We start from the raw sequence: 55,576 nt of genomic DNA on the forward strand, positions 1-55,576 counted from the left end.
TGGTTTGAAGACACATTCAAGGACTGCGATGCCCTCGGCGTAGACAGCATAAAAGTGCCGAAAGCGGCTTATAATCAGTTCACCACAGCTGAAGCGCTTAATAAAATGGCTGTTCCCGGCGCCACAGAAGCCGAAAAAAGAGCAAAGTTTAAAGGCCTTGCGGAACTTAATCCGTAAATGTTTGGCAATCGGACATCGTTTCACAACCGAACCGCTTGTTCGGTTGTGAACTTCGTAAAGAAGCAAAACAAATCGCTTTTGCCGACAGCACCGAAGCCTAAGCAAAAAAATTGAGCGTTGCACGGGGTTGTACAACGCTCAGCATCTTAAAACGCATGGCTTTAACCGCGCGTTAGTTAAGTTTACTTATTCAAAATAAATTCAACGCGGCGGTTTTTCCACCAATTGTCTTTATCCGAATGTGCGGCAACCGGCATACGTCCGCCCCGTCCGACCGTCGTCAATCTGGACGCGCTTATACCATAAGATGCCAGTATCGACTTAACGGTTTGCGCCCTTTCTTGCGACAGGGGAACCAGCGGAATGTTTCCGTTTGCACGCGATGTTTCTTCTTCTTCGGTTCCGCTTATATTGTTTGCATGTCCTTCAATCGTTACATTGTAATCGCGGAATTTATTTAATATTTCGACGATACGCTTGAGCACGCGGTAGTTATTGTCTATAACCGACTGATCAAGACCGCGCTGGGGATCTTCGTTTTTACCCTTAAAGTCCGCGTTATCGCTGCGGAATATAATTGAAGGTACTTGCATTTTAAGCACATCGCCTATTCTGATAACAAGTACGTCCACCGAAATAAAACCTTCTACCGAAGAAGTCATTCCCAAAATATCGGTTACGGTAAAGGTGTACGGATAGTCTACTGCGGATTGCACCAGTTCTCCGTTATTTCCTCTTCCGTCCCAAATAATACGCTCGGTAATGGTCGATTTGCCGTTTGTTTTCCAAAAGCTTTTACCGTTGTTCGGGTCTTTTATTTCAAACGACCAGTTTTTAAACGGCACAACGCTTGTTCCTTTTAAGCTTATAAACAAATCGTCGTCTACACCGTCGTTATCCGGGCTAAAGTATTCGGGTGCCGTACGCACGGTAAGCTGCGGAGGCGTTACGGAACATAAAAATGCTGCCGTAGATGCGCTGACGCTGTCGCCTTTTTCGTATGTAATATCCAAAACCGCAACCATTTTTCCTTCTGCCGTGCGCCCGTTTGCCGTTTTACCGTCCCACTGTATGGAAGAGGGTAAATCGGCTTTGTCTTTTTGGCTCCACGCGTATACGGTATCTGTCGAATCGGCACGTTTAATCGTAAACGACCACTTCGCAATACCTTCGCCGATAGTTGTGCGGATACTGAACTGCTGCGTATCGGCATAACCGTCGCCGTTGGGGCTGAACGCTTCGCGCTCTGCGGTTACAAACACTTTTGCGCTGCGGTTGTCGACTTTAATGTTTTGTATTACGGCTTTTCCCGTATTGCCGGCTTCGTCCGTGCTCGCCATGGTGAGCGTATACGAACCGTCGGCAACAACGTTTCCGGTTTCGTCTTTACCGTCCCAGTTAAAGGATTTGACGTTTCCTTCCCAGCTGAACGATCGTACAGAAGCTTTGTTTTTATCGGTGATAACGGCAGTCCACAGTTTTTCTTTACTCGTTTTTGCCGACACGTCGATACTGTCTTTGTTGCCGTCGCCGTTCGGACTAAACAGGGTATACGGCACTTTTAAACTGACTTCGGGGTATACCGTGTCTAAGCCAAAGGGTTTTACCGTTACCGTAGCTTCGCTGCCGTTTTTAGACAACGTGTGAAGCGACGCCGTATACATGCCGTCGGCACAGCGCACGCCTTCGTCGGAAAGTCCGTTCCAGCTTATGGAAGACGGCAAATTCCGTTTTTCCGCAAAGGTTTTAACCGTTTTACCCGATGCATCGAATATTTTAAGTTCATAAGAAGCAATACCTGCTGCGGTTTTAACGCGCGGCATAAAGTTAACGGTATCTTGCACTTTATCGCCGTTGGGGCTGAACGCTTCGGGGCTGACAGTTAAAAGCACTTCCGTTGTGCCCGTGTTCAATTCAAAGGGTGCGCTTTCGATGCGGCCCGTGTTTCCGGCAAGGTCGGTGCTGAGCAGTACGTATTTATAAATGCCGTCCGTAATGCGTCCGGCTTCATCTGCGCCGTCCCACGTTACTTTTGAAGCGGGCGTTTCGCCGAATGTCCACGTTTTAACCGTTTTACCGGCTTCGCCGATAATGCTTGCAGACCATGTTTTTTCTTTGGAACCCTCTTGCGAAACGGTAACCGTGTCCAGCCTACCGTCGCCGTCAGGACTGAATATAGTTGTATCCAAGCGGACGGTTGCCGTCGGCGGCGTATTGTCTACGGTTATATTGCGCGTTATCGAGGATTCTTGACCGTTGTTAAACGAAGCGCTGAACAGCATCCGGTAGTCGCCGTCGCGCAGCACAATGCCCGCATCGTTTTTGCCGTCGTATTCGATAAGAGCCGGCGGTACAGTGCGCCCTTCAATTGTGCGCACGGTATTTCCCGTTTCATCGCTTATGCGGATAGACCAATTCAGTAAGCCGGTAGCATTCGGTATGGTCGGTAAAATACTTACCGTATCCTGCACTTTATCGCCGTTGGGCGAAAAAGGACTTCCTTTTACCAGCATATTAACAGAGCGTGGTAGCGCATCGTAAATAATATTCGTTACTTGAGCATCTCCGGAAGAGTTTCCCGCACGGTCGGTACTCGATATACGGTAAGTATACACGCCTTCGGTAACGGCAGCGCCGCTGTCGTCCTTTCCGTCCCATGCACATGTGCCCGGCGATGAGTTTTTCCACGTAAACGTGCGCACCGCTTTTCCCGTATGGTCCAGTATTTGAGCTGTCCACAAATCTTCCGAAGAGCCTTTTTGGCTAATCGTAATTTCGCTTTTGTTTCCCGCTCCGAATGTTTTTGCCGATTCTACAGGTTGGGTAACTTCTATTACCGGAGCGCTGTTATCCACTACTACCGCATAAGGTTCGGTTTTGCTTACGTTTCCGTTATCGTCAGATGCCGTTACATAATAAAAATAAGTGCCGTCGCTTGCAATTTCACCGGAATCCAAAACACCGTTCCACATAACCGATTCGGGTACCAATACTCCTTGTTTGGGCGACACTAATTGTTTAAAAAAACTTTTAGCCGTTAAACGTTCCGGTCTGATTTCTTTATTTCCGATTGTTCGCACGGTATTTCCGTCTTTATCGGTAACGACAAACGACCATTCGTTGATGTAGCGTTTATCGCGGATTGTCATCGGAACAACCAATTCATCCTGTACGCCGTCGTTGTTCGGCGAAATATACGCCGTTTTATCCGTTTGGGCAAAAAGCACTGCCGAAAGCGATGTATATAATGCAAAAACACCGCCGCATAAAACGATTTTTTTAAACTTATTCATTGTTCCCCCACAAAGTTATCTCCGGAGCTGCCGTATCTTTTAATCCCAAATACATAGCTGCCCCTGTGGAAAACGCATGCATATTTGCTCTCATAGGCCGGTAAGCGCTTGCCGCTATTATTTCACTTTGCTGCCAGCCTTTTTTGCTTAAAATAGATTCATCCGCGCTGGTAAAACCGAATTTAACGCTGAGCGATATCGACGGGTACCACGAAGCTTTTTGTGCTATAGCTTCGCGCAAATTGATTTGCCAGCCGGTCGAAAGACGTACGATATCGGCAAACAGGCACTGAAAGCCCGCATCCAGCACAAGGTTTTGAAAAGTGGGAAGCGATACATCCAAAGAAAGTCCGCCTGAAAATTTATTAACGCTGAACAATGTACCGGCTACTCCTGCACGCGGCGTAACTATGGAAGGGTAGGATGTAATTTTTTCGCTTAAGCCGTCTATGCCGATTGTTGCCGGTTTGTATGTTTTTCCCAAACCGGTAAGCGCAAAGCCGAAGCGTACATTGCTTAAAAAGGGAAGCCATTTTACAGTGCCGGGAAGGTATACACAGCCGATGTCGGCGCCCAAAGCCCAATCCGAGCCGAAGCCGCCGTATAAGCCTGCTCCTACGTACAGCCAATCGGTTATATCTTTTGAATATGCACCGCGTACGGTAAACGTATTTTTAAGCAGCATATCGTTAAATGGAACAAATACGCCTTGCGCAACTGCGGTAAATACGCCGTAGCGGCTTGGAATAAGAGTTCCGATATTAAACGCTTGTCCGTATGTTTTGTTTTGATTCGGTGCGATAAGGGCGGTATAGGAAACGTCGGCAACAATGCGCTGTTCTACCGCGCTGAGTGCCGGATTAACCGCCGTATGTTCGGGATGAACGTGGAACAAAGGTCCGCCCGCCGCCGAAACTTCTCCCGATAACATAAACGGAGAAGTAAAATGATACAACAATTCTCCTGCTGGCGGGGGGTTGTATGCAAACGCCGCCGCGGTCAAAAGCAGCAGCGCAGCCGCCGCCGAGAATCTTTTCCCTGCTTCGATTTTTTTCATAAAATAACAGCCTCCTGCTGTGCGTACCAGTGTATCCTATTTGTCTTTTTTTTCCAATCCCTGCTGTTTTACATTGACCGAATACACAATAGATACTACAATATATGCCATGAAAACACATACGTTTAAGCACGGAATTCATCCGGGCGACCACAAAGAAATGTCGGAAAATTCTCCGCTTGTCCGCGCATTTCCTTTTACAAAAACGGTGTGCATTCCCGTAACACAGGGAGGCGCACCGAATCAAGTAACCGTAGCTGTCGGAGACAAAGTAGTGCGCGGGCAAAAAATCGCCGAAGCCGATTCGGTTATGGCAGTTCCCGTTCATGCTTCCGTGTGCGGTACGGTAGAAAAAATCGAAAGCCGCCTTGTCAGCGGAAACACAAACGCCATGTGCGTTATTATCGCCGCCGACGGTTCGGACAAAACCGATTTTATGCCGCCTTTGGACCCCTTTACCTGTTCAAAAGACCAAGCTTTGGACAGAATACGGCAAGCTGGTATAGTCGGTATGGGCGGCGCGGCCTTTCCCACTCACGTAAAATTAAATCCGCCGCAAGACAAACCGGTAGAATACGCGTTGGTTAACGCATGCGAATGCGAACCCTACCTTACGGTAGACGCGCAAACTATAGCTTCTTCAGCGGATAAAATCATCGACGGGCTGAGCGCCGTTATGCACATAATCGGTGCACAAAAAAGTATAATCGCGCTTGAAGACAATAAAAAAGCGTTTATCCCTGCTCTTAAAACAGCAATTCAAAAAAGCGGTTACGCTTCAAACATAACAATCGGTTTGTGTAAAACAAAATATCCGCAAGGCGGCGAAAAAGCCGTTATAAAAGCACTTTTAAACCGTGAAATTCCTTCAGGCGGACTTCCCTGCGATGTGGGATGCTGTGTTGTCAATGTTGGGACGGTTGCCGCCGTATCCGAAGCATTCCGCGAAGGTAAACCGCTTATCGAACGCTCATTGACCGTATCCGGCGGCGCATGCGTTCAGCCGAAAAACCTTACCGTTCCGATCGGTACTTTGGTAAGCGACCTTGTGCCGCACGAAATAGAATTAAAAGACGGTATGACTAAAAAGATAGTGGTCGGCGGTCCTATGATGGGTTTTTCCATGCCGAATGCCGACTTTCCCGTACAAAAAAATACAAACGGCGTACTGTTCCTTACTGACAAAGAAACGTCGAACACACCGGAAAGTCCATGTATAAACTGCGGGCGCTGTATACAAGTGTGCCCGTGCGGTTTGTACCCGGTTATGATGGTAAAATCCGTAAAAGGCAACGATTTAAAAGCTGCAGTGCGTTTCGGACTTGACGATTGTATAGAATGCGGCGCATGCGCGTGGATATGCCCTGCAAAAGTGCGGCTTGTGGAAAAATTCCGCACAGGAAAACAAAAACTGCGCGCCGAAAGACAAAAACAGGCAAGATTGGCCGCTGCACGAGGAGGCAAATAATGTCTGCAGCTTTTGATACAAACAACCTTTACATGACGCCGAGCCCGCATTGTACTGCGGAGCGTACAACACAAAGCACTATGCTGCTCGTCATTGCAGCTTTGCTTCCGATTACAGTGTACGGCATTATTTTGTTCGGTGTTCCCGCATTGGTAACCGTAGCGGTTTCTACGGTATCCTGCGTCGTTTTTGAATTGCTTATACAAAAACTGTTTAAACGTCCCGTAAGAATAAACGACCTTTCCGCCGTTGTAACGGGCTTGCTTTTGGCGCTCGCTTTGCCGCCGGCAATTCCCGTATGGATGACCGTTTTGGGCGCATTGTTTGCAATTGTTATCGCAAAAGAGTTTTTCGGCGGCATAGGCTCGAACGTATTTAACCCTGCGTTGGCAGGACGCGCGTTTTTGTTTGTCAGTTTTCCTGCCGCCATGGGAGCGCGTTGGATAGACCCTGCAACCGATGCGGTAAGTGCGGCAACCGTTTTGTCGCAAATAAAAGAAGGGAGCGCATCGTTTTCTGCCGCCGATTATTTGCAATACTTTACGGGAAACAGAGCCGGTTGCATAGGCGAAACGTCGGCTGCCCTTATTTTACTTGCCGCAGCCTTTTTGCTCGTTATTAAAATCATCGATTGGCGCGCACCCTTAAGCATGATTGTTTTTGCAGCCGTTCCCTCTTTTATTGCCGGCGGCGACATTGTTGCGTCGGTGCTTACCGGCGGTTTGTTGTTCGGCGCAGTGTTTATGGCAACCGATTATTCGACCGCACCGGTAACGCCGTACGGACGTTTTGTTTTCGGCGCGTTGTGCGGCTTAATTACCTTTTTAATCCGAAAGTTCGGCGGCTACCCTGAAGGCGTTATGTTCAGTATCCTCATTACGAATGCGATAACTCCGTTTTTAAACAAAATAATCGGCAGAAAATACGGGCATCCCGCACTTTTTGAGCGCAAAAAAACCGAAAAAGCAAACGGGGGCGCAAAATGAAAAAAATACTGAAATTGGGCTTTATCCTTGCCGCTTACGCGACGGTCGCCTGCGTTTCTTTGGCATTGGTATACAATGTAACGGCGCCCGCCATTGAACGGGTAAAGCAGGAAAAAGCCGGTGCGGGAATGAAAATCGTTTTTGCACAAGCGGACGCCTTTGTTCCCGTGCAGGACTTTGAACGCGATGCTGCAAATCCGATCGCGATTAACGCGCTGTACACAGCCGAAAAAGGCGGAAAAGTACTCGGCGCGGTTGTAGAAGCCGCGGGCGCAACCTACGACAAGGCGACTATGCTTATCGGCTTGGATTTAAACCGCACGATAACAGGCATTCAATTTTTGTCGTTAACCGACACACCCGGCTTCGGCCAACGGGCAAACGAACCGGAATTTTTAAATCAGTTTACCGGCTTAAATGCCGAAAACACGCTGGAAGCCGGCAAAAACTTTGACGGTTTAAGCGGCGCTTCCATTACAACCAAGGGCGTTACGAACATCGTAAACTACGCCGTGTGGGTTGCCGGCAATTATTTGGCCGCAAACCACGGCGGAAAAGCCGGCTCGGGCGCAGCTCCTGCGGCACCGAAAGCGGCAGCCGTGTTTGACTTTGAATCGGCCTTTGCCGAACTTTTTCCTGCAAAAGAAGGCTCAAGCGTGCCTTCTTACACCGAAATTCCGGGCATGCAATCAAAAACGGTAAATAAAATCCGTATCGATAATATGTGGACGGTTTCTTTGGACGGTAAAACAATCGGCGTTATGGCCGCCGCAACCGGTGCAAGCTACCACGGTACCGCGAGCGTTCTTACCGCGGTTGACATGGAACGACGCATTATCGGAGTACGCATTACCGCTTTGAACGATACGCCGAATATCGGCCAGAGAGCTTTGGAAGAAGACTTTTACAATCAGTTTGCCGGAAAAAACACCGATGCGAATCTGCTCGTAAAAGACGGGCTGGACGCGCTTAGCGGAGCGACGATAACTTCGGCGTCTGTAGCCGACATTGTAAAAGTAAGCGCCGTTGAAGCCGCTTCTCAAGCAACCGCGCAGGGCGGAAAAGCTGCTCCTGCCGGTTCCGGCGAATATGCGCTCAACGGGCTTGAAATGGAAGAATAGGATTAAGGAACGATTATGAACACACACATAAAAACATTTACCAACGGCATTGTTCGGGAAAACCCCCTTTTGGTTTTAACCATCGGACTATGCTCGTCGCTTGCCGTTACGGTCAACGTATTCAACGGATTGGGCATGGGGACGGCGATGACCTTTGTTTTGGTTATGAGCGAAATCATCATCAGCTTATTCAGAAAACTGATTCCCGATTCCATACGCATTCCGATTTTTATTATCGTTATCGCAACCTTCGTTACGATTGTCGATTTGATTATGCAAGCGTATTTTCCCGCACTGTCCGAATCGATGGGCGTATTTATTCCGCTCATCGTCGTAAACTGCATTATCATGGGACGCGTTGAAGCTTTTGCTTCAAAGCAGGGCGTCGGAGAAGCCGCTTTGGATGCTTTAGGCATGGGCTTGGGCTATTTGTGGGTTTTAAGCGGAATTTCGATTGTACGTGAATTTTTCGGAGCGGGAACCTTTTTCGGTTTGCGCGTTATTCCGGAAGCATATACAATCGGCTTTTTTAAAGCGGCGCCCGGCGGATTTTTCGTATTCGCCATGTTTATCGCCGTAACGCAAGCTATCCGCAAAGCCGCGGAGCAGCGGAAAAAAGCAAAAGGAGGGGCAAAATGACGGACTTGGAACTGGGAAAAATCTTTTTAAAATCGATGCTCATCGATAACGTCGTATTCATTCAGTTTTTGGCGCTCTGCCCCTTTATCGGTATGACCGCTGATACGGGAAAAGCGATCGGTATGGGAGGGGCAACTTCCTTCGTTATGATTTTGGCGACGGCGGTTACCTACCCGCTGTACACGTATTTGCTCAATCCGCTCGGCTTGGGCTTTTTGCAAACCCTTATCTTTATTCTCGTTATCGCCGCGCTCGTGCAGCTGGTCGAATTCTACCTTAAAAAATCGGCGCCGGCTTTGTACAGTTCAATGGGCGTGTATCTCGCGCTCATTACGACAAACTGCGCCATCCTCGCCGTTACCTTAAACACGATTTCCAAAAGCTACGGCTTTTTGCAATCCCTCGTGTATGCGGCAGGTTCGGCTGCAGGCTTTTTTCTCGCCCTGGTTATGATGGCAGGTGTTCGCGAGCGCATGAAAACCTCGGACATTCCGGCATTTATGAAGGGAACTCCCGTACTCTTCGTTACGGCAGGACTTTTATCCCTAGCGTTCGGCGGCTTTGCCGGACTTATAAAATAAGGCGGATACCATGACGATTATACTGTATACCCTTGCCGTTTCGTTCACGCTGGCACTGATTTTGGGTCTTTTACTCGGCATTTTTGAAAAAGTGTTTTACGTACACGTTGACGAGCGTATTGCAAAAATACGCGCAGTGCTTCCCGGCGTAAACTGCGGTGCATGCGGGTATCCGGGCTGCGACGGCTTTGCAGCAGGCGTTGCAGCAGGAGAAGCTCCCGTAACCGGCTGTGTTGTCGGTCGCGCGCCTGTTGCACAAGCAGTCGGCGAAATTATGGGCGTGCCAGTCCCTGCAAAAAAATAAGGTGCCGCACCGCATACTTGCGGTGCCGAACACTTCATCTGTGCGCGAAAATTAAACAGACCGTCCCGAGTAGGGAAGCTTCCGACTCGGGACGGTTTTTTCACTTTACGTTCTATAAAAATTTATGTATATTTATTACGTATTTCAATAGTTTTGGTTCGCGCCGAAAATCAACCGAAGTACATACTCTATTTTTTTTATCAGGAGAAAGTATATGAAAAAACTTTCAGCTTATTTAGTGTTGTCGACGCTGTTTTTAGCGCTGCCTCTTTCGTTTGCCGCCGCGGATTCGGCAATGGATGTCCGCATCGACTACAAAATGAATGTTGCAAAAGAGGACTATACGGCTAATTATTTTAACTGGACGGTCGGAAAACAGGCTGCCGTAAAAGACAAATTCGATACGGCATCGGGTGCAAGCGTAAAAGGTTCTACCAAAGCGTTTAACGAAGTTCGTTATGCCGAACCTGCTGCCGACAAAAAAGCCGCAATTCCCGCAGGTTTACGCGGTTTGCTTTTGTATCCCGTTTCAAATTTCGACGTTGCGCAATTCGATAATCTTACCGTAAGCGAAAACGCCGGTGTCATAACCGTTTGCTTTGTACATCGCGGCACTGCGTATGAATTGACTACGGATAAAAAAGGCAACTTTAACGTTTTAACCGGAGCAAAAATTGCGCGTAATGTCGGCGACAATAATATGAACGTTTTTACGGTAAAGCCCGAATACTTAAAAGCCGACGGAGATGCGACAAAAATGTCTGATTTGGACTGGAGTAAGGTGCAGCTTGTAAGCGACACTTACAGCCCCGAAGCTGCTTACCATTACGAGGGTACGTTAAAGTTTACTTTTAAAAACAACGTGTTAGGCATTAGCGGCACACTCAAGCACAGCAAATAATGCTTGCCCCCTGAATCAGAGGGAATTCCGGTTCGGGGGCTTTTTAAGCTGCGAAATGCTCGTAAACCGTATTTTGGGCAACGATATTCCCATACAAAATCTATACCTCGAAACGGAACTGATTGTACACAATTCAACTGCAAACGTATAATTGATTTTTAGACAGTCCTGCTACACGGCAGCCCGTTTGCAGGCAATTTTTTCGATGTTTTCTACGGCGGCTTTTAGTTCGGCTTCGTCGGATGAAAAAGCCATCCAGCGCGCCAAGCCTTGTTCGCTTTCGCTTGAGCGCTGGGCTATGCGGCACCACTGTCCGTCTCCCCATTTTTTTTCAAGCAGCGATGCGCCCAGCGGAGAACCGTCGTACAGCGTATTGGTAAGGATGTATCCTTGAGAACAAAAAAAAGCTTCGGTTCCCGTAAGCGTTTGCGCGCGATCGGAGTCGGATGTGTAAGAATGCGACCATTCGCGCACGCGATGAGTTTTGCGCTGCAGTTCTAAAAGCTGTAAAAACCTTTCTTTGTTTTTTTTCCATTCTTTAAAAAACATAAGGCAAATAAAAAGTGTGCTTTCTGTAGGTGCATAAAGAGGGTGTGCTGCTGAGAGTAGGTCGGGCGTATCTTGTAAATCAAGCGGAGCCGATTTGATGTAATAATGTGCCGATTCTTCGACGGCTGCGCACAAGTTTGCGGATAAAAATAAATTCTTTATAAGAGAGTGCCCGTTTGGAACAAGAACGCTTTCAAATCCTGCTTTTTTTAATTCCCATGCAATGTAGGGAGCAGCTTTTGAATCTATACCAATACGTTTGTTTGTCTCCTGTGCATCCGCACCCAAAGCTTTGGCTATAAAAAGCATAACTAAAGACGGAGATATTTCTTCCGTGTCGCCCGTGCGTATGTCTATGCGGTCGCCGTCGCCGTCAAAAAACAATGCAAAATCAAAACGGTCCGCCGTGCGCAGCATAAAGTCGATTGTTTTTTGAATGTTTTCCTTTATAATGGGATTCGGAGAGCCTGCGGGAAAATCTCCGTCGGGCACAATGTTTCGCACAGTAAGCGACACCCCCGCTTCATTTAGAGCGCGCATAATTTCGTTTCCGGCGCTTCCGCATAAAAAATCGGCGCACACGCGTATACCGCTTAATGAATTTTTACCAATACCCGCCCGCGTCATACAGCTTTTGATGTACTCGTCGGTATCGTTAAAAAGGGAAACGCTGCCTTGTTTTCCGGTTTTACTCTCGGGTGTCGGAGACAGGTTTTCAAAAAAAGCTTTTTTTATTGCGGTTAATCCGCCTTCCGGTCCAATGCCCGCCGCGATAGGCATACATCGCGGTCCGACTATTTTTTGACCGGCGTACTGTGCCGGATTGTGCGAAGCGGTAAACATAATACCGCAGGATTCGGGACGCTTAATGCAGCTAAAATAAAACTGGCAAGTGGAAACGGGAAGTACGTTCGCTTCGACGCAAAAACCCATTTCGGTAAAACAATCGATTGCCATTTGCAGTAAATGCGCACCGCTTTTTCTTGTGTCGCGGCACAGCACCAGCTTTGAAGTTTGCAGTATATTTTTAAAATACCAGCCTTGAGAGCGGTACAAGCGGCGGGCAAATTCATCGGTAAGCTCATCGGCGTTAATACGGATATCGTATGCATGAAAAGCAGCACAAGCAAATTCATTGTCGGTCATACGCTGATTATGGCATACAAATTAAAAAGCGTCTATGAATTGCTTAAAAATTGCATAAAAAAGTAAAAATTTAAAGCAAAAGCTCTTGCATAAAATTTATTTATAGTGTATAAGTATAACTCCGCACGCAAAAGAAAAGCGGTTTGGCAGCTTTTGTATAAAAGCTTGCCGAAAGTGTTTTTCGTCTGCAGCGGGTGTTCGCAAAAGCGAAACAAGGGTTCTTTAAAAGTCAAGCGGTTTGCAAAATGCAAAACCGGTGAAACCGTAAAGATCGGAATAATCCGTATCAGGTTATCACAACCCTTGGTGTAAGGACATATGCCGTCGGCAATGTCTGTAACGGCATCAAGAGTGCTTGGCTTAAGGCGTGTATATGCGCCTTTCGGGCCCGGGATGCCAAACCGGTCATCAAATGCAGATTTGGTGGTGATAGGTGGAGTCCGGCCGGGGTAGTTGAATAGATAACTGCCTATATAAAAACAGTTTAGTTTTCGGCCATTCTCAATTATATCACTTTGTACTCAAATCATGTATTTTTATTATTTTTCATGCCTTTAATCTGGTAAGGAGGATCAAATGGCAAAGGAAAAGTTCGAAAGAACAAAACCGCACATGAATGTAGGTACTATTGGTCACGTCGACCACGGTAAAACCACCTTATCTGCGGCTATTACATCGTATTGCGCCAAGAAATTCGGCGACAAGCAGCTTAAGTACGACGAAATTGATAATGCTCCGGAAGAAAAAGCCCGCGGTATTACGATCAATACGCGTCACTTGGAGTATCAGTCCGACAAGCGTCACTATGCTCATATCGACTGCCCCGGGCACGCCGACTATGTTAAAAACATGATTACCGGTGCCGCTCAGATGGACGGAGCTGTTTTGGTCGTTTCGGCGCCCGATTCGGTTATGCCTCAGACGCGCGAGCATATTCTGCTTGCCCGTCAGGTAGGTGTTCCCAAGATTATCGTCTTTTTGAACAAAGTCGACCTTCTTGACGATCCGGATCTTATGGAATTGGTTGAAGAAGAAGTGCGCGATGTGCTTGAATCGTACGGATTTCCGCGCGACACGCCCATTATAAAGGGTTCCGCATTTAAAGCTTTGCAGGACAGTGCGTCCGCCGAAGATACGGCTCCTATCCAAGAGCTTTTGGATACAATGGATACTTACTTTGAAGATCCTGTGCGCGATGAGCAGCTTCCCTTCCTTATGCCGATTGAAGACGTGTTTACGATTTCCGGACGCGGTACCGTTGTTACGGGTCGTATCGAACGCGGTATAGTCAATATGAACGAAGAAGTTGAAATCGTCGGTATTAAACCTACGCAAAAAACGGTTATTACCGGTATTGAAATGTTCAATAAATTGCTCGACCAAGGTATGGCAGGCGATAACGTAGGTCTTTTGCTTCGCGGTATCGACAAAAAAGCCGTTGAGCGCGGTCAGGTTTTGGCAAAACCGGGTACAATTAACCCGCATACCAAATTTGAAGCTCAAATTTACGTGCTTTCCAAAGAAGAAGGCGGACGTCATAGCCCGTTCTTCTCTGGTTATCGTCCTCAGTTCTATTTTAGAACTACCGATATTACCGGTACCGTTACGTTGCCGCAGGGTGTTGATATGGTAAAGCCCGGCGACAATACAAAGATTATTGGAGAGCTTATTCACCCGATCGCCATGGATAAGGGTCTTAAGCTGGCTATCCGCGAAGGCGGACACACCATTGCTTCCGGTCAGGTAACAGAGGTTCTTAGTTAATAACGGCCGAAATGGGCGGCGGCTTTCCGTTTAAGCTGAAAGCCGCCCTTTGTTTCTCTCGGAGGGAAAATGGCTACTGAAAAAATCCGTGTCAGGCTGCGTGCTTTTGACGTGGAATTGATTGATCAAAGTGCGAAGTCCATTGTTCAAACTGTGCAAAAGGCGGGCGCTAAAGTTTCCGGGCCCGTTCCGCTGCCGACAAAGATTCAAAAAACAACGGTACTGCGCTCGCCGCACGTTAATAAAAAATCGCGCGAGCAATTTGAAATGCGCACACATAAGCGTCTTATAGATATTATCGAGCCGTCTGCCGATGTTATGGATTCGCTGATGAAGCTTGAATTGCCTGCGGGCGTAGACGTCGAAATAAAACAATAGTGTGCGAGGCTGCGGTACGGTCCCCCGGATCAGGGGATGGCGGCTGCGTGTATTTTAAGGAGATATCGGAATGAAAGGTCTGATTGCTAAAAAAGCGGGAATGACTCAGGTATTCGATGAAGACGGTGACCTTATACCGGTAACCGTGATCCGCGTCGAGCCTAATACGGTTGTTGCCCTAAAAACAAAAGAAAAATTCGGTTACGATGCGGTTGTGCTTGGTATCGACGATTTGAAAAAAACGAAGATTTCCAAACCTTATGCCGGTTTGTTTGCCGAAAACATAGCACCCAAGCGGGATGTAAAAGAATTCCGCGATTTTGAAGGCGAGCTTGCTGTAGGCGATACGGTGGGCGTGGAGCTTTTTGACGGCGTTCGTTTTGTGGATGTAACCGCCGTTTCTAAAGGTAAGGGAACTCAAGGTGTTGTAAAACGCTGGGGTTTCGGCGGCGGACGTGCTTCGCACGGTTCGAAGTTTCACCGTGAGCCGGGTTCCACGGGGCAGTGTACCTCTCCGGGGCGCTCTTTTAAAAACGTAAAAATGCCCGGTCGTATGGGGCGTGAGCGTGTAACGGTGCAAAATTTGCGCGTAGTAAAAGTGGATCCCGAGCTTCGTGTTGTTATGGTGTGCGGTTCGGTGCCCGGTTTTAAAGATTGTACGTTAATCGTTAAAACTGCGGTAAAAAAAGAGATGTAACGGCGAGGAAGACAAATGAAAAAGAAAGTCTATTCGGTCGGCGGCAAAGAGCTGCGGACGGTTGAATTGGATGATACGGTATTCGGTCTTCCGGTAAACGAAGATGTGATTTATTATGCCGTTATCAATGAATTGGCTAATAAGCGGCTTGGAACGGCGTGCACAAAAGATCGTTCGGAAGTGCACGGCAGTAACGCAAAGCCGTATAAACAAAAAGGCACCGGACGTGCGCGCCGCGGTGATAAAAAATCTCCGCTTTTACGCGGGGGCGGTGTTATCTTCGGTCCCAAACCGCGCGATTTCAGCTATACGCTGCCTAAAAAGGTAAAACGTTTGGCAATGAAATCTATTTTGAGCATGAAAGCGCAAAACGATTCTCTTACGCTTATCGAAGATTTTACCATTGAAAGCGGTAAAACAAAGGATATGGCGGCTATTTTGAAACATTTTTCTCAAAATGAAAGAACCGTTCTTGTCTTAAAAGATGACGATCAAAATATTAAGCGGGCTGCCCGTAATATTCCTACGTTGTCCTTTTTGTCCTATAACAGGCTGCGCGCGCACGATCTTTTTTACGGAAAAAAGATACTGATGCTTGAAAGCGCTGCAAAAAATTTGGCTGATTTTTATAAAAAGGAGGCCGAATAATGATGCACGAAGATGTAATCATTGAACCGGTGTTGTCGGAAAAGGCAACGGAATTGCGGGAACAGGGAAAGTATGTATTTAAAGTACATCCCGATGCAACGAAGCTTGACATAAAAGAAGCGGTAAGAAAACTTTTTAATGTAAAAGTCGCCGCTTGTACTACGATGAATGTGTTTGGAAAGATGAAACGGGTGCGTTACCGTGCCGGTAGAACTTCCAGTTGGAAAAAGGCCATCGTCAAACTGGCGCCTGGCGAAGTAATTAAAGTATTTGAAGGCGTATAGCTTTCAAATTTCGGAATAAAAGGGGATCCTAAACATGGCTCTTAAACTATATAAGCCGATAACCGCAGGGACCCGCGGGCGGGTTGATTTGCGCAAAGATGAACTGACCGCAGATAAACCCGAAAAAAGTCTTACGTCGGGAATTTCGTCGAAGGGCGGTCGCGGCGCAGGCGGGCGGATTGCGGTTCGGCATCAGGGCGGCGGTCATAAACGGCGTTATCGCGATATAGATTTTAAACGCGATAAACACGGTATTCCGGGAACGGTACGTACTATAGAGTATGATCCGAACCGTAGCGCAAATATTGCGTTGATATTTTATGCGGACGGAGAAAAGCGCTATATTATTGCGCCGCAAGGATTGGCTGTGGGGCAAAAAATCGTATCCGGCGAAAATGCTTCTCCTGCGGTAGGAAACGCATTGCCTTTGGAAGCTATCCCGGTTGGTTTTACCGTGCATAATATTGAGTTGACTTTGGGAAAGGGCGGGCAGCTTGCCCGTTCAGCCGGTGCGAGCGCGCTCGTTGCGGCAAAAGAAGGCGATTATGTATCTCTTCGTCTTCCTTCGAGTGAAGTGCGCAGAGTGCATAAAAAATGCTATGCCACTATCGGAACCGTGGGAAATGAAGACAGGCTGAATGTGCGTTTGGGTAAAGCCGGACGTAATAGGTGGCTGGGTGTACGTCCGTCCGTGCGCGGTATGGCGATGAACCCTGTAGACCATCCGCTGGGAGGCGGTGAAGGCGCCGGAAAAGGACGCAATCCCGTTACTCCGTGGGGACAACCGTGCCGCGGGTACAAAACCCGTAAAAAGCGGAAGGTGTCTAACAACTTTATTGTTACCCGCCGCAAGAAGTAGGAGAGGAGCGTAACGTGTCGCGATCTGTTAAAAAAGGTCCTTTTATAGAAAAGAGCCTTTATAAAAAGGTTATTGAAATGAATAAAGCGGCGGACCGGAAGATGATAAAAACATACTCCCGTTGTTCGACTATTATTCCCGAAATGGTAGGCAATACGATTTCGGTGTATAACGGCAAGTCTTGGGTGCCCGTGTATATTACGGAAAACCTTGTCGGGCATAAATTGGGAGAGTTTTCTCCTACGCGGATTTTCCGCGGGCATGCCGGATCCGATAAAAAAGCCGAGAATAAGTAGGTGGTCAAGATGGCTGAAAAAAGCGGGTACAGAGCTATAACAAAATTTCTTATAGCATCGCCTACAAAGGTACGTCCTGTAGCGAATGTTATCAAACGGAAAACATGTTCGGAAGCTATGGCTATTCTTGAGAATATGCCGCAAAAGGGCGCCGCGCTTATTCGCGGAACGGTAAAATCCGCAGTGGCAAATGCTCTTTTTGCAAACAAAAAGCTTGATGAAGATATGCTGTTTGTTAAAGAAATTCGTATTGATGAAGGGCCGCGTCTGAAAAGAGTGTGGTTTCGCGGCAAGGGACGTGCGGATATGCTTTTGCGGCGCATGTGCCATATTACCGTTGTGGTAGCTGAAAAGGCGGGGGAATAAAGTGGGACAGAAAGTTAATCCGATAGGGCTGCGCCTCGGCGTAAATAAAACGTGGCAGTCCCGCTGGTATGCGGATCCTCGCGAATATGCCGATTTGGTGCTTGAAGATCTGAAAATCAGAAAAATGGTTCAAGCTTTGCCGGAATGTAAAAATGCCGACATTGCCGATGTGGAAATTGTGCGCCATCCGCAGCGGGTGACGATTGTTATACACACGGCTCGTCCGGGCGTTATTATCGGTGTAAAAGGCGCGAATATCGAAAAAATCAGCGCTGAAATTCAAAAGAATTTGACCAAAAAGGTTCAAATTAAAATTAAAGAAATAAAAAGAGCTGAAATAAACGCTTCTTTGGTTGCACAAAACGTAGCGCGTCAATTGGTAAACCGCGGTTCGTTTCGCAAAGCTTTAAAACAATCGTGCTCCAGCGCTATAAAAACCGGCGCCCAGGGTATAAAGATCCGTATAAGCGGACGTTTGGGCGGGTCGGAAATGTCGCGCACCGAAGAGCATAAAGACGGCCGCGTACCTTTGCACACGCTTAGAGCCGACATCGATTACGGGTTTGCCGAAGCGCTTACTACGTTCGGAAAAATCGGCGTAAAGGTGTGGATTTATAACGGTATGATGTACGGTCGCGAACAAAACGAAGATGCCGGGCAGCTTTTGAAAAAACGCCGCGAGCGCACCGGTTTTGCAGACCGCGCAAACGGAAACGAGCATGCGCCGCGGGCGGACCGCGCAAACAAGCGCGAGCAGGGTGCTGCAGAGCATGCGGATAAAACTGCCGAAACCAAATCCAAGAGGGCGGCAAAGTCTTCTTCGGCTGCCGACAAAACCGAAAAAGCGGAGTCTCGGGCAAAGCCGGAAGCGGCGGACAGCGCTGAGCAGCAGGCGTAAAGGAGATAGGTATGGCGTTAAGTCCTAAAAGAGTTTTACACCGTAAGGTGCAGCGCGGTAGAATTAAAGGCAATGCTACGCGCGGCTGTCATATAGATTTCGGAGAGGTGGCTCTTGTTGCGCTTGAGCCGATATGGCTTTCGGCAAAACACATAGAAGCTGCGCGTGTTGCATTAAACCGTAAAATAAACCGCGGCGGACAAGTGTGGATCCGTGTGTTCCCGGACAAGCCTGTTTCTAAAAAGCCTGCCGATACCCGTATGGGTAAGGGAAAAGGTGCTCCCGAATTTTGGGCAGCGGTTATTAAGCCCGGTCAGATATTGTTTGAAATCGGCGGGGTGGATATCGGTTTGGCGGAACAGGCGGTTAAACTTGCGGGAAGCAAGCTGCCTATTAAAACCAAAGTTGCCTATCGCAATACGGTAGAGTAGGAGTAATACAATGGCAAAAAAAGAAAAAGAAAAAGAGTTGTCTTATTCCGAACTGGTTGCAAAAAGGAATGAGCTTAAAAAGAAGTACATGGATTTTCGTTTCCAAATGGTAATCGGACATGTTGAAAATCCTTTGCAAAAACGTACCATGCGCCGTGAAATTGCGCAAGTAAATACGTTGATCCGGCAAAAAGAAATAGCCGGCTTAAATAAGTAGGAGTTGACCCGTGGAAGAACAAGCAGTTCAAAGAAAAGCGGCGAAGCGTTCTTTTGTTGGTATTGTTACCAGCGATAAAATGGATAAAACCGTTGTCGTGTCGGTTTCAACAAAAAAACTGCATCGGCTTTACAAAAAATACGTTACGCGTGTCAAAAAATGTAAGGCACACGATGAAAAAAACGATGCACATATTGGAGACCGCGTGCGCATTGTAGAGTGTCGTCCGCTAAGCCGCGAAAAATGCTGGCGGCTTGACGAAATTATCGAACGGGCTAAATAACGGGGAGGCGCAATTATGATTCAGATGCAAACCAATTTGAACGTTGCGGATAACTCCGGAGCAAAAATCGTTCAATGTATAAAGGTTATCGGCGGTTCTCATCGCAGGTATGCAAGTATCGGTGATGTTATCGTTGTGGCGGTAAAGGATGCAATTCCTACGTCGGCTATAAAAAAAGGCTCGGTTGAAAAAGCCGTTATAGTGCGCATTGCCAAAGAATACCGCCGCTCGGACGGGACGTATATCCGCTTCGACGATAACGCGTGTGTTATTATAGACGCTTCGAACAACCCTAAGGGCAAGCGCGTTTTCGGTCCCGTCGCCCGTGAGCTTCGCGATATGGATTATATGAAAATCGTATCGCTTGCTCCGGAAGTGCTGTAACGGGTCTTGAGGAGTTAACGGAATGGAAAGAAAATTCAAGATTCGTAAAGACGATCAAGTGGAAATTATTGCCGGAAAAGACAAGGGTAAACGCGGTAATGTGGTTCGCGTTATCCGCGATAAAGACAGAGTTATTGTTGCCGGCTGTAATATCGTAAAAAAAGCGATGAAAAAGCGCAGCCAGCAAGACAGAGGCGGTATTGCCGAAGTCGAAGCGCCGCTGCATATTTCAAACGTAGCGATCGTGTGCAAAAAATGCGGTCCTACTAAAATCGGATACAAATTCGACGGCGATAAAAAAATCCGCGTCTGTCGTAAATGTGGAGATACCCTGTAATGAGCAATTACATACCCCGGCTTAAGAAAGTCTATAAAGACAAAATCGCCCCCGAGCTTTTTAAAGAACTCGGTTATACGTCCGTTATGCAAATTCCCGCTCTTAAAAAGATTGTGGTCAGCATGGGCGTCGGCGAAGCTCTCGCAAATAAGAAACTCCTTGATGCCGCAGTGTCTGATATAACGCTTATAACCGGTCAGAAAGCTGTAAAAACAAAGGCAAAAAAGAGTATCGCAAACTTCAAACTTCGTGAGGGCAATGAAGTAGGTGTAATGGTAACGTTAAGAGGCGCTCATATGTACGAGTTTTTAGACCGCTTTATTAACGCAGCATTGCCCCGTGTTAAGGATTTTCGCGGCGTCAATCCCAACGGTTTTGACGGACACGGAAATTATTCTCTCGGTATTACGGAACAGATCATTTTCCCCGAAATCGACTTCGACAAAATCGAGCGTGTTTCCGGTTTGAATGTGAATATCGTAACCAGTGCGCGTACGGACAGCGAAGCGCGTGCTTTGCTTACCAAGTTCGGAATGCCTTTTAGGAAGTGAGGAGTTCATGGCAAAGAAGTCGATGATTATTAAGGCTGCACGCAAGCCGAAATACAGTACCAGACGGGTTAACCGCTGCCAAGTGTGCGGTCGCCCGCGCGGATATTTACGGAAATATAAAATGTGCCGTTTGTGTTTTCGTAAGTTAGCAAGTGAAGGCCTGTTACCGGGCGTTACAAAATCCAGTTGGTAAAGGCGGGAGTAGAGTATGAGTGTTTCAGATCCCATTGCAGATATGCTGACCAAGGTTCGGAATGCGGTAACGGCGCGCCACGAAAAAGTTGATGTGCCGACATCCAAACTGAAACTGGAAATTGTGAAAATTCTGAAAACGGAAGGGTATATTAAAAACTTTAAAAAGATTACCCAAGATAATATAAACGTTATCAGAATATTCCTTAAATATGACGATAAAAATGCACCGGTCATTCACGGGATAAAAAAAGTTTCGACTCCCGGCCGCCGCGTGTATTCGGGTTATAAAGAGTTGCCCCGTGTGTATAACGGGTACGGAACGGTTATCGTGTCTACTTCTGCCGGCGTTACGACGGGCAGAAAGGCTGCCGAAAAAATGGTCGGCGGCGAATTGATTTGTACCGTTTGGTAAGGAGAAAGGAAGTATGTCAAGAATCGGTAAGCTTCCCGTAGCCGTTCCTGCGGGAGTAAAAATAACCGCCGCACAGCATGTAATCAGCGTTGAAGGTCCTAAAGGAAAATTAACGCAAGATTATAACGATTTGGTAACTATAGATGTTAAAGACAGCGAAGTGTGCGTGTCGAGAAATGACGACAGCAAAAATGCACGTGCCGCGCACGGCTTATACCGCAGTCTTATCCGCAATATGGTTATCGGTGTAACCGACGGTTTTTCAAAAAGCCTTATTATAAACGGCGTAGGTTTCCGTGCCGAAGTACAGGGTAAAATGCTGATTATGAATCTCGGTTATTCAACGGATTTTATTGCCGCTATTCCCGAAGGTTTAACCGTTACGGCGGATGCGCAAGGTAAAATAACTGTTGCCGGTATCGATAAACAGCAAGTAGGCGAATTTGCTTCGCAATTGCGCCGCTTAAGAAAACCGGAACCGTATAAAGGTAAGGGTGTCCGTTATGAAACGGAAACAATTAAACGCAAAGTCGGTAAAGCCGGCGTAAAATAAGGGTGTTTACTATGTTTAGAAAACTGAGTGATAAAGAACGAAAGCGCTTAAAAAGAAAAATTCATATCCGCAAACACCTGCACGGTACCGCTGCGCGTCCCCGTATGACTGTAACAAAAAGCAATTGCAATTTGTATGTACAGGTTATAGACGACGATGAAGGTAAAACGCTTGCAGCCGTTTCCACTTTGGAAAAAGATTTTTCGTCGGTAAAGCCCAATGTGGCAGGCGGCGAAAAAATAGGCGAAGCGATGGGCAAACGGCTTGCGGAAAAGAAAATTACTACAGTTGTTTTTGACCGCAACGGATATTTGTATCACGGTGTAGTTAAAGCTATTGCCGACGGCGCCCGCAAAGCCGGAATCGTATTCTAGGAGAGGCTATGGAACATCAACGTAACCATGATAAAGATCAGCCGAAAGAGTTTATTGAAAAACTGGTAAAATTAAACCGCACTGCCAAAGTTGTAAAAGGCGGCCGCCGTTTTTCTTTTTCTGCATTGACGGTTGTCGGCGATCAAAAAGGACGGGTCGGCTACGGATTCGGCAAAGCAAACGACGTTACCGAAGCAATAAAAAAGAGTATCGATAAAGCAAAACGTAATTTGGTAACGCTTCCCTTGCGCCACGGCACGCTGCCGCATGAAATTCAAGCTACGTACAAAGGCTCTTCGGTGCTTTTGCTTCCGGCTTGTTCAGGAACCGGTATTATTGCAGGCGGTCCGGTGCGCGCTATTATGGAAGCTGCCGGCGCAACCGATGTTATGTCCAAGTCTCTCGGTTCGAGTACGTCTATTAACGTAGTGCGGGCAACTTTTAAAGCCGTAGAAAATTTGATGGACGCACGTGAAGTTGCAAAAAACAGAGGCAAAAACCTCAAAGATATGTGGGGTTAATGATGGCTAAAGCAAAAAAAATCAGAATAACGCTGATTAAAAGTACTATAGGACAAAAACCTGCAAAACGGGCAACTGTGCGCAGTTTGGGCTTAAGAAAAATTAACTCGTGTGTGGAACAGGAAGCAAATCCCGCTATTTTGGGAATGGCGGCATCCGTTTCTCATTTGGTAAAAGTTGAGGAGATAAATTAATGGCCGATTTGGTTCTTTCTGCGCCCTACGGCGCCAATAAAAAGAAACGCATTGTTGGTCGCGGCTCTTCATCGGGACGCGGTACGACTGCAGGACGGGGTAACAAAGGTCAACAATCCCGTTCGGGCGGCAAAACTTATGTGGGTTTTGAAGGCGGACAAATGCCGCTGTACCGCCGCATCGCACGCCGCGGTTTTTCCAACTATCCGTACCGCAAAGAGTACGCCGTTGTAAATCTTGACGGCATAGACGCTAAATATGCGGACGGTGAAACGGTAAACCGCGAAACGCTGACTGCTAAAGGTTTAATTAAAAAGTCGGCGTCTTTAATAAAGATTTTAGGCAACGGCGATATTGCTAAAAAATTGACCGTGTGCGCGGATAAAGTTTCGGCTTCGGCTAAAGAAAAAATAGAAAAAGCCGGCGGAACGGTTAGCGTAACCGGCGATTAAACGGGCGGAAAGATATGGCAAGCAATCCTATAGTGAATATGTTTAGGGTAAAGGAATTGCGTGAGCGCATTTTATTTACCGTTACGATTCTCGCGGTGTTCCGCCTCGGCAGCGTGTTAACGGTGCCGGGTATAAGTCCTCATGCTTTAACTGCATATTTTTCATCATTGACCAAAGGCAACGCTTTTGTCGATTATATGGACTTTTTTGCAGGCGGCGCGTTTTCCAATTTTTCAGTGTTTATGCTCGGTGTTATGCCGTACATTTCAACCCAAATTATTATGCAGCTTGCACTGATTATTTTCCCCAGCTTAAAGCGCATTGTGCAGGAAGACGGCGGGCAAAAAAAAGTGCAATCGTGGACGCGTATCGGTACGGTATTTGTGTGTATCGTACAAGCTGCGGCTTTAACCGCATACGCGTACTATGTGCCGGGTGCGGTCATTATTTCCAACGGCATTTTATTCAGATTGCTGTTTATTTTAACGGTTACTACCGGAACTATGATTACCATCTGGTTGGGTGAACAAATAACAGCGCGCGGTATCGGAAACGGCATTTCGATGATTATTTTTGCCGGTATTGTCGCACGTTTGCCGTCTGCCGTGTATGAATTGGGTAAATTGATTAATACGCAGGGCAGCCAAATGTTGGTAAAAAGCGTTGTAGTGCTGGTTATGTTTATCGGTATTATCGCCTTTGTTGTGTATGAGCAGCAAGGCGAGCGCAAAATACCCGTTCACTATGCCAAACGCGTTATCGGTAGGAAAATGTACGGCGGTCAAAGCACGTACATTCCGTTTAAAATAAATCCGTCGGGCGTTATTCCCATTATTTTTGCTTCTTCGTTTTTAACGTTCCCGCTGCAAATTGCTTCAAGTTTGGGGCCCAACGTGCGCGCGCTTAACCGTGTTGCCGCCGTTCTTACGCCTACCGGCTTATTGTACAACGTTTTGCTCGTTATATTGATTGTCTTTTTTGCGTATTTTTATACACAGGTAACTTTAAACCCCACCGAAATCGCAAAAAACATTCGGGAAAACGGAGGTTCCATTCCCGGAATCAGAACGGACAAAACGGAAGAATATATGCAAAAAGTCTTGAACCGTTTGGTTTTGCCCGGTTCTTTGTATTTGGCGCTCATTGCGGTTTTGCCGACTGTAATTCAAAACGCATTCGGTTTTCCTCAAAGCATTTCTTTGATTATGGGCGGTACTTCGCTGTTGATTTTGGTCGGCGTCGATTTGGACACAATGAGTCAAGTTGAAGCATTGCTTAAAATGCACCATCACGACGGTTTGGTAAAAAAAGGCAAACTACGCTCTCGTAATTTATAACGGTGCGGTTACTGGTATTATAGGAGATACTATGAAAGTACGAACAAGTGTAAAGCCTATTTGCGATAAGTGTAAGGTGATCAAACGTGCCGGTGTTGTCCGGATCATTTGTTCCAACCCCAAGCACAAACAGCGTCAAGGCTGAGCTTAAGGAGTAACTGAATGGCTCGAATTGCGGGAGTTGACCTCCCTAACAAGCATGTCAATGTTGCGTTGACTTACATTTACGGAATCGGACGTTCTTCGGCTGCAGAAATTTGCGCCAAGACAAAAATAGATCCGGAACGCATGATGAACGACCTTTCTCAAGACGAAGTTGCATCTTTGCGTACGCTTATCGACGGCGAATACAAAGTGGAAGGCCGGTTGCGTTCGGAAATAGGTTTGAATATCAAACGCCTTATGGATATCGGCTGTTACCGGGGCTATCGGCACAGAAAAGGACTGCCCGTCCGCGGACAGCGCACGCGCACCAATGCACGTACACGCAAAGGTAAGAAAAAAACCGTTGCGGGCAAGAAGAAATAGGCTGGAGGTATTATAAATGGCTACCGTAAAAAAACGCAAAGAAAAAAAGAGCGTATATGAAGGCAACGTGTATATTCAAGCAACCTTTAATAATACGATTATTACGATTACCGATTTAAAAGGAAACGCGCTGTCTTGGGCATCCTCAGGCGGTTTGGGATTCCGCGGTGCAAAAAAATCGACTCCGTTTGCAGCCCAATCCGTAGCGGAAACCGCAGTTCAAAAAGCGGCAAGCTACGGACTTCGCGAAGTGCATGTATTTGTTAAAGGTCCCGGAGTCGGACGCGAAGGTGCGGTTCGTTCTTTAGGAGCTTTGGGATTAAAGGTAAAATCGATAAGCGATGTTACCCCCATTCCTCATAACGGCTGCCGCCCGCGTAAAACGCGGCGCATGTAACAAAGCCGAAAACGGTAAGGTGTCAGCTTCCGTGCACGTTTGTGCGTTATAAAACGGAAACTGTTTTTTTAAGGCGTGCTTTTTTTAAGTATAAAATGCCGTAAAAAAGCGCGTTTATACAAGGGCGGCTTAATGCCGAACTTTACTTATAATGATAAGGAGTCCCGATGGCCCGTAAAAATCTGCTTCAAGGATTTAAGACACCGAAAGGGATTACGTTTGAGCATATCGAAACCAGTCCGAATTGCGGAAAATTTACCGCATATCCTTTTGAACCCGGTTTCGGTACTACGGTCGGAAACACGCTGCGCCGCGTATTGCTGTCCAGCATTCAAGGCTATGCGATTACTTCCGTGCGTATTACCTCTTACGACGCGGACGGTGTTCCTCACGTTATTTCCAGCGAATTTGAAAGTATTCCCGACGTTGTGGAAGACGCGTTGGAAGTGCTGAACAATATGAAGCAAATTCGGTTAAAACTGGATAGCGATACCGAACAGGAAACATTTTTATTTGAATTCAAAGGTCCCGGAAAAGTTACCAGCGATATGTTTGAACGCGGAACACAATTGAGCGTTATGTCCAAAGGTATGCATATCTTTACAATGATGGAACATGCTCATTTGGAATTTGAAGTTCAAGTAGACTTGGGACGCGGTTATGTTCCCGCCGAAGAAAACGAACGTTATATCGAAGTTGTGGGAACCATACCGATGGACGCCATATTTACTCCTATACCGAAAGTAAAATATTCGATTGAGCCGTGCCGCGTGGGGCAGCGCAACGATTACGATAAACTCGTTATGGAAATATGGACAGACGGCAGCGTATCGCCCGAAGACGCTCTTGCTGAAGCTGCAAAAATTGCAAAAGATCATTTTTCGATTTTTATTAATTTTAACGACAGCGAAATGGGGCGCGGAGACGATTATGATGAAGACGACGAGCGTATTCGCCAGCTTTTGAATACCCCCGTTGAAGAATTGGAATTGTCGGTACGTTCTTCTAACTGCTTAAAAAATGCAAATATCCATACAATCGGAGAGTTAACTAAAAAAACCGAAGACGATATTGCCAAAACCCGCAATTTCGGCAAAAAAAGCTTGTTGGAAATAAAAGACAAACTGCTTGAATGGGATCTTAACCTCGGTATGACCGATTACAGCCATTTGAAAAATGCGGTAAATTTAACGAAAAAAAAGGAAGAAGCGAATGAATCATAGAAACGGTTTTAATCCCCTTTCGCGCACAGCTGCACATCAGCGCGCTATGTCGCGGAATATGGTAACGTCGCTGTTTAGATACGAGCGGATTACCACGACAAAAGCGAAAGCCTTGGAAGTACGCAAAGCTGCGGAAAAACTGATTACCCGCAGCAAAGTAGACAGCGTGCACAACCGCCGTCAAGCAGCTCGTTTTATTGCGGATGCTGCGGTGTTGGCAAAATTGTTTACCGATATCGGTCCGCGCATGAAAGAGCGTAACGGCGGCTATACGCGTGTGTTAAAGCTCGGTTTCCGCCAAGGAGACGCAGCGGATTTGGTTATCCTTGAGCTGGTCGATTATAAATTGGATACTTCAAAAGCGGATAAAAAAGAAGATAAAGCCAAAAAAGAAAAACCTGCGGAAACAAAGGCTGCAAAGACGGGTGCTTCCGTAAAGGATAAGGGAGCTGCTAAAGAAAAAACTTCCGGCAAAAAAGCCGCTTCCGATAAAACCCCGGCACAAGACGGAAACACTAAAAAAGATGCAGATGGCAAAACCGGAGCAAAAAAAACTTCGGCTAAAAAAGATGTAAAAGCCGCAGATGGTAAAAAAGCAAAAGGCGAGTAAAGGAGAGCAGTTATGTCGAAATCACATCGCGGAAAAGGTATACGTTCTCTTGCCCGTCACGGAAGAGGAACATGCGGCCGCTGTAAAAAAGAAAACATTAAAGTGCTGTATGAGCACGAAATAGACGGCAAAAAAGTAACAGTTTGCAAATTCTGTAACGCTGCCATTAAAAACAGCAACGTTCCTGCGCCGGCTGCTGCAGCTGAAGCAGCTCCCGCAGCGCAAGCATCTGCTGAACAAACGTCCGCCGAAGCAACTGCAACTGCCGAAGCGGTTTCTGCAGAATCACCTGCGGAAACTGCAGCAGCCGAAGAAGCGTCTGCAGCAGAATAAAGAAGAGCGGAATAGTCTAGAGGATTAGAGTCTGTCCACGAACTTCAGTTTTTTGGACAGAACTTCGCTGAGCGGGCGGCGTGTTTGAACGGTTTAAAGTTCGGATGCGCCGCCCGTTTATTTTACTTAAAACTTTATCCACAGTAAAAAAACTTTAGTAAAACTATAGACAGGTTTTTTATTTTTAAGTATAATAGCTTTTATCTTAAAAACGAGGGGTTTTATTATGATGCTTTTTTCTAAAAAATCCATACCTTTTTTGGGGTACGCAGCATTTGTAACTGCTGTTGCCGCCGTGCTCGTGTTTTTTGCCGGCTGTGCAAAAAAAGAGAGCGACCATTTTGTTATCGGCGGTATTTTTCCGCTGTCCGGACCTGTCGCCGTATACGGAAACGAAGCCCGTAACGGCGTTGAACTTGCCGTTTTGGAAATAAATGCTGCCGGAGGTATCGGCGGTAAACAAATAAAACTTATCAGCGAAGACGACGAAGGCAACCCTGAAAAAACGGTTAACGTATATAAAAAATTGACCACAAAAGACGGCGTAAAGGTTATTATCGGCTCTCTTACATCGGGGGCAACCGCCGCCATAACATCGCTTGCACAAGCTCAAAAAGTAGTGCTTTTGGCGCCTGCGGCAACTTTACCGAGCATTACCGATGCAGGCGATTTTATATTCCGAGCATGTTTTATAGATCCCTTTCAAGGAACCGTCGGCGGCAAGTTCACTGCCGAAAACTTGGGCAAAAAACGTGCGGCGGTACTGTACAATATAACAAACGATTATTCGGTCGGCTTGTACGAAAATTTTAAAATCGCGTTTGAAAAAGCCGGCGGTTCGTTATGCGCTGCAGAATCTTACAGCGATGGAGACAAAGATTACCGGGCACAGCTTACAAAAATTAAAAATGCCGCACCGGATGTGGTTTATCTGCCGGACTATTACGGAACTGTAGCTTTGATTGCCAAGCAGCTTCGTGAACAAGGCATAGATACTGCCATGGTCGGCGGCGACGGCTGGGGCGGTTTAATGGAAAATGCAGGAGACGAAGTAGTAAATGGATTTTACTCCGATCACTATGCTGCAGATTCCACCGATGAAAAAGTAACCCAATTCGTCGACTCCTACAAAAAAATGTATAAAACAACTCCGGTTTCTTTTGCGGCTTTGGCATACGATTGTGTGTACCTTTTAAAAGACGCTGCCGAACGCGCATCCAGTGCTTCAGATACAACTTCTCTTAAAGAAGCGCTTGAAAAAACAAACGGCAGTTATGTTACCGGCAATTTAACGTTTGATGAAAAACATAACCCGATAAAATCCGCCGTTATGATGGAAATCGTAAAAAAAGACGGTAAATTGACGGCGGTGTATAAAGCGGCGGTTAACCCGTAAGGCTTAAGGAGCGTTTGTGGAAACCGGCACGATGACGATGATTATCCGCCAGCTGGTAAACGGTTTGTCGCTGGGAAGTATTTATGCTTTAATTGCTTTAGGCTACACTATGGTGTATGGCATTGTAAAGCTGATAAACTTTGCTCACGGCGACATCCTTATGGTAGGCTCTTATTGCGGATTTTTTATTATGAGTATGCTGGGAACAAGCCCCGCCGCCTTAATAGCCGCTTTTGTGTTTGCAATGGCATTTTGCGCACTTTTGGCGGTTTTGATTGAACGTTTTGCCTACCGCCCGCTTAGAAACGCACCGCGCCTTAATTCGCTTATTACGGCAATTGCCGTTTCTTTAATTTTACAAAACGGCGCGCGGGTTTTGCCTTTTATAGGACCGAACCCCCGCCAATACGTGCGTCCCGAACCAGTGACGATTGTGTTCGGCCCCGTATCGGTTTCCAATATACAGCTTTTTGTGATTGTATTGTCGGCATGTTTAATGCTTATACTCAATTATGTAATAAATCATACGAAGGTCGGCAAAGCCATGCGCGCCGTGTCGTTCGATATGCACGCTGCAAGCCTCATGGGAATTTCTGTAAACAAAACCATTGCATTTACTTTTGCACTCGGAGCTGTGCTTGCAGCGGCGGGCGGCATTTTATATGCGGCATCGTATCCGCAAATAGATCCGGTAATGGGAACTATGCCCGGTCTTAAAGCCTTTGTTGCCGCCGTTTTGGGCGGCATAGGGTCGGTGCCGGGAGCTATGCTCGGCGGCTTTATTTTGGGCATTGCCGAAACAATGACAAAGGGTTTTTTATCCTCGCAATTTGCCGATGCGATTTCTTTTGCCATTCTTATCGTTATTTTACTGGTAAAACCGACCGGCATTATGGGCGGAACAAAGCGCGAAAAAGTATAAAAAGAGGCACAGGTGAAGCACGTTCGTTCAATAAAAAACACCATTATTCCCGCTTGTTTTGCCGCTTGCGCCGTAGTACTGCCCGCTTTGTTGATCCGTTTTTCGGTTATAGACGCATACACGGCGCAAATTATTACACTGGCAGGAATTAACGCGTTGATGGCGCTTAGCGTAAATATTGTGTGCGGTATTACCGGTCAACTTTCTTTGGGGCAAGCAGGCTTTATGGCAATCGGAGCATATTCGGCACTTCTTTTAACCGAAACGCTTCATTTGCCGCTTGCACTAAGCGTGTTTGTTTCCGGCATTATAACGGCATTTGCAGGCTTTGCTATAGGTTTTCCCACTTTAAAACTAACCGGAGATTATTTGGCAATCGTTACGCTCGGCTTCGGCGAAATTATCCGCGTGGTTTTGGTAAATTTTAAAGAACTTACCGGAGGCGCAAGCGGCAAACGTTTTACAGATCCTGGTGCCGTATGGCTTTCGCTGACACCCTATGGCGCATGGTTTTTTATAATCGGCACTTTGGTAATTACCATTGTATTGCTGCATAATTTTATACGCTCCACGTACGGCAGGGCTGTGCTTGCCGTACGCGAAGACGAAATAGCCGCTTCTTCAAGCGGAATCGGTGTATTCCGCTATAAAATGACCGGTTTTGTTATATCGTCCTTTGTTGCCGGTATTGCAGGTGCGCTATACGCTCCCTTTATCGGTTTTATAAAGCCCGATTTGGCATCATTTAACCGCAGCATAGACTACCTTATTTTTGTAGTATTGGGCGGCATGGGCTCAATAACCGGTTCAGTGCTTTCAGCCTTTGTGCTCAGCTATATGCAGGAATTTTTGCGCTTTTTAAAAGACTTTAGACTGCTTATTTATCCGCTCATTTTGATTTTTGTAATGCTGTTTCGTCCGCAAGGACTGTTGGGTATAAAAGAATTGTCTTTTGTAGCACTGTGGGAAAAAATGTGTGCTTTCGTGTGCGCTGTTTGGATTGCACAAAAAGAACGTTTGTGCCTAATGCGCGCTGCAAAGCAAGATGAGGCAGACGATGGAAAGTGAAAAATTTTTAATGCAAGTAAACGATATTTCCATTGTGTTCGGCGGTTTGCGTGCAGTAAGCAATTTTTCGTGCACTTTGCACAGAGGGGAGTTGGTGGGTCTCATCGGACCGAACGGTGCGGGAAAAACCACTGTATTCAATATGCTTTCCGGCGTATATACGCCGAGCGAAGGAAGCATTGCTTTTTGGGATAAAAAAGGGCGCGTACACGGCGTTGAAAAACTTTCGAGCGATAGACTGAACCGCTTGGGTATTGCACGCACGTTTCAAAATATCCGATTGTTTTCCAACCTAACGGTTGAAGACAATATACGCATTGCACTTCACGGCAGCCGTAAAGTAAACCCGTTTGATGTGCTGCTGCGCACCCGCCGTTTTTACAACGATGAGCAGCGCATGGCGGAAAAAGCCGCCTCTCTTTTGGAATTGTTTAATATCGAAAATAAAAAAAGCGAACTTGCTAAAAATCTTCCGTACGGCGAACAGCGTAAATTGGAAATTTGCCGGGCATTGGCATCTTCGCCGCTTCTTTTGCTTTTAGACGAACCTGCTGCCGGTATGAACCCGCAGGAAACGGATGAACTGATGAAGCTTATTTCCTTTATACGTAAGGAATTCGATGTAACGATTTTATTGATAGAACACGATATGCATTTGGTTATGGGAATTTGCGAGCGCTTGATTGTGCTCGATTACGGGCGGATTATTGCCGAAGGTAAACCGAGCGACATTCAAAAAAATCCGGCTGTTATTAAAGCATATTTGGGAGATGAGGTGCTGAACAATGCTTAAAGTAAACGATTTGACTGTTCAGTACGGTGCAATTCGCGCTTTGCGCGGTATTTCGTTTGAAGTAAACGAAGGCGAAATAGTATCGCTTATCGGTTCAAACGGCGCGGGAAAAACAACCGCTTTGCACGCAATTTCAAATATTATACGCAAAAGCACGGGAAGCGTTGTGTTTGAAGATCAGGATATAAGCCGCCTTGCTCCCGATGCTATAGTGCGCACCGGTCTTATTCAAGTGCCTGAAGGACGCAGGATTTTTGCGAACATGAGCGTACACGAAAATCTTGAAATGGGCGCTTACACAAGAAAAGACCGTGCGGCTGTAAAAAAAGATATGGACAAAGTGTTTACCCTTTTCCCGCGCCTTAAAGAACGTTCACGTCAAGTAGGCGGCACGCTTTCAGGCGGAGAGCAGCAAATGCTTGCAATGGGGCGCGCCCTTATGTCAAAGCCTAAACTGCTGCTGCTCGACGAACCGTCTATGGGACTTGCTCCTATTTTAGTTGACGAAATTTTTTCGATTATAAAAACAATAAATGCCGAAGGCACGACTGTGCTGTTAGTCGAACAAAATGCTTTTAAAGCGTTGTCGATTGCAAAGCGCGCATACATATTGGAAACGGGTAAAATAATAAAAAGCGACGACGCTTGTGTTTTAATAAAAGACAAAACCGTAAAAAAAGCCTATTTGGGAGGCTGATAAACCGGTCTATAAAACTGTCCGTAACACCGTCTACCGGCAACGGCAACGGAACGGGAAGTGGATATTCCACATAAGTTTGCTTCAAATGCTGCATATACCATTTCGTTGGGGTATTCGGTTGCCCGCGGTGAACGCTTTCGCAGAATTAATTTTTATTGTAGACGAATTGAATAAGACGTGTTAAAATAATTTTATGACCGTAGCCGATGTTATGACAAAAAATCCGGTGTATATAAATCCGGATATGTCCGTAAACGATGTAAAAGCACTTATGACAAAAGAAGGTGTCGGGCGCTTCCCTGTTTTGGATAAAAACGATAACTTAGTGGGTATCGTTACCAAAAAAGATTTAATTAAAGCAGCTCCGTCTTCTGCAACAACATTGGATATGTATGAAATAAGCTATTTGCTTTCCAAACTGACAGTCGAAAAGATTATGGAAAAAAACGTAACGGTAGTACAGGAAAGCGAAGTAGTGGAAGAAGCTGCGCGTATTATGGCGGATAAAGATATCAGTTGCTTGCCGATTATGCGCGGTAATTTGCTGACCGGCATCGTTACCGTTCGGGATTTGTTTGCTACCTTTGTGGATATGTTCGGTGCACGTCACCGCGGAGTGCGCGCTTCATTTTCGTTAGACGAAAAACCCGGTCAAATAGCACACTTTGCCAAAGCGATTGCCGATTTAAACGGAAATATCGTGTCGCTGGTAACCGCAGAGGGCGAAGACGTAAAGCACCGGCGTTGTACAATAAAAGTATCCGATATAGCAAAGGACGATTTAATACGCATTATTAAAGATATCGGCGCCGTTTTGGAAGATATCCGTTAGGCTGGGGTACTTAAAAAGCTTCGGTTTTGCCATGGACGAAATACATATATTACAACAAATTATCGATACAAGCAGCTCAATTGTGTTTTTCGGCGGAGCGGGGGTATCTACCGAAAGCGGTATTCCCGATTTCCGCAGCACGGGCGGGTTGTACAATCAAGAGTGGAAATATCCGCCGGAAACTATTTTAAGCCGCAGTTTTTTTAATGCGTATCCGAAAGAGTTTTACCGCTTTTACCGCAGCAAAATGCTTTTTCCGCAAGCAAAGCCCAATGCGGCGCATACCAAACTTGCACAATTGGAAAATGCGGGAAAATTAAAAGCGGTAATTACGCAAAACATAGACGGCTTACACCAAGCGGCGGGAAGTAAAACGGTGTACGAATTGCACGGCAGCGTGCTGCGCAACTACTGTATGAACTGCGGTGCTTTTTATGATGTGGACTATATTATTAAAAGCGGCGTCCCCGATATGAGTACCGTTCCCGTGTGCATAAAAACAGAGCATTGCGGCGGCACGGTAAAACCGGATGTAGTGCTGTACGAAGAAAGCTTAAATACCGACATTCTTTCAAAAAGTGCTGCCGCCGTTGCCGCAGCAGACACGCTCATTATCGGCGGAACGTCGCTGGCGGTGTATCCTGCCGCTTCGTTAATTCAATACTTTAAGGGCGCACACTTAGTGCTGATAAACAAGGGCGAAACCGCAGCGGACGGCAGCGCCGATTTAATTATAAGATCTCCCATTGCCGAAGTTTTTTCGCAGTTAAAAGTATAAAAAGCGGCACGCCGCGCGCTACCGTGCGCGGTTTTTATCGGTTTAGTCGCTAACCGCCATTACTTTGCGCGTTTCGTCTATATCCGGTCCTGCAACGCGGATAAAGTACATGCCGCGCGCAACGGAATCTCCGCTCGCGTTTGTGCCGTTCCAGCGATACAAGTGTTTGCCCTCTTCGGCATATCCTGAATGCAGTATTTTTACTACGTTTCCGTCAAGGCTTATAACGGTAATGCTTAAAGTTCCGGAACGGCTCATATCCACTTCTATAACGGTGTTTTCCCTTACGTTTGTGTTTATAACGTTGTTCAAAATACTTACGCCGCCGCGCTGGCGTTTTATTGCGGAAATATCCAATGACCACAAATCGATCGATGAGGGATCTTCCGGATTTTTTAAGCGCAGGGCATAAAGCGGAACGTTCGGCGTTGAACCGTCGGCATCGTGGTCGATGGTAATAGGTGAGCCTCCGCTGTCCTGTAAACCAAATAAAAAACCTACTCTCGAATTTGCAGGATATCCTAAAAAATCCGTATGCGCTATATTTGAAGGATGGTTAAGCAATGTAAAAGCACACTGTGAAGCACTCAAAGTTTTTGTGAAAACTCTGAGCGCACTGTTTGCTTTAGAGCTGATGGACGGTAAAATTGTCGGAAGCCATATACGGCTGTTTAAACCGGTGAGCGCATTGAATTCGATTGCTACAGAGTCTTCATCGGGTGTGTTATCCATATACAATTTGAGTTTGCCTACGGTTGGCGTTAAGGGCGGAGCACCGCCTATGGCATTTTCAATCGCAACATTCAACGTAATGTCTTCTTTTTCGAGTACGGTGTTGCCAGGAGCACCCGAACCATCGAACAAGCGCGCGGCATGACTGTTTGTTCCGTACAGCCCTTGAGTTATAAAACCCGATGTGCCGTCGTCCAATTTTTTGTTGTCGAAAGCGTACAGCGGGTGAACGACGTTTACTGCAAAATCGCTGAGCGCGTGCGCATGACCTGCAACTGACGGAAAGCCGCCGAATTTAGGTTCAATGGAAATTGTATGAGAGGTATCCGGTTTAACTTTTACCTGTGCATTTTGAAGTGCGCCGTACGGCACATTTTCATTGAGAAAAACGATAAGACCTGTTCCTTTTTGAGTGTCCGCAGCAACGGATGCAGGAATGGCTTCGTTGACGCGTAATGTTCCGGCTCCGGTAATTTCAAGGTTGCCCGGAATTTTTGCCAATACGTCAGCACTTGTGTTTAGCTGAGAAGTAAACAATACAAACATCCGGTTTGTTCCGACCGGGGCTACCGTTAATCCTATATTCGGCGGCGCTGCGTTTATGGAACCGGTGTCGCCGAAATCAAAACCTTTCATTCTGTTTCCGGCAAGGTCGGTTATGCGGCCTGTTGTTGCGTTTGCGTTGTATTTGACTTTGAATGTTTCAGCTACCGGAAAAGTGCCGGTATGGTTCAGTTTAAATTGCAAATACAACGTGTCGCTGTCCGAAAATCCTGCAGGAGAGGTAGGAATGGGACCGTACAGCGCTTCGTTTTCCGTTTTTTGGTTTACCGTTACGCTTGTGTCTGAAAATTTTTGCACTTCCGTATTAAATTCGCTCGTGTCGGCGCTAAAACTAAAAGCTTGTGCAACTGTTACGTTTGTTCCGTCGGTAAGCGTGCATGCGCGTATGCCGCCCGTTGTGCGGTTGCTTCCGGTAAGGCGGGAACCGCCGTAAGAGTCGTAGCGGTTGTTATTATTGCTCCATCCCGGAGCGGGTTTTGCAATTTTAGGCGTTTTCCACCACGGCTCGGAAGTGGTGTAAGAAGGAGTATTGTCGAAAAAGTGAAATTCCATCTTATCGGCAAAGCGTGAAGAGGAAGAATATGCGGTTATTTCTTTTTGAGCTGAAGAGCTTGTCCAATCCGTCTGTGTATTTGCAGCTTTTGCGCACACGGGAGCAGAGGTATCCCATGGACCGTAATTGCTTCCTGCGGGCGTACTTACCGTGCGCTGAACGCTGCGGTCGAGTTCTTGCTGATTATTGCGGGCACGTATGCTTACGCCGCCGTCACTGCCGCCTAAAGCTAAGATTGTTACTTGAGTGCCTGCTGGCGGGGTTACCGCATTTTCTATGCAGCCGACCCATTTTTTACACGTTTTTCCGTTAACCGTTACCGATCCTGCGGTATAGCCGGCAATGGAAATGCGTAAGCGGCATTCTTGGTTTGCCGGAGCAGGCAGTGTTGCAGGCGGCTGTGCAGAAGAAATTACAAACCTGCGGTACAAAGCGTGCGGCTGCTGCGGAAAGTGCTGGTATGCGGGGAATAAAATACTTGCATCAAGAGTTCCAGCAGCGATTGTCGCCAAGCCTGCAATCTTTAAACCGCTGTTTCCCAAATTTGTAATTTCGCCGAGAGAGGAGCTTACGTGTTGATTTACGGTGGCGTGAGCAATGTCTTCCGTTGTGCCGCTTCCGCCGATAAATACCGGTTCCGAATAGCGGAATTCAATAAAATTGTGTGCGTCGCAATCCGCTTGAGCTGCAGGGTTTTGTGTGTGCTGTTCTTGTCCCGTGTATACGGCGGCAAGAACGGGCGGGCAGTTATCGGTTATTCCGGTAAACTTTCCGCTTCCGTTATAATGCTGGATGCGGTTTTTATGTGCGTCGCGCAGCGTTTCGTAAAGGTCATTGAGTGCTTTAGGTATGTTTAAGTTCGGTGTTACAGTTCTGTGTTCCGGTGTTTGATTTCCCTTCCAGCTTCCGCGGTCGGTACTGTCACCGTTTCCCGCAAAAGTACCCGTTGCATCCGTGTTCCATCGCAGACCGTTGGTACGTAAAAAGAATTTGTCGATGTCTCCCTTTCCGTCGGTTGAACCTGCTGCAGTATTATCCGGGGTGCCGTCACTTTTGACTATGCGGGCTTCGCTAAAGGCGAGTACACCGTTGTGATATTTTATATTGGCAAGCGCTTTGGAAATTTCATTGTTGCTGTTTTCAATCGGTTCGCTGAATTTCACATAGATTGTGTCATCGGATACGGTGTAGGCTTGTACGATGGTCGGGCGGTTAAAATCCCAGTTTGGGTTTGTGCCGCCGCCTGTACATCCTTCAGCTGCGGTTACCCATCCGGGACCTGCAGTGCAGTTTTGTACCGTTGTAAAATACGCTTCGGCAAAGGCGGATGTTGCATTGTCGTTGTCCGGAATAGCGAGCGTCCACGCTCCGCTTGCTGCCAAGTTCATTTTATTGGCATAAAAGTTTTTGCCGACGCTCAGGGTTTTACCGCTTAAATCGGAAAAAGCGCCGCTGTAAGATGCTCCGCCAAAGCCGGGGGCAAGAGTTTCGCCGTCGGGAAGTTTTCCTGCAGGGAATACGGAATTCCAATCGAGGGAAGGCGCTGCCGTTTTTCCCGTTCTCTTGCTGTTATGATAGGTAAACAGGTCTGCAACCCCCGACTCCGTGTCGGAAGCGATATAACCGTTTCCAAACAGAGCTATGTCACCCGACGTTGTAATGCCGCCGCTTAAAGGGGCAAACGTAACCGTTCCGTTGAACAGCACAAAATTGGCACAACTCAGAGAATTCTTTAAAGTAAGGTTTGTTCCGATAAATATATTGCAGTCTGCGGGCTTGGTTATATGTGAAGGATCCAAAGTTGCAGTATCCGTAAAATAAATGTTTTTTGAATTAAAAAATACTTTATGACCGGGAAGTTCTGCGGGAATTGCGGCGTTATCGGTAATCGGAGCTCCTATTTGAACTCTGCCGTTTCCTGTTTGTTCGAATTTATCGTTTAGTTTTATGTGACCTTTTATTATTAATTTTCCCGATGCTACGTCGGCATGTAAAACAGCGGCTGTTATTCGATTTTTGATTTCTATGGTTCCGGTTCCTGTTGTTACAATAACGGTTCCGCCGGTTATTTGTGCTTTTGTCGATATGGTTCCGCTTAAAGATACTAAAGTAATTGTATTGTGCGCCGCATGTATGGCTGCGTTGTTTTCAAAAGTAAGGGATTGTTCGCCGTTAAAATAGGTATCGGCTGCACTGATAGTGAGAGCTCCATGATATGTTTGCCGTTTTGCCGTAATTTTAACTTGGCTGACGGGCGTCGGAGTATGTATTTGGGTTGATCCGCCTATATCGATATCACCATTTTCAACTTTTACTTGCGAAGTTTGCACAACAAAGTTTTTTACCGTTAAGCCGTTTTTTGCGGTAACGGGATTTTGTACGGTAAAAAGAGAGCTTCCGCTTGCGTCTATGGTGCCTGCCGTTATACCGGCTTGTGCCGTTACATTTCCGTTTCCGGTAAACTTGAGCGTATTGTTGTCGTTTGTTACAACGGAAGCATGTTGTTCAAAGGTAAGAGAACTCGTTGCCGTAAAATTCGTATCGGCAGTGAGCGTAACCGCTCCTTTATAATTTTGAGTCGGTGCGGTTATCGTTACGGGGGCGCCGTGCTGTATAGTTGTTTTACCTTTTACCGTAAGAAAAGATCCTGTATTTATGCTTCGCCTTACAATAAGATTTTCATAAGGACCTTCGTATACAACATCTGTTGAACCTTCACTGTATTCGACGGTACAGCCCGATTTTAAATCGATATAAGAAAAAAGAAACAGATTTTTTTGTGTACTCGTACCGTATAGTTTTAATTTGCCCGATACATTTATAACCGGAGTATTGCCGGAAAAACCGTTTCCCCGCAAATCTAAAACGGCACCGGATTTTATATTAAGGCTTACATTTATTTCGCAGGACACCGTTGCTGCCAAATAAGGACTACCAGAATTAACGGTATAAGTGCCTGTCGGCAATGTGTTTATGGGTGTTGTCGAAGGTAAAGACGGAGACCAATTTGTAAGATCGGTAATGTTGCCGGACCCGCCTATCCATGTATAGTTTTGTGCCCATACGGCGGTACCGCATAAAATAGCGGTAAAAACACATAAAACCGTTCTAAAAACCTTCATATTCTCCATAGTATAGCACGGTTTTTATTTTTCGTACAAGCTCCGCTTTTGACAGTGTCGGCTTATTTAAAAAGTCAAGTTTAAAGCGGAAAAGCCTTTTTAAAGCTGAGTAAAACGGTTTCGGTTGCAGGCTTTGCGTCGATATCGGTAAGCAAGTTTTTTGTACGGTAAAAGTCTATCAACGGCGCCGTTTGTTCGCGATACACTGTTAAGCGGTTGCTTATAGCATCGATTTTATCGTCGTCGCGGATGTACAATTCTCCGCCGCAGTGCGTACAGATGTTTTCTTTTTCGGGGGGCATAAAAGTAATGTGAAAGTTATGACCGCAGCTTCGGCATACGCGGCGTCCGGATAAACGTTCTACTACGGCATCGTCGTCTATGTCAAAATTGATTGCCGCGTCGATGTGCGCAATTTTTTCTAACGCTTGCGCTTGCGCTATAGTGCGCGGGAAGCCGTCCAAAATAAAGCCGTTTTGCGTATCTTTTTGCTCCAGCCGTTCACGTACCAATTCTACGGTTATGTCGTCTCCGACTAAGGCTCCTGAATCGATGATCGCTTGTACCTTTTTGCCCAGCGGCGTTTTTGCCTTTATAGCGGCTCTAAAAATCTCGCCTGTGGAAATATGCGGTATGCCGTATGCGGCTGAAACCGCAGCCGCTAAAGTTCCCTTTCCCGCACCGGGGGGGCCTAAAAAAATAAAATTCATAAGGGCTCCTGTTTCTTTGGGGCTGCCGGTACTTTAGCACGTTACGGTAAAAAAAGCAACACGGGATTGCCACTCAAAATCACCGGAAGCTGCGCGCTGTTCAAAAAGGCGGCGGAATTGCGCGTAAGCGTCTTTGCCCAATGCTCCGTGTAAAAAACGACCGTAGGAGCTTTTTTCGGGGTCGAACCACAGTTCTGCAGTTTCTGCCGATATACGCCGTTTTTCGCTGATTATTTTAATGTCCGTTTTGATGTGTGCATTCGCAGCTTGTACTTTTATGTGTGCAGCTTCACGCATACACACGAGCAGTTTTTTTTCGACGGTTTTTTCGTTCCATGCAAAAAGCGGATTTTTATCTTGTGTATAAAATTCGTTTTCCGCACGTTCGGCTTTTTCAAGCAATCGTTCGAGCTGTTCGCCGGTACTGCCGGCCAAGAGCGGTTCACCGTTGTCGGCGCCGCTATTGCCGTTTGTGTCAGCGTCGGTGCTACCGGCAGCGGCGGATGTCGTTGCCTTAGGTATCTTACGGGATGACGGAGTTGAACAATTGTCTTTTAAAAGACCGCTTAAGCGCTGCGACAGTGCAGGAATTTTTTGAGCGATAACGATAACGGCATTTTGTGCCGTAAACGGCAGCAGGGCTGTTATTTCTTCGCACAATTTTTCGATATCTTCTTTTTTTGTTACGGGGTTGCGGTAAAAAATGCAATCGAACAAAACATCGCCGAATACGCCGTCTTTGAGCGCTTCTTTTAAGGAGCCGCTGCGGGACAGCGGAATAAGTACAGGGCGCTGCAGCTGTTCAAGCGTCGATGCATACTGTGTTAATACCGTAAAACCTTGTTCCGTTTTGCATAACCCTGCAGTAAAACCGTCCGGCGTTTTTCGGTTTAACTCCCACAATAAAAGTCCGTCGTCGGCATCGCCTACCAAACAGCGGCTGTTTTTTTCAATTGTGCATGAACTTAATATATAATCGCGGATGGAACGCAAAGTTTCGCTTCTTTCCGATTCGCTGCGCGCTTTCCAAAACTCACCGTGTTTTTGCGATGCAAGCGGGACAGCGCCGTCTTGTGCCGGATTTGCAGCGCCGTTCGGTTCATCCGTATATGCGCTGCCGGTTTTTTCCAACAATGCGGCGATTTGCAATTCCCGTCGGCTTAATACCGCATCCCGAATGGTTTTTTCATAGCCTTGTCCGCTCGGATTGTAAAATACTTTACCGGATAAATTGTCGGGTAAGTATTGCTGCGCAGTCCAGTGGTCTTTATAGGCATGCGGATATAAGTAACCTTTGCCGTGTCCCAATTCTTCCGAATCCCGGCTGGCATCCTTTAGATGGTTGGGCACTTCGGCGTCTTCTTGTACAACCGTTTTTAAAGCGTCAAAAAAACACAGCGTGCTGTTCGATTTTTCGCATGTTGCCAAATACAATGCCGCTTGAGTGAGCATAAAGCGTCCTTCCGGCAATCCGATGCGATCGAATGCGGCGGCGCAGCTTTCTACGATACCGAGCGCGTGCGGGTCGGCAAGACCGGTATCTTCGCATGCGCTGATAAGCATTCTGCGGAATATAAAGTGCGGATCTTCTCCTGCGGCAAGCATGCGCGCCATCCAGTACATTGCAGCATCCGGATCTCGTCCGCGTAAGCTTTTTATAAATGCGCTGATTATATCGTAGTGGTAATCGCCGTCGCGGTCGTACAATACCACTTTTTTTTGAATGCTTTGTTCAGCCGTTTCGCAGCTGATATAAATGCGGCTGCCTTCGACAGGAGCGCACGGTGTTTCTTCGGGAGCCCAGCGTTCCGGAGTTGTTTCAACGGCAAGTTCCAATGCGTTAAGTAAACTTCGTGCATCTCCGTTTGCCGTATCTATAAGGTGTTCCAAAGCGCCGCTTTCGAATTCAACATTCCAGCGTCCGTACCCGCGTTCTTTATCGGTTAATGCCGCATGGGCTGCTTTTGCAAGGTCGTCTTTGGTCAGCGGCAGTAATTGAAACACGCGGCTTCTGCTTACTAAAGCTTTGTTTACTTCAAAAAAAGGGTTTTCCGTTGTGGCACCGACGAGGATTATCGTGCCGTTTTCTACCCACGGCAGCAAGGCATCTTGTTGGCTTTTATTCCAGCGGTGCACTTCGTCTACAAATAAAATGGTGCGCCGGTTGTACAAACTGCGCTGCTCGTCGGCTTTTGCGACCGCATCGCGGATGTGCTGAACGCCGGTAAGCACTGCATTAAGCGTTACAAAATTGCTTTTAGTGTGATTGGCAATAACCCGTGCAAGCGTTGTTTTTCCCGTACCCGGCGGTCCGTAAAAAATAACCGAAGAAAGCCTGTCTGCAGCTATGGCGCGCCTCAAAAGCCGGCCTTTTCCGGCAATGTGGTCTTGTCCTATATATTCGTCTAAAGTGCGCGGTCTCATACGGGCGGCAAGCGGCCCTTCTTTTACCGAAGTGCTTTGTGCAGCTTCAAACAAATCCATAGCAGCCGCTTACCTGTTGTTTATTCGTAATTCCAATTGCCGCGCCACGGGTAATAGCCCCACAGCGCGTTGGTTTTTGTCGTCTTTTCTTTGCCGGCTCCGGCGTATAAAGCGTTCCCGTCCGCATCGCCGAAAGAAGCTACGGAAAAGATTTCGCTTGTGCCTAAAGCGGCTTCGGCATTGCTTTCGAGCGTTCCGGCACTTTGCGGTATTCCGGCACTGTTCAAAGAAATAGCTTCCAAACCTTTTTTTGTGCCGGCAATTAAGCGCTTATTTGCTTTATCGTAGGCAATGCAAGTAATCGTTTCGCCGGTACTTACCGAAGACGTATAGTTTGTGCCGTCGGTGCTGTAGCTTATTGTTTTGCCGGACGCTTTATACAGCTTCGCGGCGGGTATGCCGTTTGTACTACAAATCGATACCGTGTCCGAAAACCAATCATTGCCACTCAAGTGTGCGCAGGCTACCGTTTTATCTGATGCACCATTGTTCGTTATATTCGCTCCCAACGATGAAACCGGATTTATTCCATTTAATTTATACACTTTGCCGTTAACGCGTATATATGCGTTGGTTCCGGCAGCATTGCCTCCGTTATCGAACAGGGCAATCGCTTTGGAACCTAAAAGGCTGTCGCTTGATGCGCCTTCAATTTTTTGCCAGCCGCTTGTTCCGAGTACCCATACTTGCTGTTCGTCGCGCTGCATTGCCAGTGCATACAGATACGCGTTGGTGCCGTCTGAGCCGGAAGCTAGAGTTGAGATATAGCCGTCGGGTTGGGGGAATGTTTCCCAGCCGCCTTCCGAATTTAAAGATTTGGCATAAATTCTTCCGTTTGCTGCATAAAGGTGATTTCTGTGCAATATAATGGAATACACATTGCCTTTTACATCTGCTTCGCGCAATTTTATTTCACGGTCTATAGCCCAAAAAATCGGCTCATGCGAACACGAAAAAAGGCTAAACATAAACGCGATTGCAAACAAACTTGCACCGTATAATGCGGATATAATAAAAAAAGCCGAACGATTTTTTTTATGCATACGTTTTCCCTTTTTTTAAAGGTGATAGCGGACAGTTAAACCTATGTCCTGAATAATACCGGTGTAATTATGTTCCGTATTTTTATACCACTGCGGTAAAATAAACACGCCGGTGTGCAAGCCGAACGACCACGACGTATTGTAGCGGAAAAACACCGCAACGTCGGGGTGCAAAGTAAAGCCGAAGTAAGTTCGGTCAATATAATTTTCAAAGGAACCGCCTATTCCCAGCGACAAGGGAATTTCAAATTTACCGGCAGTGAATTGCCATCCTGCGCGGAACAAAATAGGCACAAAATAAAAAACGTTGCTGCCGATGGTTTTGGAATAGCCGAAGCTTAAACCGCCGCCGAGCGTTAAATTTTCGGTTACAAAGCGGTGGTAGCCTATTGTTCCCGAACCGCCTACCAAAAGCTGTTTAAACGGCCGGTAGGGGATATCCACATTCAGTTTAAGTATTATATATTGATCGCCGCTTTGATTTGCTTTGTATACGATATTTTTTTGTTCGTCATCGTTTTGTGCTGCTGCATCTGCACCGGTTTGTTCTTCAGCGGTGCTGTCAAAGGCGGCATCTTCATCTTGCTGCACGTTGATTTTTTCGCCGGCTGTGCCGTTTTCTTCGGCATTCACGTATGTTTTGCCGGCATCCTTGTGTGCGGTTTCGGCGGGAACACCGTCCATTGTATTCGGTTTTTGTACACCGGTATTACCTGCACCTGTGTCCGCATTTTCTGCAACTGCGCCCAGTGTTAACAGCATGAGAATGCATAATAATGAGGATAAGCGTTTCATACGTACTCCTGTAGAAATAAAACCGCAAAATAGGTATAGTTTATTATAACGTGTTTAGGCTTCAAATGTCCATCATCACGTATATAGTAAACAGAAATTAAAGGAATGAGTTACAATGAGCGCACGGGTTATAGACGGGCAAGAGATTGCACAACGCTTTCGTTTGCACATTGCAAAGTGCACGGCGGAATACATACAAAAAGGCATAACGCCCTGTCTTGCCGTTGTACTGGTCGGTGATAATCCTGCAAGTCTTTCGTATGTTGCAGCTAAAGAAAAAGCTTTAAAAGAAGCGAGAATGGAAGACCGCTGTATCCGTTTGCCTTCATCGGTAAGCGAGGACGAACTTTTGCGCGTAATCGATTCTTTGAACGCCGATTGCAGTGTGCACGGTATTTTAGTGCAGCTGCCGCTTCCGGCGCATATTAACTCCGATCGTATTATTTATGCTGTAAATCCCGATAAAGATGTAGACGGCTTTCATCCGCTTAATGCCGGCAAATTGCTTACGGGGCAGGATTGTTTTGTGCCCTGTACGCCGCTGGGAGTTGTGCGTTTGCTTAAAGAAGCCGGCATTGCAACCGACGGCGCCCATGCGGTAATTGTAGGACGTTCGCATATTGTAGGAAAGCCGCTTGCCTCGCTTTTATCGCGAAAAGAAATAAACGCTACCGTTACTTTGTGCCACAGCGGTACGCGCGATTTGCCGTTTTTTACGCGCAGTGCCGACATTTTGATAGCCTGCGTAGGCAAACCCTGTTTTATAAGTGCCGATATGATAAAGCCGGGAGCTGCCGTTATAGATGTGGGCGTAAATCGTATAGCGGATTCCGGTAAAAAAAGCGGCTTCCGTTTGGCAGGCGACGTGGATTTTGAACATGCGCTTACAACGGCAGGCGCGATTACGCCGGTTCCGAAAGGCGTCGGCCCTATGACGATTGCCATGCTGCTGCACAATACGCTTGCGGCAGCCCAAAAAGCGTGCGGTGCAAAGTCTGTGCCTTTTTGCTGAGCAGCATAGAGCACGTCAGCGTATAAAACTTCCAAAATCAAATGATATAAACGGCGATATTTTGGCAGCCGAACTTCCCGCGCCCAAGCATAATTTTGCCCCGAACATATTTTTTAACCGTATGCCGACCGAAACCGACGTTTGCCACTCCAAAGACGAAGTTTTAAAATCGCGAAAACTTTGTTCCACTGCACCGGTAGACCCGTTAACTGCAAAAAACATTTGTCCGCCCAGTATAGTCAGCTGCTGCCACGGCTGAATTTGCAAAGAAAGGGAGAGTGCGCCTTTGTGTATACCGTGCTTTTTTTTGCCCGTAACGTGCGGAAAAAACAAACGGTCGTTTGTATTGAATCCGTATACGGGAACAAAAGAGGGTAGGCGGTACAGTTGTTCGGACGGGCATATTCCTGCCGTTGCATTACACAAAATACTTATATATGAAGAAAGCGGAACGGCTGCACTTAAGTCGGTTTGTAGCAATTCAAAAGCGCGGATTTCATATTCTTCTCCAATCGGAAAAACCGTTTGACCGCGTAAACTTGCAAAAACGCCGCGGGTGGGAAAAGAAAAACTGTTTAAGCTATTGTATATATAAGAAGAGGAAATATCGCCTGCAAAGTCGAGACTGGTATCAGCGTATTTGGGATAGCCGGCTAGACGGTTTTGTATAAGGGCTTGGCGCGTATCAAAGCCGTGTATGCCCGCGCTGTTTACCAATGTGTGCTGTGAATTAAATAAAATTCCTATACTGAAATTACTGCCGCTGCGTCGTATAAAAGTTCCGTCTATCGGATGAAAATTAAAGCCCGGCGAAAAAAACTCCGGCTCAGCTGCAGTATATGCGTGCAGTTTAAAAAAAGTTTTGGGACCTAGCGGCTGAAAAAGCATAAATTGCAAAGCTGCTCCGTTTACTCCGGAGATTTTAAACGAAAGCACCGAGCCGGTACCGCTTAAGCCGCGGAACTGCAAATCGGTTGACAAATTGAGGCGGGATGACATATCGGAAGCTATCGTTCCTGCAAACGTTCCCCCCAACAAAAGCAAACCGTTTTCGTCTTTTTTGGGGCTTAGATTTAATTCAAGCGTTTTTTTGCCGCTGCGTATATTTGTTCTGGAAGTAACCGTTGTGTAATTGCCCGTATTGTACAACGCTTCAGTTAAACGCGCAAATTGTTTTTCGTCCAAGTTTTTGTTCGGTGTTTTGTCGAATAATTGCTGTATATACCGTTTGTCTGCAGCTTTTGCACCGTTTACGGTTAAAGTATCGATTTTTGAATAAGAAAGCTGCGTGTAGCGGGCTTTGTGTTCGCAGGGTTTTTCCGTTGCGGCAGGGCTTTCGATAAACGTAAAGGAGGAATTTTCGTTTTGGGTGTGTTCGGTGCGTGCGCTTGCCGCAGACGTTTTTTCGTTTTCTTTTGCCGGCGTATGCTGCTCGTCTTTTTTTAGCGGACTGTGCGCAAAAATCTTTTGTTTAATTTCGATTAAAGCTGATCGGTAGCGCTCGGCTTCACGTTGACCTCGTTTATAAATTTCTTCAGATTTAAGGTAATCCACCGTGCTGAATTCGTCTAAATCCGGAAACATAACCAAATCGGCAAGCTTGTATTTTTCTTTGCCGTTTGCTCTTTGTTGTATGTACACCATTTGGGACAGCGCCATCAACGGACTCGATTCAAAACGTCCCGCATCGCTGATAAGCGGCACCGAAATTTCAACTGCAATAACGATATCGTAGCCTAAATCCCGTGCTTCTTTTATAGGCAGATTTTCCCGCACGCCGCCGTCGATATAATTTTTACCATCTATAATAAAAGGTGCAAAAAATCCGGGAATACTCATGCTTGCTCGCATAGCTTCAGCCAAATCGCCCCGGTCGAATACTACCAGTTCTCCGGAAAGCAAATCGGTTGCCGTCGCCCGGTACGAAACAGGTAAGCTGTCAAAGTCTATGTAAGACGGAATCTTTACAGTTAAAGATTTTAATTTTTCGTATGCTTTTTGTCCGCTTAAAAACCCTTTTCCCAATTTTAAGGAAAGATTGGTGCCCAGCTTTAAAGCAGCTATGCTTGCTGCGGAACTGTGAGCTTCCAGTGCGTTTTCAAACGGGGACATATCTTCGTCTTGGAAAATATCCATCCAATCCAAGTGGACGATGGCTTTTGCTATTTCATCCGGCGTGTATCCTGCACAGTATAAACCGCCGACAATGGCGCCCGCGCTTGTACCGATTATCATATCTACCGGAATACCCAGTTCATCTATAAGCGCTAAAAAGGGGATGTGCACAAATCCGCGCGCACCGCCGCCTGCCAATACGAGCGCTACACTCGGCCGTGTTTTTACGGTTTTTGCCGTTTCGGCTGCCGAAAGCGCTAATGTGCGGTAAAATAATAAAATACACAGTGTTACAGTTAGGATTTTTTCTCTTTTTGTCATAAAACGATTATATGATAAGGATTTATCTATGTAAATACTTAAAATCCGCTAAACGCTTGACAGACCGGCACTGTATTTGTTATCATAAATCATTCGGGGGTGTAGCTCATCTGGCTAGAGCGATTGCATGGCATGCAATAGGTAAGGGGTTCAAGTCCCCTCATCTCCAATTTTATTAGTTTTTTTCGCCTTGAAAAATTACACGCAAGGTGTTACACTGTGTCTATGAACGATGAAATAGCCCCTGAAATTGCGGCTTTGCTTGAAAATACGGAAGAAATTGAACCGATAACCTCTTTTAGTGCAAGCGCCGTTGTCCAGCAAGACGATCAAGACGAAACGGACAGTGCATCGTTAAAGCCGACCGCCCCGTGGGCACCGGTTAATTTGATGATAAAACAATTTCAGCCGGTTGAACAGTTTTTTTCCGATGCCGACACTACCGAAGTTTTTAACGACACTTCATATTATAAAACCTCTTTATCGGGCGAAAAAGAAAGCGCTCAGCGCTTGCATAATGTTTTGTCCAAATATTTAAACTGCGACGATCCCAAAGACAGAACCGTGTTTAGACAACAGTTGGTTACCGCTTATTGGGAATTCGTACGCTCCCTTGCGCCTAAAATGGCAAAACAATCGGTTTCACAGGTAAAAAGAATGACATTGCGCTTCGGCGTAGTGCTGCCGTCTTTATTTACGACGGAACAAAAAGATATGTTTTCAAAAGTATTTGTGGAAAACATATCCAACGAACCGGTGTACTACCTCGACGAATGGTTCCGCGATATAGCGACCGGCAAAATAAAGATTTCGGCTACCGACGAAACGCCTGCTAAAAAAAAGGCACCTGCCGGAAGCGCTGAAGAAACCGCGCGCCTTATGCAACTAAAAACAAAAAATTCGGGAAAACTGCAGTCTGCCGAAAATTTTTTGGTTATGAAAGAAAGCGAGCGTTCTATGCTTGAAGCGGAATTAAAGTCCCGCTTTGAAATTATTTGCGACCACCCGCCTATTGCCGGCGCAGAGCCGCATAAACAGCCGCTTTCGGAAATGCAAAAAAAATTGGTGTCTGAAGTAAATGAAAGGCTGCGCGCGCTGCTGAAAAACGATAAAGAGCTTGTTTCGTACTTGAATGAGTATCAAGAAGCAAAAGAAATAGAAGATTCTTTGGATGCAAAGCTTGAAGGCGGCGAAGAGCAAAACGCGAGCGTCAGCAGTTCGGAATTGGACACGGAAGTAGGTACAATCCGCCAAATGGCAAAGATGACCGTCGGCAGGCAGGGAAATCCGTTTCCCATTTTTACGCGGGAGTTTTTTCACTGTATGCCGCGCGAAACCGGATTTAGAGAAAACGTTATCGACATTATGGCGTGGATAGAATCGATAGACCCGCTTGCCTATTGTCGTATGCACAAAAACGTATCGAATAGAATCGTTCCTTTTGTTATTTTAATTCCTACTTACGGGGAATTCGGTTTTTGCTGGGAACCCTTTGACCGCTACAACCGTATTACCAGCCGCGGCCGTATTGTTATTCCGATGTATCCGAAAAGCTTAAAAGTAGCGCTGCTTATGGCGGTAGCGGATTTACGCTGGCAAGTTGCAAAAGAAAAAGCGTCGTACTATTGGATGGAAGAAGGTTTAACCGGTCAATATTACCAATGGTTTGTGTCTCAAAAGTTAAAAGGCGATATAAAAGATTACTTTATAAAAGATTACGTTTTATGGATGACTAAAGAAAGCGACGGTGTGCAGCGTTTGGAAAAAGAAACGCGGGCAATTTTTTGGCGTCATATACCCTTTGCACAAGAAGTAAAAGAAAAGCTGCGCACGCGCAGCTTAACGTATCAAGAATTGTATCAGCGGGATTTAAACCGCGCAATGTCTGACGGTTATTGATTTTACGGCTGCAGCGATAACGGCAAAACCGGTTTGCCCGTCTGTCTAAGCGGCAACGGCAAAGCTTGCCGGTCAGTCCAAGCGGTTCCTTTTAGACGAGCCGAAAATGGGCGCCATTTTATCTTCAAGGTTGAATTTTTTTATAACGAATTTTGCACCTTTTTGGTAGATAAATATACCTGCAATGATAGCCGCTATAAACAAAAAGGGCAGCGCCGTTCCCAGTTTTTCTTTGAATATCAAGCCGCCGAGCACGGTAAACAGCACAAGTAAAATAAGGGTTAACACTATGTTTGCCGCCGTAGCGACTGCAATAAAAACAACGGTAGTTTGTTTTTTAGTCATACCCTGCTCCTTTTTACGCGTCTTTTTTTGCCGGCGTGCGGCTCATACCGATGATAAACGAAAGCAACAGCAGTATTCCGCATACAACGACGGACATATCGGCTATGTTAAAAGTCGGCCAGCGGTCCATACCGAGTATGCCGAAAAAGCGCACATCAATAAAATCGACAACGCCTGCGGGTCTAAAAAAACGGTCGATTAAATTTCCCATGCCGCCGCCGACAATGCCGCAAATCATCCATCGCTGAAACGAAGTAAAATCGTTTGAGCGGAAATATAAAATCATAATAACAACCAGCACGATAAGCGGCATAACCGCAAAAATAACGCGGCGGGTAAACTCCGGCAAACCCATGCCTATACTGAACGCAACACCCGGGTTGCGTACGTGAATAATGCGTATAAAACCGTCAAAAAATTGTGCGCCGACTTGGTAAAGTTCTATACCCGAAGCGATAAAATATTTTACAATTTGATCTGCGGCTATTACCGCTATAGTCAATATAAGCGGAAGCAATTTGCTGCGCATGCTGTCGTTTTCTTTTAGATGTACGGGAACGATTTCTTCCACAATAACTCCTTATAAAACAGTATAACGGATTTGTTCAAAAACGGCTAGAGTATATGCATTTTTTGTTGGCGGTTTTTGCACGCGTTTTTATTGCTTATTGTGCCGCAAATTCGGTAGGATTTTTTGCCGGTACGTTTGATCTTTGTATATACGGCGCAAGGGCTTTGGCAAATGCGGGTGAGCCGGCTTCGGCTTTTTGAAGTCGGCGTGCTTTATAAAAATCGCCGATACCCGAAACTCCGCCGTAAAATAAAAACAGTGCATCCAGCGGTTCGCTTACGGTTAGCGTATCCCGTATAAAAGAAAAAGAATCCGTTCCGGTTTGCGTATTAAAAACGGCGCTGATAAAACCGGGATATTTTTCTTTTAATATGCTTGCCGCCGCAAAAGAATCGCCCTGTGCGGCTATGATAAGCGATGATGTTTTTTGTCCTGCAATAACGAGCATCGCTTCAATTTCCGCTTGTTTACGCCGTATAAACCGCTGATGTTCGATACTTTGTGTGTTTTGTGCCGTTCCGCGCAGTTTGCGGGTATCGCGCTTTGTCTCCGCTTTTTGCATAGCTGCACGTTTGTGCACTGTAAAAGCTTTAAAGCTGCGCGAATTATAAAAGCGTTCAGACGGTGATGCGTTTTCGGATGCCGGAAAGCGGTAAAAATCGCCTGCTATAACATAGCGTTGTTGTTTTACCGCCTCTTGGGCATAGAGTTCGTAATCCGCACAAACTTCGTATGTATCCGGCACAAACAATATTGCAGGCTCGTTTGTATTGGCGGCGAAAGATGTTCCGTATTCATAAACAACCAGCGACACGGGGCGGGAAACTTCCGTTTTGGCTTTAAAGTTGCGTTCAAAAGAGCCGGTGTATACGCTCAACTGCGGCTTGGGGTTTATTGTGTGCGGGCGCAAGTAAAACAAAACCGCAGCGCTGCATACTACAAGAATTAATTCAATCCCTGCAGCAATACGGAAAGCAGTACTGTAAGAATCTACGTATAAACGGCTTGCAAAACGCTGTAAAGCGCGCACATTGGTTAACAATACCGCCGTACTGAGAATTATAAGCGCATTCACGATAAAATCGCCCGTGCGCAGCAATACAATTCGATAGACGAAGCGTTTTCCGAAGTACTCGATGACACCGAAGGTGCCGGCTTAGGCTTAATTATTATGGTATTGATGCTGCAAAAAATAGGATTGCAGGAAGACAATTTGCAAGTGTTGTCGGAAAACGGCGAAACCATAATCCGTGTTATTTTGTCTTTGGACGAAGAAAGCACTAAAAATATGAGCGCCCTTTCTAAAAATCTGGTTGATATAATAGAAACGATGCCGCAGTTCCCCGAAAACATCGCACACATAAACCAATTGCTTAACGATCCTGATTCAAAACTGTCGGATATTGCGCTGCACATAAGCAACGACGTTGCGCTTACTGCGGATTTGTTAAAATTGGTAAACTCGTCGGCATTTGCCCTTGCCGCCCCCTGCCACAGTATAGCCGAAGCGGTAAAACTGGTCGGTATTCGGGGCATAAAAAATCTTTTGTATTCTTTAGGTTCGATTAAAACCTTGGGCAATGCGACAAAAGAGCAGCGCCAGCTGTGGGACCATTCGTACCGCGTTGCTTTTTATTCGTACAATTTAAGCAGAAACTTTTGCGCTTCGGATCACAGCTTGGTAGCCGATTCGTACGTGTGCGGTCTTTTGCACGATATGGGAAAAGTTGTATTTGATTCGGCTCACCCGAAACTTATCGAAAAATTCAAAAAACTGTGCGATACTAAAGCTGCTTCTCCGCGTATGTTTGAAAGGCTGGCTTCCGGCGCAAACCACTCGGAAATCGGCGCATTGATTGCGGAAAAATGGAATTTTCCAAAGGTTATCAGCGAAACGATACGCTATCACCACGATCCGGATGCAGCATCCGATGAAACTAAAAAACTTGTTTCGGTTGTTTATTTGGCAAATATGATTTCTCACTATCAAGACGGAGAAGCCGAATTCTATCAATTCGAACCGTCGGTGTTAAAACGTTTTAATATAACCGATGAAACTCAACTGCAAAAAATAGTGGAGAAACTGCAAGCAGCTTTCAAATCTGAAGCGATGTAGAGCGGCTTTGCATGCTTTGTGCCCACGCATGCATAAGAATGCCGAACGCTACTCCCACATTAAGCGATGCTTTAATGCCGGTCATCGGAACTGTTACAGTGCCGTAATCTGCTTGGGCGAGCGCTTCGGGACTGATTCCCAATTCTTCAGAACCGATTATTACAATGCCTTTTTGCGGAAAGGTAAAATCTTTTATCGGAGTGCCTCCGGTTTCCAAAGCGAATACGGGAAGATCGGGCATTGCCGTTCGTATTTTTTCAAGCGGACAGCGTTCATAGGGTAAAAATTCGGTACAGCCCATTGCAGAGCGTACGGCGCGCGGGTGTTTCGGGTCGGTACACAAAGGCGATAAAAACAATTTTTCAGCGCCGAACGCTTCGGCTGTACGAAAAACAGAACCCATGTTAAAAGGGGAGCGGATGTCTTCCGCATACACAAATAAGCCTTGGTAAAACGGCCGCAGCGTTTGAGATTGCTGCACTTGTTGAGCGCTCGGAATTGCGTGAGGCGCTATAATCAAATCCCATTCGGCGCTGGGGCAGCCGATAGCTTCCAGCAAACAGTTTCGCGCATAGTTACATGCGCGTCGCTCGTCAAAGGTGTCGGCGCACAGCAGTTCGGTAAGCTTGGAACGCGCAGCTTCGCTCAGTTTGCTGTCTTCGCTTACAATACGCACCAGTTTTTTTACGTATTCGCGGCGTTCTTCCACTGTAGCAAAAAAAGATGATTTTAAAAGAGTTTGGTCTGCACTGCCGCTTATATCACGTTCCAAAGCTCCCAGTGTCAGCGCGGTTTTTCTGCGCCGAAAGCCGCTGTGCATGTGTTCAAGCTTTAAGAGGTTTATCATAGCCGATTAAAAAGCTTGTTTTATAATATCGAATAAATCGTCCGCCGTCATTGAGCGGGGCATAGCGTTCATACAGTCCAGTTTTGCGGCATCTTCGGCGGCAAGCGCAAGCTGTTCTATGGAAACCGATAAGTCTTTTAAGCGTGCCGGTAAATTTGCCGCTGCTATTTTACTTCGTATCGTTTCTGCAAGCGCCGAAACCGCCGCTTCGTTCGATGAAGTATCGGCGGCTGCATGCATAATGCGCGCAAGCTTTGCCAATTTTTCGGTTTTATACTTTGCGGCATCTTCAATAATATAGGGTAAAAAAACCGTTGCCGTAAGAGATGTTGCCAATTTATAGCGGGCATTGATTGCATGTGCAAGCAGCGTGCCCGCTCCTATGGAGCTGCTGGAAACGCCCAAAGATGTCATACAGCCGCCTTCCAAAGCAAGCTGTTCTTTAGGAGAGGATGCAGTTAACGCCGAAGGCTCGGTTAATGCGCCGCCTAAAAGTTCAACGGCTTTTTCGATTATAGTGTCGGAAAAAAAGTTTGCTTTTTGCGAAATATATGCTTCAATCGCTATGCAAACGGTGTGCAAAATCATCGACACGGATTGACTTTCCGTAAGCGTTACGGTTAAATTCGGGTCGAATAAAGCGAGGCGGCACAAAGCAGGCTGCAGTTTAAGCATTTTTAGTTGGCGGCTGCGCGCATCGATAAGCGGAGAAGTATCCGAAAACAAAAAGCTGTCGCGGATGGTAGTCGGAACGGTTATAAAGGGCAAAGAGCCTGAGGTCGGCTGAGCGCCTTCGGTAAAATCGTAAATATCGTGGCTTTCGTTAAATAAAGCGCATACGGCTCTTCCTATATTTGCCGTTTTAGGTCCGCCGACCGATATAACGCCGTGCACGTGTGCTTCGCGGGCAAGGCGCAGCGCTTGTGCTACCACAGTCGTGTCGGGTGCTTGAGGAATTTCATCAAACACAAAATAATTGATACTGCGGTCTTTTAAGGATTCTTCTATTTTGCTCGACGTGCCGAATTCTTCCAAAACGGGGTCGAGTATAAGCATATAACGGGTTCCCCATTCGCGGACAAATTGTCCGAGCCGGCTTGAAGTATAGGAACCGAGTATAATATTCGGAGAGATTTTAAAAATAAAATCCGGCATCAGTACTCCGATTTATAAACCGAAAGAGTCCAATATTTTGTCTGCAGTAGAAGATATGGTTTGTGCATTCAAATATGCGGGATCTTTAATTTTTTCGCGTACTTGCGCCACACGCTCTGATCGTACGTCAGGCGTTTCCGCGGCAACTTCGGACAAATAATATGCTTCTGCCATTTCTCTGGCTTCATCCGAAATTGAAATACTGTCGCGTCCGGCACTGACGTTGTGTTTAGCCGTGTTTTTGTGAGTGCTTTGAATGTCTTTTAGAGGGTCGATTCCTCCGAGTCTGTCAATAACCATAGTGTTTACCTCTCTTTTTCCCCCGCCACAAAAACGGTGAATTCGCCTTGTATTTTACTTCTGGCGGCGAACTCGGCGCTTATGTCGGCAGCGCTCCCCTCTACGATTTCTTCGTGTATTTTAGTAAGCTCTCTGCCTACTACAACACGCCGCTCATATTCAATATCGGCAATTTCCGACAAAAGTTTAACAATTCTAAACGGCGATTCGTATAAAACAAACGCCCAGCCGGTTTGCAAAAGCTCTTTTAAGCGGCTTTTGCGCTTTCCGCTTTTTTGCGGTAAAAAACCTTCAAAAACAACCGTTTTGCCGCCGCTTCCGGCTACGCTGATTAAAGCTGCCGCTGCGCACGGACCCGGAATCGGTATAACACGGTGTCCGGCTTTTCGCACCGTATCGGTTAAAAGAGCGCCCGGATCACTTATGCCGGGAGTGCCCGCATCGCTTACAAAAGCTGCCGATTTTCCTTGCGCAAGCAAGCCGACAATACGCTGTGCCGCATCCTTTTCGTTTTGTGCGCGGCACGAAATAAGCGGCTTTTTAATATCAAAATGCGTTAACAAATGCAGGGTATGCCGCGTATCTTCTGCAGCGATTATATCAACTTGCCGAAACGTTTCCAATGCGCGCCGGCTTATGTCGTTTAAATTACCTAT

At 46.4% G+C, this 55,576-nt stretch carries 60 protein-coding genes, 1 tRNA gene and 2 pseudogenes (1 of these 63 cut by a window edge); 47 read left to right on the forward strand and 16 right to left on the reverse strand.

Features of this window, described 5'->3' with window-relative positions; all coding sequences use genetic code 11:
- Positions 1-362 precede the first annotated feature (362 nt).
- A complete protein-coding gene (locus HMPREF9193_RS10110; RefSeq protein ID WP_021688043.1) occupies positions 363-3,473 on the reverse strand; it encodes a FlgD immunoglobulin-like domain containing protein in 3,111 nt (1,036 codons plus the stop codon).
- Positions 3,466-4,530 carry a hypothetical protein gene (locus HMPREF9193_RS10955; RefSeq protein WP_021688044.1) on the reverse strand — a complete coding sequence of 355 codons (1,065 nt, stop codon included), beginning with the start codon at positions 4,528-4,530 and terminating at the stop codon, positions 3,466-3,468. The genes HMPREF9193_RS10110 and HMPREF9193_RS10955 overlap by 8 nt, the downstream gene beginning before the upstream one ends.
- Positions 4,531-4,639: 109 nt before the next feature.
- Here HMPREF9193_RS10955 and rsxC point away from each other — a divergent pair, with 109 nt between their 5' ends.
- From rsxC to HMPREF9193_RS10145, 7 genes are all read left to right on the forward strand, one after another.
- Entirely contained in the window at positions 4,640-5,998 is a 1,359-nt protein-coding gene (gene rsxC, locus HMPREF9193_RS10115) for an electron transport complex subunit RsxC (RefSeq protein WP_021688045.1), read from the forward strand.
- Complete coding sequence (locus tag HMPREF9193_RS10120) at positions 5,998-6,984, forward strand: RnfABCDGE type electron transport complex subunit D (RefSeq protein WP_021688046.1); 987 nt, start codon at positions 5,998-6,000, stop codon at positions 6,982-6,984. Before rsxC ends, HMPREF9193_RS10120 begins: the two co-directional genes overlap by 1 nt.
- Positions 6,981-8,105: an FMN-binding protein gene (locus HMPREF9193_RS10125; protein WP_021688047.1), complete on the forward strand. Its 1,125-nt coding sequence runs from the start codon at positions 6,981-6,983 to the stop codon at positions 8,103-8,105. The genes HMPREF9193_RS10120 and HMPREF9193_RS10125 overlap by 4 nt, the downstream gene beginning before the upstream one ends.
- A gap of 15 nt (positions 8,106-8,120) precedes the next feature.
- Complete coding sequence (rsxE, locus tag HMPREF9193_RS10130) at positions 8,121-8,744, forward strand: electron transport complex subunit RsxE (protein ID WP_021688048.1); 624 nt, start codon at positions 8,121-8,123, stop codon at positions 8,742-8,744.
- Positions 8,741-9,325, forward strand: a complete 585-nt coding sequence (locus HMPREF9193_RS10135) for an electron transport complex protein RnfA (protein ID WP_021688049.1) — start codon at positions 8,741-8,743, stop codon at positions 9,323-9,325. Before rsxE ends, HMPREF9193_RS10135 begins: the two co-directional genes overlap by 4 nt.
- A gap of 10 nt (positions 9,326-9,335) precedes the next feature.
- Complete coding sequence (locus HMPREF9193_RS10140) at positions 9,336-9,629, forward strand: (Fe-S)-binding protein (RefSeq protein ID WP_021688050.1); 294 nt, start codon at positions 9,336-9,338, stop codon at positions 9,627-9,629.
- 214 nt (positions 9,630-9,843) lie between these two features.
- Positions 9,844-10,530, forward strand: coding sequence for a hypothetical protein (locus HMPREF9193_RS10145; RefSeq protein WP_021688051.1), 687 nt, complete (start codon positions 9,844-9,846; stop codon positions 10,528-10,530).
- A 171-nt stretch (positions 10,531-10,701) separates the two neighbouring features.
- Here the strand turns inward: HMPREF9193_RS10145 and HMPREF9193_RS10150 are convergent, their stop codons facing one another.
- On the reverse strand, positions 10,702-12,225 hold the full coding sequence (locus tag HMPREF9193_RS10150) for a phosphoglucomutase/phosphomannomutase alpha/beta/alpha domain II (protein WP_021688052.1): 1,524 nt from the start codon (positions 12,223-12,225) through the stop codon (positions 10,702-10,704).
- 576 nt (positions 12,226-12,801) lie between these two features.
- Here HMPREF9193_RS10150 and tuf point away from each other — a divergent pair.
- The 36 genes and pseudogenes from tuf (at position 12,802) to HMPREF9193_RS10325 (ending at position 34,236) form a co-directional block, all read left to right on the forward strand.
- Positions 12,802-13,989 carry an elongation factor Tu gene (gene tuf, locus HMPREF9193_RS10160; protein ID WP_021688054.1) on the forward strand — a complete coding sequence of 396 codons (1,188 nt, stop codon included), beginning with the start codon at positions 12,802-12,804 and terminating at the stop codon, positions 13,987-13,989.
- A gap of 69 nt (positions 13,990-14,058) precedes the next feature.
- Positions 14,059-14,367, forward strand: a complete 309-nt coding sequence (gene rpsJ, locus HMPREF9193_RS10165) for a 30S ribosomal protein S10 (protein WP_021688055.1) — start codon at positions 14,059-14,061, stop codon at positions 14,365-14,367.
- A 70-nt stretch (positions 14,368-14,437) separates the two neighbouring features.
- A complete protein-coding gene (gene rplC, locus HMPREF9193_RS10170; RefSeq protein ID WP_021688056.1) occupies positions 14,438-15,064 on the forward strand; it encodes a 50S ribosomal protein L3 in 627 nt (208 codons plus the stop codon).
- 15 nt (positions 15,065-15,079) lie between these two features.
- Positions 15,080-15,712 carry a 50S ribosomal protein L4 gene (rplD, locus tag HMPREF9193_RS10175; protein ID WP_021688057.1) on the forward strand — a complete coding sequence of 211 codons (633 nt, stop codon included), beginning with the start codon at positions 15,080-15,082 and terminating at the stop codon, positions 15,710-15,712.
- The gene (locus HMPREF9193_RS10180; protein ID WP_021688058.1) at positions 15,712-15,996 is read left to right on the forward strand and encodes a 50S ribosomal protein L23; all 285 of its coding nucleotides are present in this window, start codon (positions 15,712-15,714) and stop codon (positions 15,994-15,996) included. The genes rplD and HMPREF9193_RS10180 overlap by 1 nt, the downstream gene beginning before the upstream one ends.
- A gap of 34 nt (positions 15,997-16,030) precedes the next feature.
- Positions 16,031-16,855 (forward strand): 50S ribosomal protein L2, encoded by an 825-nt coding sequence (rplB, locus tag HMPREF9193_RS10185; protein WP_021688059.1) that lies wholly within the window; start codon positions 16,031-16,033, stop codon positions 16,853-16,855.
- Positions 16,856-16,869: 14 nt separating this feature from the next.
- Positions 16,870-17,151 (forward strand): 30S ribosomal protein S19, encoded by a 282-nt coding sequence (gene rpsS / locus HMPREF9193_RS10190; RefSeq protein WP_021688060.1) that lies wholly within the window; start codon positions 16,870-16,872, stop codon positions 17,149-17,151.
- A gap of 9 nt (positions 17,152-17,160) precedes the next feature.
- Complete coding sequence (rplV, locus tag HMPREF9193_RS10195) at positions 17,161-17,517, forward strand: 50S ribosomal protein L22 (protein WP_040848267.1); 357 nt, start codon at positions 17,161-17,163, stop codon at positions 17,515-17,517.
- A 1-nt stretch (position 17,518) separates the two neighbouring features.
- A pseudogene (gene rpsC / locus HMPREF9193_RS10200) lies at positions 17,519-18,205 on the forward strand (30S ribosomal protein S3); the annotation flags it as partial.
- A 221-nt stretch (positions 18,206-18,426) separates the two neighbouring features.
- On the forward strand, positions 18,427-18,846 hold the full coding sequence (gene rplP / locus HMPREF9193_RS10205) for a 50S ribosomal protein L16 (RefSeq protein WP_021688063.1): 420 nt from the start codon (positions 18,427-18,429) through the stop codon (positions 18,844-18,846).
- Positions 18,847-18,856: 10 nt separating this feature from the next.
- Positions 18,857-19,063 (forward strand): 50S ribosomal protein L29, encoded by a 207-nt coding sequence (gene rpmC, locus HMPREF9193_RS10210; protein WP_021688064.1) that lies wholly within the window; start codon positions 18,857-18,859, stop codon positions 19,061-19,063.
- A 10-nt stretch (positions 19,064-19,073) separates the two neighbouring features.
- Entirely contained in the window at positions 19,074-19,346 is a 273-nt protein-coding gene (gene rpsQ, locus HMPREF9193_RS10215) for a 30S ribosomal protein S17 (protein WP_021688065.1), read from the forward strand.
- Positions 19,347-19,361: 15 nt separating this feature from the next.
- The gene (gene rplN / locus HMPREF9193_RS10220) at positions 19,362-19,730 is read left to right on the forward strand and encodes a 50S ribosomal protein L14 (RefSeq protein ID WP_021688066.1); all 369 of its coding nucleotides are present in this window, start codon (positions 19,362-19,364) and stop codon (positions 19,728-19,730) included.
- Positions 19,731-19,752: 22 nt separating this feature from the next.
- On the forward strand, positions 19,753-20,067 hold the full coding sequence (gene rplX, locus HMPREF9193_RS10225) for a 50S ribosomal protein L24 (RefSeq protein ID WP_021688067.1): 315 nt from the start codon (positions 19,753-19,755) through the stop codon (positions 20,065-20,067).
- Positions 20,067-20,618: a 50S ribosomal protein L5 gene (gene rplE, locus HMPREF9193_RS10230; RefSeq protein ID WP_021688068.1), complete on the forward strand. Its 552-nt coding sequence runs from the start codon at positions 20,067-20,069 to the stop codon at positions 20,616-20,618. The genes rplX and rplE overlap by 1 nt, the downstream gene beginning before the upstream one ends.
- Before the next feature lie 7 nt (positions 20,619-20,625).
- Positions 20,626-20,811 carry a type Z 30S ribosomal protein S14 gene (locus tag HMPREF9193_RS11100; protein WP_084604401.1) on the forward strand — a complete coding sequence of 62 codons (186 nt, stop codon included), beginning with the start codon at positions 20,626-20,628 and terminating at the stop codon, positions 20,809-20,811.
- A 15-nt stretch (positions 20,812-20,826) separates the two neighbouring features.
- On the forward strand, positions 20,827-21,225 hold the full coding sequence (gene rpsH, locus HMPREF9193_RS10235; protein WP_021688069.1) for a 30S ribosomal protein S8: 399 nt from the start codon (positions 20,827-20,829) through the stop codon (positions 21,223-21,225).
- A 13-nt stretch (positions 21,226-21,238) separates the two neighbouring features.
- Positions 21,239-21,778: a 50S ribosomal protein L6 gene (gene rplF, locus HMPREF9193_RS10240; RefSeq protein WP_021688070.1), complete on the forward strand. Its 540-nt coding sequence runs from the start codon at positions 21,239-21,241 to the stop codon at positions 21,776-21,778.
- An 11-nt stretch (positions 21,779-21,789) separates the two neighbouring features.
- Complete coding sequence (gene rplR / locus HMPREF9193_RS10245; RefSeq protein WP_021688071.1) at positions 21,790-22,152, forward strand: 50S ribosomal protein L18; 363 nt, start codon at positions 21,790-21,792, stop codon at positions 22,150-22,152.
- 8 nt (positions 22,153-22,160) lie between these two features.
- Positions 22,161-22,673, forward strand: a complete 513-nt coding sequence (rpsE, locus tag HMPREF9193_RS10250) for a 30S ribosomal protein S5 (RefSeq protein WP_021688072.1) — start codon at positions 22,161-22,163, stop codon at positions 22,671-22,673.
- A 2-nt stretch (positions 22,674-22,675) separates the two neighbouring features.
- Positions 22,676-22,867, forward strand: a complete 192-nt coding sequence (gene rpmD / locus HMPREF9193_RS10255) for a 50S ribosomal protein L30 (protein ID WP_040848282.1) — start codon at positions 22,676-22,678, stop codon at positions 22,865-22,867.
- Positions 22,867-23,319, forward strand: a complete 453-nt coding sequence (gene rplO / locus HMPREF9193_RS10260) for a 50S ribosomal protein L15 (protein ID WP_021688074.1) — start codon at positions 22,867-22,869, stop codon at positions 23,317-23,319. Before rpmD ends, rplO begins: the two co-directional genes overlap by 1 nt.
- Before the next feature lie 14 nt (positions 23,320-23,333).
- The gene (secY, locus tag HMPREF9193_RS10265; RefSeq protein ID WP_021688075.1) at positions 23,334-24,656 is read left to right on the forward strand and encodes a preprotein translocase subunit SecY; all 1,323 of its coding nucleotides are present in this window, start codon (positions 23,334-23,336) and stop codon (positions 24,654-24,656) included.
- 31 nt (positions 24,657-24,687) lie between these two features.
- Positions 24,688-24,801: a 50S ribosomal protein L36 gene (rpmJ, locus tag HMPREF9193_RS11105; RefSeq protein WP_016526180.1), complete on the forward strand. Its 114-nt coding sequence runs from the start codon at positions 24,688-24,690 to the stop codon at positions 24,799-24,801.
- 17 nt (positions 24,802-24,818) lie between these two features.
- Positions 24,819-25,184 carry a 30S ribosomal protein S13 gene (gene rpsM / locus HMPREF9193_RS10270; RefSeq protein WP_021688076.1) on the forward strand — a complete coding sequence of 122 codons (366 nt, stop codon included), beginning with the start codon at positions 24,819-24,821 and terminating at the stop codon, positions 25,182-25,184.
- A gap of 16 nt (positions 25,185-25,200) precedes the next feature.
- Positions 25,201-25,581: a 30S ribosomal protein S11 gene (gene rpsK, locus HMPREF9193_RS10275; protein ID WP_021688077.1), complete on the forward strand. Its 381-nt coding sequence runs from the start codon at positions 25,201-25,203 to the stop codon at positions 25,579-25,581.
- A gap of 167 nt (positions 25,582-25,748) precedes the next feature.
- Positions 25,749-26,804: a DNA-directed RNA polymerase subunit alpha gene (locus HMPREF9193_RS10280; RefSeq protein WP_021688078.1), complete on the forward strand. Its 1,056-nt coding sequence runs from the start codon at positions 25,749-25,751 to the stop codon at positions 26,802-26,804.
- Positions 26,794-27,267: pseudogene (rplQ, locus tag HMPREF9193_RS10285) on the forward strand (50S ribosomal protein L17); the annotation flags it as partial. The gene HMPREF9193_RS10280 and the pseudogene rplQ, both read left to right, overlap by 11 nt.
- 159 nt (positions 27,268-27,426) lie before the next feature.
- Complete coding sequence (locus HMPREF9193_RS10290) at positions 27,427-27,747, forward strand: hypothetical protein (protein WP_021688080.1); 321 nt, start codon at positions 27,427-27,429, stop codon at positions 27,745-27,747.
- Positions 27,748-27,976: 229 nt separating this feature from the next.
- Positions 27,977-29,143, forward strand: coding sequence for an ABC transporter substrate-binding protein (locus HMPREF9193_RS10295; protein WP_021688082.1), 1,167 nt, complete (start codon positions 27,977-27,979; stop codon positions 29,141-29,143).
- A 37-nt stretch (positions 29,144-29,180) separates the two neighbouring features.
- Positions 29,181-30,065: a branched-chain amino acid ABC transporter permease gene (locus tag HMPREF9193_RS10300; RefSeq protein WP_084604404.1), complete on the forward strand. Its 885-nt coding sequence runs from the start codon at positions 29,181-29,183 to the stop codon at positions 30,063-30,065.
- Between the two features lie 12 nt (positions 30,066-30,077).
- Complete coding sequence (locus HMPREF9193_RS10305; RefSeq protein ID WP_021688084.1) at positions 30,078-31,133, forward strand: branched-chain amino acid ABC transporter permease; 1,056 nt, start codon at positions 30,078-30,080, stop codon at positions 31,131-31,133.
- Positions 31,123-31,926 (forward strand): ABC transporter ATP-binding protein, encoded by an 804-nt coding sequence (locus tag HMPREF9193_RS10310; RefSeq protein ID WP_021688085.1) that lies wholly within the window; start codon positions 31,123-31,125, stop codon positions 31,924-31,926. The genes HMPREF9193_RS10305 and HMPREF9193_RS10310 overlap by 11 nt, the downstream gene beginning before the upstream one ends.
- Positions 31,919-32,623 carry an ABC transporter ATP-binding protein gene (locus HMPREF9193_RS10315; protein WP_021688086.1) on the forward strand — a complete coding sequence of 235 codons (705 nt, stop codon included), beginning with the start codon at positions 31,919-31,921 and terminating at the stop codon, positions 32,621-32,623. The genes HMPREF9193_RS10310 and HMPREF9193_RS10315 overlap by 8 nt, the downstream gene beginning before the upstream one ends.
- Before the next feature lie 196 nt (positions 32,624-32,819).
- On the forward strand, positions 32,820-33,458 hold the full coding sequence (locus HMPREF9193_RS10320) for a CBS and ACT domain-containing protein (RefSeq protein ID WP_021688087.1): 639 nt from the start codon (positions 32,820-32,822) through the stop codon (positions 33,456-33,458).
- Positions 33,459-33,489: 31 nt separating this feature from the next.
- The gene (locus HMPREF9193_RS10325; protein WP_021688088.1) at positions 33,490-34,236 is read left to right on the forward strand and encodes an NAD-dependent protein deacylase; all 747 of its coding nucleotides are present in this window, start codon (positions 33,490-33,492) and stop codon (positions 34,234-34,236) included.
- A 42-nt stretch (positions 34,237-34,278) separates the two neighbouring features.
- On the opposite strand, the gene HMPREF9193_RS10330 is transcribed toward HMPREF9193_RS10325, so the two are convergent.
- From HMPREF9193_RS10330 to HMPREF9193_RS10350, 5 genes are all read right to left on the reverse strand, one after another.
- On the reverse strand, positions 34,279-39,207 hold the full coding sequence (locus HMPREF9193_RS10330) for a flagellar hook assembly protein FlgD (RefSeq protein WP_040848271.1): 4,929 nt from the start codon (positions 39,205-39,207) through the stop codon (positions 34,279-34,281).
- An 80-nt stretch (positions 39,208-39,287) separates the two neighbouring features.
- A complete protein-coding gene (locus HMPREF9193_RS10335; RefSeq protein WP_021688090.1) occupies positions 39,288-39,917 on the reverse strand; it encodes an adenylate kinase in 630 nt (209 codons plus the stop codon).
- Positions 39,918-39,950: 33 nt separating this feature from the next.
- Positions 39,951-42,401, reverse strand: a complete 2,451-nt coding sequence (locus tag HMPREF9193_RS10340; protein WP_021688091.1) for an AAA family ATPase — start codon at positions 42,399-42,401, stop codon at positions 39,951-39,953.
- A gap of 20 nt (positions 42,402-42,421) precedes the next feature.
- Positions 42,422-43,444, reverse strand: coding sequence for a hypothetical protein (locus HMPREF9193_RS10345; protein WP_021688092.1), 1,023 nt, complete (start codon positions 43,442-43,444; stop codon positions 42,422-42,424).
- 15 nt (positions 43,445-43,459) lie between these two features.
- Positions 43,460-44,239, reverse strand: coding sequence for a TP0733 family outer membrane beta-barrel protein (locus HMPREF9193_RS10350; RefSeq protein ID WP_084604402.1), 780 nt, complete (start codon positions 44,237-44,239; stop codon positions 43,460-43,462).
- Positions 44,240-44,354: 115 nt separating this feature from the next.
- Between HMPREF9193_RS10350 and HMPREF9193_RS10355 the strand changes: the two genes are divergently transcribed.
- Positions 44,355-45,251: a bifunctional 5,10-methylenetetrahydrofolate dehydrogenase/5,10-methenyltetrahydrofolate cyclohydrolase gene (locus HMPREF9193_RS10355; RefSeq protein ID WP_021688094.1), complete on the forward strand. Its 897-nt coding sequence runs from the start codon at positions 44,355-44,357 to the stop codon at positions 45,249-45,251.
- A gap of 15 nt (positions 45,252-45,266) precedes the next feature.
- Here HMPREF9193_RS10355 and HMPREF9193_RS10360 read toward each other — a convergent pair whose 3' ends face one another.
- A complete protein-coding gene (locus HMPREF9193_RS10360) occupies positions 45,267-47,687 on the reverse strand; it encodes a patatin-like phospholipase family protein (protein WP_021688095.1) in 2,421 nt (806 codons plus the stop codon).
- Positions 47,688-47,782: 95 nt separating this feature from the next.
- Here HMPREF9193_RS10360 and HMPREF9193_RS10365 point away from each other — a divergent pair.
- Positions 47,783-47,856: transfer RNA gene (locus HMPREF9193_RS10365), tRNA-Ala, on the forward strand.
- Positions 47,857-47,912: 56 nt separating this feature from the next.
- The gene (locus tag HMPREF9193_RS10370) at positions 47,913-49,586 is read left to right on the forward strand and encodes a DUF8510 domain-containing protein (protein WP_021688096.1); all 1,674 of its coding nucleotides are present in this window, start codon (positions 47,913-47,915) and stop codon (positions 49,584-49,586) included.
- Between the two features lie 72 nt (positions 49,587-49,658).
- Here HMPREF9193_RS10370 and HMPREF9193_RS10375 read toward each other — a convergent pair whose 3' ends face one another.
- The 3 genes from HMPREF9193_RS10375 to HMPREF9193_RS10385 form a co-directional block, all read right to left on the reverse strand.
- Positions 49,659-49,931, reverse strand: a complete 273-nt coding sequence (locus HMPREF9193_RS10375) for a hypothetical protein (RefSeq protein ID WP_021688097.1) — start codon at positions 49,929-49,931, stop codon at positions 49,659-49,661.
- Between the two features lie 13 nt (positions 49,932-49,944).
- On the reverse strand, positions 49,945-50,502 hold the full coding sequence (lspA, locus tag HMPREF9193_RS10380) for a signal peptidase II (RefSeq protein WP_021688098.1): 558 nt from the start codon (positions 50,500-50,502) through the stop codon (positions 49,945-49,947).
- A 94-nt stretch (positions 50,503-50,596) separates the two neighbouring features.
- Positions 50,597-51,577, reverse strand: a complete 981-nt coding sequence (locus HMPREF9193_RS10385; RefSeq protein WP_156882498.1) for a hypothetical protein — start codon at positions 51,575-51,577, stop codon at positions 50,597-50,599.
- Positions 51,578-51,673: 96 nt separating this feature from the next.
- On the opposite strand from HMPREF9193_RS10385, the gene HMPREF9193_RS10390 reads away from it, so the two are divergent.
- Positions 51,674-52,618, forward strand: a complete 945-nt coding sequence (locus HMPREF9193_RS10390; protein ID WP_021688100.1) for an HDOD domain-containing protein — start codon at positions 51,674-51,676, stop codon at positions 52,616-52,618.
- Here the strand turns inward: HMPREF9193_RS10390 and HMPREF9193_RS10395 are convergent.
- The 4 genes in view from HMPREF9193_RS10395 to rsmI are tightly spaced (at most 12 nt apart) and all read right to left on the reverse strand, a layout consistent with a single transcriptional unit that may run on beyond the window.
- Positions 52,599-53,465, reverse strand: coding sequence for a TrmH family RNA methyltransferase (locus HMPREF9193_RS10395; RefSeq protein WP_021688101.1), 867 nt, complete (start codon positions 53,463-53,465; stop codon positions 52,599-52,601). The two genes, HMPREF9193_RS10390 and HMPREF9193_RS10395, sit on opposite strands and share 20 nt — an antisense overlap.
- Before the next feature lie 6 nt (positions 53,466-53,471).
- The gene (locus HMPREF9193_RS10400) at positions 53,472-54,620 is read right to left on the reverse strand and encodes an iron-containing alcohol dehydrogenase (RefSeq protein ID WP_021688102.1); all 1,149 of its coding nucleotides are present in this window, start codon (positions 54,618-54,620) and stop codon (positions 53,472-53,474) included.
- Between the two features lie 12 nt (positions 54,621-54,632).
- A complete protein-coding gene (locus tag HMPREF9193_RS10405) occupies positions 54,633-54,920 on the reverse strand; it encodes a flagellar biosynthesis anti-sigma factor FlgM (protein WP_021688103.1) in 288 nt (95 codons plus the stop codon).
- A 5-nt stretch (positions 54,921-54,925) separates the two neighbouring features.
- Positions 54,926-55,576, reverse strand: the 3' portion of a protein-coding gene (rsmI, locus tag HMPREF9193_RS10410) for a 16S rRNA (cytidine(1402)-2'-O)-methyltransferase (protein ID WP_021688104.1). It continues 30 nt past the right edge of the window; only the last 651 of its 681 coding nucleotides appear in the window; its start codon lies beyond the right edge, outside the window; the stop codon is at positions 54,926-54,928.

This window comes from Treponema lecithinolyticum ATCC 700332, from assembly GCA_000468055.1.
In the GTDB taxonomy this organism is placed as follows: Bacteria; Spirochaetota; Spirochaetia; order Treponematales; family Treponemataceae; genus Treponema_C; species Treponema_C lecithinolyticum.

What these genes read in the sequence shown, in the direction of transcription:
- HMPREF9193_RS10110 (WP_021688043.1), bottom strand. Translation starts at nt 3,473, where the DNA reads ATGAATAAGTTTAAAAAAATCGTTTTATGCGGCGGTGTTTTTGCATTA.
- HMPREF9193_RS10955 (WP_021688044.1), bottom strand. Translation starts at nt 4,530, where the DNA reads ATGAAAAAAATCGAAGCAGGGAAAAGATTCTCGGCGGCGGCTGCGCTG.
- rsxC (WP_021688045.1), top strand. Translation starts at nt 4,640, where the DNA reads ATGAAAACACATACGTTTAAGCACGGAATTCATCCGGGCGACCACAAA.
- HMPREF9193_RS10120 (WP_021688046.1), top strand. Translation starts at nt 5,998, where the DNA reads ATGTCTGCAGCTTTTGATACAAACAACCTTTACATGACGCCGAGCCCG.
- HMPREF9193_RS10125 (WP_021688047.1), top strand. Translation starts at nt 6,981, where the DNA reads ATGAAAAAAATACTGAAATTGGGCTTTATCCTTGCCGCTTACGCGACG.
- rsxE (WP_021688048.1), top strand. Translation starts at nt 8,121, where the DNA reads ATGAACACACACATAAAAACATTTACCAACGGCATTGTTCGGGAAAAC.
- HMPREF9193_RS10135 (WP_021688049.1), top strand. Translation starts at nt 8,741, where the DNA reads ATGACGGACTTGGAACTGGGAAAAATCTTTTTAAAATCGATGCTCATC.
- HMPREF9193_RS10140 (WP_021688050.1), top strand. Translation starts at nt 9,336, where the DNA reads ATGACGATTATACTGTATACCCTTGCCGTTTCGTTCACGCTGGCACTG.
- HMPREF9193_RS10145 (WP_021688051.1), top strand. Translation starts at nt 9,844, where the DNA reads ATGAAAAAACTTTCAGCTTATTTAGTGTTGTCGACGCTGTTTTTAGCG.
- HMPREF9193_RS10150 (WP_021688052.1), bottom strand. Translation starts at nt 12,225, where the DNA reads ATGACCGACAATGAATTTGCTTGTGCTGCTTTTCATGCATACGATATC.
- tuf (WP_021688054.1), top strand. Translation starts at nt 12,802, where the DNA reads ATGGCAAAGGAAAAGTTCGAAAGAACAAAACCGCACATGAATGTAGGT.
- rpsJ (WP_021688055.1), top strand. Translation starts at nt 14,059, where the DNA reads ATGGCTACTGAAAAAATCCGTGTCAGGCTGCGTGCTTTTGACGTGGAA.
- rplC (WP_021688056.1), top strand. Translation starts at nt 14,438, where the DNA reads ATGAAAGGTCTGATTGCTAAAAAAGCGGGAATGACTCAGGTATTCGAT.
- rplD (WP_021688057.1), top strand. Translation starts at nt 15,080, where the DNA reads ATGAAAAAGAAAGTCTATTCGGTCGGCGGCAAAGAGCTGCGGACGGTT.
- HMPREF9193_RS10180 (WP_021688058.1), top strand. Translation starts at nt 15,712, where the DNA reads ATGATGCACGAAGATGTAATCATTGAACCGGTGTTGTCGGAAAAGGCA.
- rplB (WP_021688059.1), top strand. Translation starts at nt 16,031, where the DNA reads ATGGCTCTTAAACTATATAAGCCGATAACCGCAGGGACCCGCGGGCGG.
- rplV (WP_040848267.1), top strand. Translation starts at nt 17,161, where the DNA reads ATGGCTGAAAAAAGCGGGTACAGAGCTATAACAAAATTTCTTATAGCA.
- rplP (WP_021688063.1), top strand. Translation starts at nt 18,427, where the DNA reads ATGGCGTTAAGTCCTAAAAGAGTTTTACACCGTAAGGTGCAGCGCGGT.
- rpmC (WP_021688064.1), top strand. Translation starts at nt 18,857, where the DNA reads ATGGCAAAAAAAGAAAAAGAAAAAGAGTTGTCTTATTCCGAACTGGTT.
- rplN (WP_021688066.1), top strand. Translation starts at nt 19,362, where the DNA reads ATGATTCAGATGCAAACCAATTTGAACGTTGCGGATAACTCCGGAGCA.
- rplX (WP_021688067.1), top strand. Translation starts at nt 19,753, where the DNA reads ATGGAAAGAAAATTCAAGATTCGTAAAGACGATCAAGTGGAAATTATT.
- rplE (WP_021688068.1), top strand. Translation starts at nt 20,067, where the DNA reads ATGAGCAATTACATACCCCGGCTTAAGAAAGTCTATAAAGACAAAATC.
- HMPREF9193_RS11100 (WP_084604401.1), top strand. Translation starts at nt 20,626, where the DNA reads ATGGCAAAGAAGTCGATGATTATTAAGGCTGCACGCAAGCCGAAATAC.
- rpsH (WP_021688069.1), top strand. Translation starts at nt 20,827, where the DNA reads ATGAGTGTTTCAGATCCCATTGCAGATATGCTGACCAAGGTTCGGAAT.
- rplF (WP_021688070.1), top strand. Translation starts at nt 21,239, where the DNA reads ATGTCAAGAATCGGTAAGCTTCCCGTAGCCGTTCCTGCGGGAGTAAAA.
- rplR (WP_021688071.1), top strand. Translation starts at nt 21,790, where the DNA reads ATGTTTAGAAAACTGAGTGATAAAGAACGAAAGCGCTTAAAAAGAAAA.
- rpsE (WP_021688072.1), top strand. Translation starts at nt 22,161, where the DNA reads ATGGAACATCAACGTAACCATGATAAAGATCAGCCGAAAGAGTTTATT.
- rpmD (WP_040848282.1), top strand. Translation starts at nt 22,676, where the DNA reads ATGGCTAAAGCAAAAAAAATCAGAATAACGCTGATTAAAAGTACTATA.
- rplO (WP_021688074.1), top strand. Translation starts at nt 22,867, where the DNA reads ATGGCCGATTTGGTTCTTTCTGCGCCCTACGGCGCCAATAAAAAGAAA.
- secY (WP_021688075.1), top strand. Translation starts at nt 23,334, where the DNA reads ATGGCAAGCAATCCTATAGTGAATATGTTTAGGGTAAAGGAATTGCGT.
- rpmJ (WP_016526180.1), top strand. Translation starts at nt 24,688, where the DNA reads ATGAAAGTACGAACAAGTGTAAAGCCTATTTGCGATAAGTGTAAGGTG.
- rpsM (WP_021688076.1), top strand. Translation starts at nt 24,819, where the DNA reads ATGGCTCGAATTGCGGGAGTTGACCTCCCTAACAAGCATGTCAATGTT.
- rpsK (WP_021688077.1), top strand. Translation starts at nt 25,201, where the DNA reads ATGGCTACCGTAAAAAAACGCAAAGAAAAAAAGAGCGTATATGAAGGC.
- HMPREF9193_RS10280 (WP_021688078.1), top strand. Translation starts at nt 25,749, where the DNA reads ATGGCCCGTAAAAATCTGCTTCAAGGATTTAAGACACCGAAAGGGATT.
- HMPREF9193_RS10290 (WP_021688080.1), top strand. Translation starts at nt 27,427, where the DNA reads ATGTCGAAATCACATCGCGGAAAAGGTATACGTTCTCTTGCCCGTCAC.
- HMPREF9193_RS10295 (WP_021688082.1), top strand. Translation starts at nt 27,977, where the DNA reads ATGCTTTTTTCTAAAAAATCCATACCTTTTTTGGGGTACGCAGCATTT.
- HMPREF9193_RS10300 (WP_084604404.1), top strand. Translation starts at nt 29,181, where the DNA reads ATGATTATCCGCCAGCTGGTAAACGGTTTGTCGCTGGGAAGTATTTAT.
- HMPREF9193_RS10310 (WP_021688085.1), top strand. Translation starts at nt 31,123, where the DNA reads ATGGAAAGTGAAAAATTTTTAATGCAAGTAAACGATATTTCCATTGTG.
- HMPREF9193_RS10315 (WP_021688086.1), top strand. Translation starts at nt 31,919, where the DNA reads ATGCTTAAAGTAAACGATTTGACTGTTCAGTACGGTGCAATTCGCGCT.
- HMPREF9193_RS10320 (WP_021688087.1), top strand. Translation starts at nt 32,820, where the DNA reads ATGACCGTAGCCGATGTTATGACAAAAAATCCGGTGTATATAAATCCG.
- HMPREF9193_RS10325 (WP_021688088.1), top strand. Translation starts at nt 33,490, where the DNA reads ATGGACGAAATACATATATTACAACAAATTATCGATACAAGCAGCTCA.
- HMPREF9193_RS10330 (WP_040848271.1), bottom strand. Translation starts at nt 39,207, where the DNA reads ATGAAGGTTTTTAGAACGGTTTTATGTGTTTTTACCGCTATTTTATGC.
- HMPREF9193_RS10335 (WP_021688090.1), bottom strand. Translation starts at nt 39,917, where the DNA reads ATGAATTTTATTTTTTTAGGCCCCCCCGGTGCGGGAAAGGGAACTTTA.
- HMPREF9193_RS10340 (WP_021688091.1), bottom strand. Translation starts at nt 42,401, where the DNA reads ATGGATTTGTTTGAAGCTGCACAAAGCACTTCGGTAAAAGAAGGGCCG.
- HMPREF9193_RS10345 (WP_021688092.1), bottom strand. Translation starts at nt 43,444, where the DNA reads ATGCATAAAAAAAATCGTTCGGCTTTTTTTATTATATCCGCATTATAC.
- HMPREF9193_RS10350 (WP_084604402.1), bottom strand. Translation starts at nt 44,239, where the DNA reads ATGAAACGCTTATCCTCATTATTATGCATTCTCATGCTGTTAACACTG.
- HMPREF9193_RS10355 (WP_021688094.1), top strand. Translation starts at nt 44,355, where the DNA reads ATGAGCGCACGGGTTATAGACGGGCAAGAGATTGCACAACGCTTTCGT.
- HMPREF9193_RS10360 (WP_021688095.1), bottom strand. Translation starts at nt 47,687, where the DNA reads ATGACAAAAAGAGAAAAAATCCTAACTGTAACACTGTGTATTTTATTA.
- HMPREF9193_RS10370 (WP_021688096.1), top strand. Translation starts at nt 47,913, where the DNA reads ATGAACGATGAAATAGCCCCTGAAATTGCGGCTTTGCTTGAAAATACG.
- HMPREF9193_RS10375 (WP_021688097.1), bottom strand. Translation starts at nt 49,931, where the DNA reads ATGACTAAAAAACAAACTACCGTTGTTTTTATTGCAGTCGCTACGGCG.
- HMPREF9193_RS10390 (WP_021688100.1), top strand. Translation starts at nt 51,674, where the DNA reads ATGGTATTGATGCTGCAAAAAATAGGATTGCAGGAAGACAATTTGCAA.
- HMPREF9193_RS10395 (WP_021688101.1), bottom strand. Translation starts at nt 53,465, where the DNA reads ATGATAAACCTCTTAAAGCTTGAACACATGCACAGCGGCTTTCGGCGC.
- HMPREF9193_RS10400 (WP_021688102.1), bottom strand. Translation starts at nt 54,620, where the DNA reads ATGCCGGATTTTATTTTTAAAATCTCTCCGAATATTATACTCGGTTCC.
- HMPREF9193_RS10405 (WP_021688103.1), bottom strand. Translation starts at nt 54,920, where the DNA reads ATGGTTATTGACAGACTCGGAGGAATCGACCCTCTAAAAGACATTCAA.